General features: G+C 73.2%; 46 protein-coding genes and 1 tRNA gene. 29 read left to right on the forward strand and 18 right to left on the reverse strand.

The features are described from left to right. The first annotated feature begins 281 nt into the window (after positions 1-281). The gene (locus tag AB0637_RS20260) at positions 282-569 is read left to right on the forward strand and encodes a hypothetical protein (protein ID WP_366174496.1); all 288 of its coding nucleotides are present in this window, start codon (positions 282-284) and stop codon (positions 567-569) included. Here the strand turns inward: AB0637_RS20260 and AB0637_RS20265 are convergent. Further along, positions 556-945: a RidA family protein gene (locus AB0637_RS20265; protein WP_366174497.1), complete on the reverse strand. Its 390-nt coding sequence runs from the start codon at positions 943-945 to the stop codon at positions 556-558. The two genes, AB0637_RS20260 and AB0637_RS20265, sit on opposite strands and share 14 nt — an antisense overlap. 53 nt (positions 946-998) lie before the next feature. Here AB0637_RS20265 and AB0637_RS20270 point away from each other — a divergent pair, with 53 nt between their 5' ends. Continuing rightward, positions 999-1,526, forward strand: coding sequence for an isochorismatase family protein (locus AB0637_RS20270; RefSeq protein ID WP_366174498.1), 528 nt, complete (start codon positions 999-1,001; stop codon positions 1,524-1,526). Here the strand turns inward: AB0637_RS20270 and AB0637_RS20275 are convergent. Both AB0637_RS20275 and AB0637_RS20280 read right to left on the reverse strand, forming a co-directional pair. Beyond that, positions 1,515-2,159 (reverse strand): FCD domain-containing protein, encoded by a 645-nt coding sequence (locus AB0637_RS20275; protein ID WP_366174499.1) that lies wholly within the window; start codon positions 2,157-2,159, stop codon positions 1,515-1,517. The two genes, AB0637_RS20270 and AB0637_RS20275, sit on opposite strands and share 12 nt — an antisense overlap. Next, a complete protein-coding gene (locus AB0637_RS20280; RefSeq protein WP_366174500.1) occupies positions 2,156-2,890 on the reverse strand; it encodes an SDR family NAD(P)-dependent oxidoreductase in 735 nt (244 codons plus the stop codon). The genes AB0637_RS20275 and AB0637_RS20280 overlap by 4 nt, the downstream gene beginning before the upstream one ends. A gap of 63 nt (positions 2,891-2,953) precedes the next feature. On the opposite strand from AB0637_RS20280, the gene AB0637_RS20285 reads away from it, so the two are divergent. The 4 genes from AB0637_RS20285 (at position 2,954) to AB0637_RS20300 (ending at position 6,641) form a co-directional block, all read left to right on the forward strand. After that, complete coding sequence (locus tag AB0637_RS20285) at positions 2,954-3,706, forward strand: SDR family NAD(P)-dependent oxidoreductase (protein WP_366174501.1); 753 nt, start codon at positions 2,954-2,956, stop codon at positions 3,704-3,706. Between the two features lie 125 nt (positions 3,707-3,831). Further along, on the forward strand, positions 3,832-4,362 hold the full coding sequence (locus tag AB0637_RS20290; protein ID WP_366174502.1) for a hypothetical protein: 531 nt from the start codon (positions 3,832-3,834) through the stop codon (positions 4,360-4,362). Positions 4,363-4,464: 102 nt separating this feature from the next. Next, on the forward strand, positions 4,465-5,637 hold the full coding sequence (locus tag AB0637_RS20295; RefSeq protein ID WP_366174503.1) for an MFS transporter: 1,173 nt from the start codon (positions 4,465-4,467) through the stop codon (positions 5,635-5,637). Positions 5,638-5,702: 65 nt separating this feature from the next. Continuing rightward, positions 5,703-6,641 carry a matrixin family metalloprotease gene (locus tag AB0637_RS20300; protein WP_366174504.1) on the forward strand — a complete coding sequence of 313 codons (939 nt, stop codon included), beginning with the start codon at positions 5,703-5,705 and terminating at the stop codon, positions 6,639-6,641. Positions 6,642-6,651: 10 nt separating this feature from the next. On the opposite strand, the gene AB0637_RS20305 is transcribed toward AB0637_RS20300, so the two are convergent. Further along, positions 6,652-7,500 (reverse strand): IclR family transcriptional regulator, encoded by an 849-nt coding sequence (locus tag AB0637_RS20305; protein ID WP_366174505.1) that lies wholly within the window; start codon positions 7,498-7,500, stop codon positions 6,652-6,654. A 42-nt stretch (positions 7,501-7,542) separates the two neighbouring features. After that, the gene (locus tag AB0637_RS20310; RefSeq protein WP_366174506.1) at positions 7,543-8,469 is read right to left on the reverse strand and encodes an exopolyphosphatase; all 927 of its coding nucleotides are present in this window, start codon (positions 8,467-8,469) and stop codon (positions 7,543-7,545) included. Between the two features lie 165 nt (positions 8,470-8,634). Between AB0637_RS20310 and AB0637_RS20315 the strand changes: the two genes are divergently transcribed. The 4 genes from AB0637_RS20315 to AB0637_RS20330 all read left to right on the forward strand — a co-directional run bounded on the left by AB0637_RS20315 (position 8,635) and on the right by AB0637_RS20330 (position 11,845). After that, entirely contained in the window at positions 8,635-8,970 is a 336-nt protein-coding gene (locus tag AB0637_RS20315) for an L-rhamnose mutarotase (RefSeq protein ID WP_366174507.1), read from the forward strand. Positions 8,971-9,033: 63 nt separating this feature from the next. After that, complete coding sequence (locus AB0637_RS20320) at positions 9,034-10,350, forward strand: MFS transporter (RefSeq protein ID WP_366174508.1); 1,317 nt, start codon at positions 9,034-9,036, stop codon at positions 10,348-10,350. Positions 10,351-10,381: 31 nt separating this feature from the next. Further along, positions 10,382-11,386, forward strand: a complete 1,005-nt coding sequence (locus AB0637_RS20325) for a LacI family DNA-binding transcriptional regulator (protein ID WP_366174509.1) — start codon at positions 10,382-10,384, stop codon at positions 11,384-11,386. Between the two features lie 36 nt (positions 11,387-11,422). Beyond that, the gene (locus tag AB0637_RS20330; RefSeq protein WP_366174510.1) at positions 11,423-11,845 is read left to right on the forward strand and encodes a Dabb family protein; all 423 of its coding nucleotides are present in this window, start codon (positions 11,423-11,425) and stop codon (positions 11,843-11,845) included. A 14-nt stretch (positions 11,846-11,859) separates the two neighbouring features. Here AB0637_RS20330 and AB0637_RS20335 read toward each other — a convergent pair whose 3' ends face one another. Then, entirely contained in the window at positions 11,860-15,279 is a 3,420-nt protein-coding gene (locus AB0637_RS20335; protein WP_366174511.1) for a pyruvate carboxylase, read from the reverse strand. Between the two features lie 653 nt (positions 15,280-15,932). Here AB0637_RS20335 and nrdH point away from each other — a divergent pair. The 8 genes from nrdH (at position 15,933) to AB0637_RS20375 (ending at position 24,151) form a co-directional block, all read left to right on the forward strand. Further along, positions 15,933-16,172, forward strand: a complete 240-nt coding sequence (gene nrdH, locus AB0637_RS20340; RefSeq protein ID WP_366174512.1) for a glutaredoxin-like protein NrdH — start codon at positions 15,933-15,935, stop codon at positions 16,170-16,172. Position 16,173: 1 nt separating this feature from the next. After that, a complete protein-coding gene (gene nrdI / locus AB0637_RS20345; protein ID WP_366174537.1) occupies positions 16,174-16,593 on the forward strand; it encodes a class Ib ribonucleoside-diphosphate reductase assembly flavoprotein NrdI in 420 nt (139 codons plus the stop codon). 74 nt (positions 16,594-16,667) lie between these two features. Next, positions 16,668-18,749: a class 1b ribonucleoside-diphosphate reductase subunit alpha gene (gene nrdE / locus AB0637_RS20350; protein WP_366174538.1), complete on the forward strand. Its 2,082-nt coding sequence runs from the start codon at positions 16,668-16,670 to the stop codon at positions 18,747-18,749. A gap of 28 nt (positions 18,750-18,777) precedes the next feature. After that, positions 18,778-19,749, forward strand: coding sequence for a class 1b ribonucleoside-diphosphate reductase subunit beta (gene nrdF / locus AB0637_RS20355; protein ID WP_366174513.1), 972 nt, complete (start codon positions 18,778-18,780; stop codon positions 19,747-19,749). Positions 19,750-19,816: 67 nt separating this feature from the next. After that, complete coding sequence (locus AB0637_RS20360; RefSeq protein WP_366174514.1) at positions 19,817-20,578, forward strand: SDR family NAD(P)-dependent oxidoreductase; 762 nt, start codon at positions 19,817-19,819, stop codon at positions 20,576-20,578. Continuing rightward, complete coding sequence (locus tag AB0637_RS20365) at positions 20,575-22,266, forward strand: hypothetical protein (protein WP_366174515.1); 1,692 nt, start codon at positions 20,575-20,577, stop codon at positions 22,264-22,266. The genes AB0637_RS20360 and AB0637_RS20365 overlap by 4 nt, the downstream gene beginning before the upstream one ends. Beyond that, on the forward strand, positions 22,263-23,276 hold the full coding sequence (locus tag AB0637_RS20370) for an ABC transporter substrate-binding protein (RefSeq protein ID WP_366174516.1): 1,014 nt from the start codon (positions 22,263-22,265) through the stop codon (positions 23,274-23,276). The genes AB0637_RS20365 and AB0637_RS20370 overlap by 4 nt, the downstream gene beginning before the upstream one ends. A gap of 89 nt (positions 23,277-23,365) precedes the next feature. Next, entirely contained in the window at positions 23,366-24,151 is a 786-nt protein-coding gene (locus AB0637_RS20375; protein ID WP_366174517.1) for a GAF and ANTAR domain-containing protein, read from the forward strand. Between the two features lie 4 nt (positions 24,152-24,155). Here the strand turns inward: AB0637_RS20375 and AB0637_RS20380 are convergent, their stop codons facing one another. Genes AB0637_RS20380 through AB0637_RS20395 form a run of 4 tightly spaced genes read right to left on the reverse strand, consistent with a single transcriptional unit; the run spans position 24,156 to position 27,407 of the window. Then, positions 24,156-24,794: a trimeric intracellular cation channel family protein gene (locus AB0637_RS20380; RefSeq protein ID WP_366174518.1), complete on the reverse strand. Its 639-nt coding sequence runs from the start codon at positions 24,792-24,794 to the stop codon at positions 24,156-24,158. Further along, positions 24,791-25,564 carry a class I SAM-dependent methyltransferase gene (locus tag AB0637_RS20385; protein WP_366174519.1) on the reverse strand — a complete coding sequence of 258 codons (774 nt, stop codon included), beginning with the start codon at positions 25,562-25,564 and terminating at the stop codon, positions 24,791-24,793. The genes AB0637_RS20380 and AB0637_RS20385 overlap by 4 nt, the downstream gene beginning before the upstream one ends. Before the next feature lie 17 nt (positions 25,565-25,581). Then, complete coding sequence (locus AB0637_RS20390) at positions 25,582-26,328, reverse strand: TIM barrel protein (protein WP_366174539.1); 747 nt, start codon at positions 26,326-26,328, stop codon at positions 25,582-25,584. A 26-nt stretch (positions 26,329-26,354) separates the two neighbouring features. Next, complete coding sequence (locus AB0637_RS20395; protein WP_366174520.1) at positions 26,355-27,407, reverse strand: Gfo/Idh/MocA family oxidoreductase; 1,053 nt, start codon at positions 27,405-27,407, stop codon at positions 26,355-26,357. A gap of 100 nt (positions 27,408-27,507) precedes the next feature. Between AB0637_RS20395 and AB0637_RS20400 the strand changes: the two genes are divergently transcribed. From AB0637_RS20400 to AB0637_RS20425, 6 genes are all read left to right on the forward strand, one after another. Beyond that, positions 27,508-28,479, forward strand: coding sequence for a LacI family DNA-binding transcriptional regulator (locus tag AB0637_RS20400; RefSeq protein ID WP_366174521.1), 972 nt, complete (start codon positions 27,508-27,510; stop codon positions 28,477-28,479). A 43-nt stretch (positions 28,480-28,522) separates the two neighbouring features. Continuing rightward, a tRNA-Lys gene (locus AB0637_RS20405) sits at positions 28,523-28,595 on the forward strand. Positions 28,596-28,653: 58 nt separating this feature from the next. After that, a complete protein-coding gene (locus AB0637_RS20410; protein ID WP_366174522.1) occupies positions 28,654-29,169 on the forward strand; it encodes a LacI family DNA-binding transcriptional regulator in 516 nt (171 codons plus the stop codon). Positions 29,170-29,257: 88 nt separating this feature from the next. Further along, on the forward strand, positions 29,258-30,739 hold the full coding sequence (locus AB0637_RS20415; RefSeq protein ID WP_366174523.1) for an SLC13 family permease: 1,482 nt from the start codon (positions 29,258-29,260) through the stop codon (positions 30,737-30,739). 95 nt (positions 30,740-30,834) lie between these two features. Continuing rightward, positions 30,835-31,302, forward strand: a complete 468-nt coding sequence (locus AB0637_RS20420; protein ID WP_366174524.1) for a nuclear transport factor 2 family protein — start codon at positions 30,835-30,837, stop codon at positions 31,300-31,302. After that, positions 31,302-31,868, forward strand: a complete 567-nt coding sequence (locus AB0637_RS20425; RefSeq protein ID WP_366174525.1) for a TetR/AcrR family transcriptional regulator — start codon at positions 31,302-31,304, stop codon at positions 31,866-31,868. The genes AB0637_RS20420 and AB0637_RS20425 overlap by 1 nt, the downstream gene beginning before the upstream one ends. A 12-nt stretch (positions 31,869-31,880) precedes the next feature. Here the strand turns inward: AB0637_RS20425 and AB0637_RS20430 are convergent, their stop codons facing one another. Together AB0637_RS20430 and AB0637_RS20435 are read right to left on the reverse strand one after the other, a co-directional pair. After that, positions 31,881-32,156 carry a hypothetical protein gene (locus AB0637_RS20430; protein ID WP_366174540.1) on the reverse strand — a complete coding sequence of 92 codons (276 nt, stop codon included), beginning with the start codon at positions 32,154-32,156 and terminating at the stop codon, positions 31,881-31,883. 110 nt (positions 32,157-32,266) lie between these two features. Next, positions 32,267-33,145: a phytanoyl-CoA dioxygenase family protein gene (locus tag AB0637_RS20435; protein WP_366174526.1), complete on the reverse strand. Its 879-nt coding sequence runs from the start codon at positions 33,143-33,145 to the stop codon at positions 32,267-32,269. Between the two features lie 72 nt (positions 33,146-33,217). Here AB0637_RS20435 and AB0637_RS20440 point away from each other — a divergent pair, with 72 nt between their 5' ends. Beyond that, entirely contained in the window at positions 33,218-33,985 is a 768-nt protein-coding gene (locus tag AB0637_RS20440) for a helix-turn-helix transcriptional regulator (RefSeq protein ID WP_366174527.1), read from the forward strand. Positions 33,986-33,989: 4 nt separating this feature from the next. Here AB0637_RS20440 and AB0637_RS20445 read toward each other — a convergent pair whose 3' ends face one another. Continuing rightward, entirely contained in the window at positions 33,990-35,147 is a 1,158-nt protein-coding gene (locus AB0637_RS20445; protein WP_366174528.1) for a serine hydrolase, read from the reverse strand. Positions 35,148-35,314: 167 nt separating this feature from the next. On the opposite strand from AB0637_RS20445, the gene AB0637_RS20450 reads away from it, so the two are divergent. Together AB0637_RS20450 and AB0637_RS20455 are read left to right on the forward strand one after the other, a co-directional pair. Then, entirely contained in the window at positions 35,315-36,082 is a 768-nt protein-coding gene (locus AB0637_RS20450; protein WP_366174529.1) for an SDR family NAD(P)-dependent oxidoreductase, read from the forward strand. After that, positions 36,079-36,708, forward strand: a complete 630-nt coding sequence (locus AB0637_RS20455) for a TetR family transcriptional regulator (protein WP_366174530.1) — start codon at positions 36,079-36,081, stop codon at positions 36,706-36,708. Before AB0637_RS20450 ends, AB0637_RS20455 begins: the two co-directional genes overlap by 4 nt. 22 nt (positions 36,709-36,730) lie before the next feature. Here the strand turns inward: AB0637_RS20455 and AB0637_RS20460 are convergent, their stop codons facing one another. The 4 genes from AB0637_RS20460 to AB0637_RS20475 are packed head-to-tail and all read right to left on the reverse strand — an operon-like array spanning position 36,731 to position 43,575. Then, positions 36,731-38,257, reverse strand: coding sequence for a catalase (locus AB0637_RS20460; RefSeq protein WP_366174541.1), 1,527 nt, complete (start codon positions 38,255-38,257; stop codon positions 36,731-36,733). 16 nt (positions 38,258-38,273) lie between these two features. Then, a complete protein-coding gene (locus AB0637_RS20465; protein ID WP_366174531.1) occupies positions 38,274-40,070 on the reverse strand; it encodes a heparinase II/III family protein in 1,797 nt (598 codons plus the stop codon). Next, positions 40,067-42,970: an aminotransferase gene (locus AB0637_RS20470; RefSeq protein WP_366174532.1), complete on the reverse strand. Its 2,904-nt coding sequence runs from the start codon at positions 42,968-42,970 to the stop codon at positions 40,067-40,069. The genes AB0637_RS20465 and AB0637_RS20470 overlap by 4 nt, the downstream gene beginning before the upstream one ends. Before the next feature lie 26 nt (positions 42,971-42,996). Then, positions 42,997-43,575, reverse strand: a complete 579-nt coding sequence (locus AB0637_RS20475) for a TetR family transcriptional regulator C-terminal domain-containing protein (protein ID WP_366174533.1) — start codon at positions 43,573-43,575, stop codon at positions 42,997-42,999. A 131-nt stretch (positions 43,576-43,706) separates the two neighbouring features. Here AB0637_RS20475 and argS point away from each other — a divergent pair, with 131 nt between their 5' ends. Beyond that, the gene (gene argS, locus AB0637_RS20480) at positions 43,707-45,347 is read left to right on the forward strand and encodes an arginine--tRNA ligase (RefSeq protein ID WP_366174534.1); all 1,641 of its coding nucleotides are present in this window, start codon (positions 43,707-43,709) and stop codon (positions 45,345-45,347) included. Positions 45,348-45,423: 76 nt separating this feature from the next. Then, positions 45,424-45,756 (forward strand): hypothetical protein, encoded by a 333-nt coding sequence (locus AB0637_RS20485; RefSeq protein ID WP_366174535.1) that lies wholly within the window; start codon positions 45,424-45,426, stop codon positions 45,754-45,756. On the opposite strand, the gene AB0637_RS20490 is transcribed toward AB0637_RS20485, so the two are convergent. After that, positions 45,714-46,105: HNH endonuclease signature motif containing protein (locus AB0637_RS20490; RefSeq protein ID WP_366174536.1), on the reverse strand; the 392-nt coding region annotated here is incomplete at its 5' end. The two genes, AB0637_RS20485 and AB0637_RS20490, sit on opposite strands and share 43 nt — an antisense overlap.

Here is a 46,105-nt window from a genome sequence, read left to right on the forward strand (position 1 = left end):
AAACCGAGGACCGCCCTGGAGGACGTGCACCGTCGATTGGCCGCAGGAGACTTTCCTCAGCCGTGACCACAGAGGGACGTCACGGTCATCCCGCGTTGTGCGCGCAGTCGTGGCGACCGGCACCTACTCAGCCCTGCGACTGTCACCGAAGTCTTGACACATGAAGTGTCACCGATGTCTTGATGCAGAACTGTCACCGATGTCCTGAGACATCACAGTCTCGTTGAGCAGCTCCACGCGACCACTTCGTACAGGTGTTCGAACTCTGGCACAGTGGTCGGGTGGCGGGGGGACAGTTGCGCAGGAACGGGCAGCGCCCCCTCTACGAGGTCGTGCGCCGGCAGCAGGTCCTGAGCGAGCAGCAGACCCGCGGGGAGCTGCCCGCCGCCCGGCACTGCTGGGTCCAGGCCCCCGACGGGGGTGAGCCGTGGCCGGGAGTCGTGGTGGCGTGGGTGCGCGGACCTGAGGGCTGGCGCGGGCGCGTCGTCTACGTCGTGCCGGGGGAGGAGCCCGTCGTCGTCGAGGCGTGGGTGGAGGCCGAGCACCTGCGCCCCGTCACCGGACGATGACGGCGTCCGCCTCGATCTCGACGAGCAGCCGGGGGTCGATGAGGGCGCGCACCTCGACCATGGTCGAGGCGGGCCGGACGTGCCCGAAGAACTCGCCGTGCACGCGCCCGACCTCCTCCCAGCGCGAGATGTCGGTGACGAACATGCGGGTCCGCACGACGTCCTCGAGGGTCGCGCCGGCCTCCAGCAGGGCCGCCCGGATCCGCGTGAGGCTGACGCGGGTCTGCTCGGCGAGGTCGTCACCGCCGGCCGGACCGTCGGGCGTGGCGGCGGTGGTGCCGGCGACGCTCACGTGGTCGCCGACGCGGACGGCGCGCGAGTAGCCGACCGCGGCCTCCCACGGACCCCCGCTGGAGATCAGCTGTCGAGTGCTCACGACTGCACTGTGCCGCACGGGCGGGGTGCACGTCCCCGGGTAACGTCGCGGACGTGACCGACCCCTGGCTCGTGCTCGTCGACCTGCAGCGCATCTTCGGCGCGCCCGACAGCCCGTGGGCGGCCCCACGCTTCGACGCCGCGGCCGCGACCTGCGCCCGGCTCGCCGAACGCTTCGCACCGCGCGTCGTCCTCACCCGCTTCGTCGCGCCCGAACGGCCGACCGGCGCGTGGGGTCCGTACTACGAGCGGTTCCCCTTCGCCCTCGTCCCCGCCGACGACCCCCTCTACGACCTCGTGGACCCGTTCGCGGGCAGCGGGTTCGAGGTCGTGACGCGCACGACGTTCGGCAAGTGGGGCCCCGAGCTGGCGGCCGTGACGGGCGGGGCGCCCCTCGTCGTCGGCGGGGTCTCGACCGACTGCTGCGTCCTGTCCACCGTCCTGCCGGCCGCCGACGACGGCGTGGGGGTCACGGTCGTCGCCGACGCGTGCGCCGGGGCGAGCGACGACGACCACGTCCGGGCCCTCGACGCGCTGCGGCTGTACGCGCCGCTGGTGGAGGTCGTCGACTCACTGCCGTGAGGTGCGGGTGACGATCTCGCGCACGAGCGCACCCGCCGCGGTGGCGTCGCCGTCGGCGACCGCCGCCGCCAGGTCGGCGTGCAGCCGCACGTCGCGGGCCCGCGGGGGGACGGTCGCACGGTCGCGGACGGCGAGTGCGACGACGGCGCCGAGCGTCACGACCATCGGGTTCCCGCACGCGCGCAGCACCTCCTCGTGCAGGGCCGCGTCCCAGCGGGCGAACTCCTGCGGCGCGGCGCCGAACGCGGCGGCCAGTCCTCGCAGCCGGTCCCGCGTCGCCGCGTCCGCCCGCCGGGCCGCCGCCTGCGCCGCAGCGGGTTCGACGGCCTCGCGCAGTTCCCGCAGCTCCCGCAGCTGGTCCGCGCGGTCCGGTCCGGCCAGGCGCCAGCGCACCACGTGCGGGTCGAGCAGGTTCCACCGTTCCCTCGGCTGCACCACGAGACCGACGCGCGGGCCCGCCGTGAGGAACCCGAGGGCCACGAGCACCCGGGTGGCCTCGCGGACGATGCTGCGCGAGGCGAGGGTCTCCTCGACGAGCGCGTCGACCGAGGTCCGCGCGCCCGTCGGCAGGTCGCCCGCGACCACGGCCGCGCCCACGTGGTCGAGGACCCGCGCGAACGCGGGGCTGCTCACCGCTGGACGACGGGCGAGACGACGAGTTCGTCGATCCGGACGTGGGCGGGGGAGTCGAGCACGAACTGCACCGTGCGCGCGATGTCGTCGGGCGTGAGCATGCGCTCGCGGGCCGCGGCGTCGGGGACGTTCGGACGCTGGTCGAGGAAGTCCGTCGCGACGTCCCCGGGGCACAGGTGGCAGGCGCGCACCCCGTGCCCGGCCTCCGTCGCGTTGAGGGTCCGGACGACCGACCCGAGGGCGGTCTTGCTGGCGGAGTAGGCGACCCCCGCGCTCGGGTGGAACGACCACCCCGCGTACGACGACACGACGACGGCGACCCCGGAACTCGCGCGCAGGTCCGGCAGCGTCGCGTCGAGCACCGTGACGACGGCGCCGAGGTTCACGGCGACGACGTCGTGGAACGTGGCGATCTCCTGGTCGTCCCAGTTCCGCCGCGGCGTGTTCCTCCCGGCGGCGAGCACGAGCCCGTCGATCCGTCCGAACTCGCCGACGACCCGTTCCCGGGCGGCGCGGACGGCCTCGCCGTCGCGCACGTCGAGGGGGAGTTCGAGGCAGGTGCCGCCCGCTGCGACCGCCGTCTCGTGCAGTGCGTCCGCGCGCCGGCCGCTGAGGGCCACCGTCCAGCCCGCCGCCACGGCCGAGCGCGCGACCGCCCGCCCCATGCCCGATCCCGCTCCCGTGATCCACAGGACCCGTTCCACGCCCGTCTCCTCCGCTCGCCCGTCCACCTGAACAGTGTGCTCATCAACAGTATGCTCATTGCGCTGGCTCACCGACGAGAGGACCTCCCCGTGCACCTCGACCTGTCCGACCGCGTCGTCGTCGTCACCGGCGCCGGCCGCGGCATCGGCCGCACGCTGGCGCAGCGGTTCGCCGCCGAGGGCGCGCACGTCGCGGCCCTCGACCTCGCCTTCGAGGACGACCTCCCGCAGGGGATCGTCCGGACCGCCTGCGACGTCACCGATCCGGTGTCCGTGCAGGCCGCCGTCGACACCGTCGTCGACCGCTGGGGAACGATCGACGTCCTCGTGAACAACGCCGGGATCAACGTCGACGGCCGGGTCGCCGACCTCACCTGGGACCGGTTCCGCCGGTGCCTGGAGGTCAACGTGGGCGGGGTGTTCCTCGTCAGCCAGGCCGTCGCCGAGGTGATGAAACCGCGCCGCCGCGGGCGCATCCTCAACGCCGCGTCCTTCGCCGCGATCGTCCCCAGCGTCGGCAGCGCCGCCTACGCGGCCTCCAAGGCCGCCGTCGTCCAGTTCACGCGCGTCCTGGCCTCCGAACTCGGCCCGTACGAGGTCACCGTCAACGCCTACGCCCCCGGCATGGTCCCCACCGCCATGAACGGTTTCGCCGACCTGCCGCCGGCCGCCGCGGGCGAACTCCTCGACACCCTCTCCCTGCGGCGGTGGGAGAGCCCCGACGACGTTGCGGACCTGCTCGTGTTCCTCGCCAGCGACGCCGCCTCCTACATCACCGGCACCCTCGTCGACGTCTCCGGCGGCAAGCTCGCCACCCAGATCCCGGCGCGCGCCCACCGGTAGCGGGTGGAGGTCCCTCCACCCGGGGGATCCACCCGTGACCGGCCCAGCGATCGATGCCCGGGGGTGCCCACCCGCGGGACGGTCCTCGTGTCCACACCGCGACCGTCGACCACCAGGAGCCCCCGATGGACCTCACCACCTCCCTCCTCATCAGCCTCACGATGATCGTCACGACGCTGCTGGCCGACCGCGGCGTCCGTCCCGTCGGGTGGGGGCGCGTGCTGCGGCCGCTGCTCATCGGTGGCCCCATCGCCCTGTGCTTCGCCTCCCACGTCGTGACCCACGGCGTCGGGCTCGCCGTCGAGGTGGCCGGCGCCCTGGCCGGCCTCGCGCTGGGAGCCGGCGCCGTCGCCCTGGCCCGCGTCGGCCGCGACGAGGCCACCGGCGAGGTCGTCACCCGCATCGGCGCCGGCTACCTCGCCTTCTGGATCGGCGCCTGCGTCCTGCGGTTCGTCGTCAGCTACGGCGCCCAGCACTCGTTCGGACAGCAGTGGGGCACCTGGCTGTACCTGCACGGCGTCGCGGTGGGCGACATCGCCGCGGTCATCGGCAACGCCATCGTCTTCTCCGTCCTCGGGATGCTGCTGGCCCGCTCCGCCGGGATCGTCCTGCGCACCCGCGGCGCCCGCACCGCCGAGTTCGCCCTCGCTCGCTGAGGTTCCCGCCGGCCGGTTCGCCGCGCAGGACCCCGACCCGCCCGGGTCGGGGTCCTCCGTGGTGGTGGGGCGTTCCGGGGGAACCTCTGCGAGGGTGCTGCGGTGCCCACCCCGTCCGGACCCGTCCTCGGCGGGTGGCGCTCCCTCGCCGCGGTGTACGCCCCCGCGGCGCTCTTCAGCACCAGCCAGGGCGCTGTCCTCCCCGTCCTGCCCCTCACGGCCCGCGACCTCGGCGCCTCCGTCGCGGTGTCGGCCGTCGTCGTCGCCCTCCTCGGCGTCGGGCAGGTGGCGGGCGCCCTGCCCGCCGGTGCCCTCGTCACCCGCACCGGTGAACGCGTCGCCATGCTCGCCGCGGCGGTCCTCTCCGCCCTCGCGCTCGCGGGGGCAGCCGTCGCGCCGTCCGAACCCGTCCTCGCGGTCTGCGTCCTGGCCCTCGGCCTGGCCGCCGCCGTGTGGGGTCTGGCGCGGCAGTCCTTCCTCACGGCCGCCGCCCCGCCGCACCTGCGCGCCCGGGCCCTGTCCACCCTCGGGGGCGTCGGACGCATCGGGACGTTCGTCGGTCCCTTCCTCGGCGCCGCGGGCAGCGCCGTGGCCGGGGTGCGCGGTTCCTACGCCGTGGCCGTCGTCGCCTGCGCGCTCGCCGCCGCCGTCGTCCTCCTCCTGCCCGACCCCGAGCTCGACGAGGCCGACCACGGTCCGGCGCCGACGTTGCGCGAGGTCTTCCGCGCCCACGCCCGGCTGCTCGCCACGCTCGGGGTCGCGGCGCTCGCGGTCCAGGCCGTGCGTCAGTCACGGCAGACCGTGCTCCCGCTGTGGTGCGACCACGTGGGTCTCGACGCCACGACGACGAGCCTCGTCGCGGGGGTCTCCGGGGCCGTCGACATGCTGCTCTTCTACCCGGCCGGTTCCGTCATGGACCGGGTCGGCCGCGCGGCCGTGGGGGTGCCGTCGATGCTCGTGCTCGCCGTCGGTCACGTCCTGCTGCCGTTCTCCCACAGCGCTGTGACGGTCGCGCTCGTCGGCATCGTCATGGGGTTCGGCAACGGCATGGGCGCCGGCCTCGTCATGACGCTCGGCGCGGACCACGCCCCACCCGGCGGCCGGGCGGTGTTCCTCGGGGCGTGGCGGCTGGTGACGGACACCGGCGCCGCGTCGGGGCCGCTGCTCGTGGGGGCGCTCGCGGGTGCCGGTGGACTGGTCCTCGCCACCGGAGGGGTCGCGGTGCTGGCGGTGGCCGCCGCCGCCGGCCTGTTCCGCTTCGTGCCCCGCCGCTGAGCCGTCCGGGGCACCCGGTCCCGTGACGGGCCCCCGCAGGGGAGTCACCGGGTGATGCTGGTGGGGTGCCACCGGTCGACCCGCTCCACCCGCCCGACCTCCCCGACGTCCCCCGGTCCCCGACCGGCCGCGTCCCGCAGTGGGTCCTCGACGAGGCGACCGGTCGGACCGTCGCCGACACCGGCTGGCTCAGCGCTCCCACCGCTCGGGTCCGCCGTCGCCGTCGCCGGCCGCTCGTGCTGGGTGCCGTGGCGGCCGCGGTCCTCGTCCTCGCCGTCGGGGCCGGCGCCCTGGGGGACGTCACGTCCACGGCGGGTGCACCGGCCGGGACCACCGCCGCGTTCCCGGTCGCGCGGGACGGGCAGGACACCCCGCTCGGCACCCCCGCCCCCGTCGCCGTCGGCAGCGACCACTGGAAACCCCTCGCCACCGACGCCGACGGACAGCCCGTCCGCTGGGACCCCTGCCGGCCCGTGCACTTCGTCGTCAACCCCGCGGGGATGCCCGAGGGTGGGCGGGCCGTGCTCGACGCGGCCGTCGCGCGCGTCAGCCGGGCCACGGGTCTGCAGTTCGTCGACGACGGCGAGACCGACGACACCGACCGCACCTCACCGGTGCAGGAGGGGTGGATCCGGTCCTCGTGGGCGCCCGTCCTCGTGCGCTGGAACCTGCCGGCCGAGCACGCGGAGGAACCCGAGGGGGAGTCCCGTGTCATGGGCCGCGCCGGCCCGATCACCGTCACCACCCCGGCCGGACGCACTGTGGACGTGTCCGGCACGGTCGGGCTCACGGTGGACGGCGCCTCGCTCGACCCCTCCCGGCCGGCCGAGGCCGCGCTCATGGAGTCGGTTTGGCTGCACGAGTTCGCCCACCTCGTCGGGCTCGACCACGTCAACGACCCCGGCCAGCTCATGAACCCGTCGATGTCGGGCGTCACCGACTACGCCGCAGGCGACCTGACCGGGCTCGCAACCCTGGGGACGGGGTCGTGCCTGGGGACGTGAGCCCCCGGGTTCAGCGGATGCCGGCCGCCCGCAGGTCGGCTGCCAGCCGGCCCGCGGCCCGCACGAGCACCCCGGCGACGCGCTCGACCTCGGCGTCGGTGGCGACCTCGGCGGGCAGGCTGCAGCTGAGCGCGTCCGTCGCCGGGATGCGGTACTCCACGCGGACGCCGACGCAGACCGTCCCGGGCAGGTTCTGACCGCGTTCCACGGCCCACCCACGCCGGCGGACCTCGGCGAGTTCGGCCTCCAGGGCGGTCCGGTCGGGGACGGTGTCCGGCGTCAGCGCGGGGAGGACGTCACCGGGCAGGAGGGTGTCGAGTTCGGTCGCGGTCCGTTCCGACAGCAGCGCCTTGCCGAGGGCGGTCGCGTACGCCGGCAGGAACCGGCCGACGCGGGAGTGGGTCCGGTGCGCGTCGGGGGCCTCGCGCGTGGCGAGGTACACGACGTTCCCGGCCCCCCTCCCCGGTCCCGCGCCGCCCGGTTCCAGCCGCGCGACGTGGGTCGTGCAGCGCGTCTCGTCCCGCACGGCCTCGACGGCCGCGAGCGCGTGGGGCAGCGCCGGATCACGGTCGAGGTACGCCGTCCCGGTGAGCAGCGCCTGCGACCCGATGCCGTACCCGTCCGCCGGCCCGGCCGGGGGTTCGATCCACCGCAGGTCCACGAGGGTGCGCAGCAACGCGTGCAGGGACGAGCGCGGGTACCCGGTGCGCTCCTGCAGCTGCGCCACCGTCAGGACGTAGGGCGGTTGCGCCAGGGCCTGCAGGATCCGGACGGTGCGCTCGGCCGACTTGACCGGCCCGCGTCCGGCGTCGCCGCCCGCCGCCGCGTCCTCCTCGTGGTCCACCCCGTGATCGCCCACACCCCACCTCCGGGACCGGAGTCTAGGAGCACGGGACGGGGGTCAACGGGCGCGCAGCTTCCCGACGAGTTCGCCGAGCACGCGCTCGGAGTCCTCGTGCGGCACCTGGCAGGTGCCGGCCGCGAGGTGCCCGCCACCGCCGTACTCCAGGCACACCCCGCCGACGTCGACGGGTGAGGTGCGGTCCACGATCGACTTGCCGATGGCGAAGACGGTGTTGAGCTTGGCCCGGCCCCACATGACGTGCATCGAGACCCGTGCCTGGGGGAAGAGGGCGTAGACGAAGAACCGGTTCCCGGCGTGGATCGTCTCCTCCTCGCGCAGGTCCAGGACCGCCACGTCGCCGTGGAGGGTGGTGACGCGCTCGAGCTGGGCCATGAACAGGTCCGCCTGCGCCTGGAACAGCTCGACGCGCTCGGCCACGTCGGGCAGCGCGAGGATCTCCTCGACGTCCTGGTAGTCGATGCAGGCGTCGATCAGCTGCATCATCAACTGGTAGTTCGAGATGCGGAAGTCGCGGAACCGCCCCAGACCCGTGCGCGAGTCCATGAGGAAGTTCAGCAGGGTCCAGCCGGTGGGTTCGAGGATCTCGCTGACGTCGTACTGCGCGGCGTCGGCCTGGTCGACGGCGCGCATCAGCTCGTCGGAGATCTTGGGGAAGCGGTCCGGGCCCCCGAAGTGGTCGTACACGACGCGCGCGGCGGACGGGGCGTCGGCGTCGATGACGTGGTTGGTGGCCCCGGCGTTGCGCAGCGTCTCGGAGTGGTGGTGGTCGAAGACGAGGTGCGCCCGCGGGTCGTAGGGCAGGTTCGTGAGGATGTCCCGGCCCGTCACCTCCACGACGCCGTCCTGCACGTCCTTGGGGTGCACGAAGGTGATCTCGTCGACGAGGTCGAGCTGGCGCAGCAGGACGGCGCAGACGAGCCCGTCGAAGTCGCTGCGGGTCACGAGACGGTAGGTGTCGCTCACACCCGGCTCATCGGCGGCCACGGCCCCACTCTTGATCGGTCGGGCCCGACTTGTCGCCCGGACGGGTGTCGCGCGCTCCTTGACGCGGTGGGAAAGCGGCGTCCAGACTCTCACCCGACGCTTTGAATCGTGTCAGAGCGGGTCGACGGAGACCGGGGTGACGTGGTGGTGGAACGGGCGTGCTTCCTGCTGCACCTGCGGCCCGAGCTCGTGGAGGAGTACCTGCGGGTCCACGAGGACGTCTGGCCCGAGGTGCTGGACGGGTTGCGCCGCACGGGGTGGCGCAACTACTCGCTCTTCCTGCGCGCGCAGGACGGGCTCGTCGTCGGGTACTGCGAGACCGACGACTTCGAGACCGCGACGGCCGCCATGGACGCGCAGGACGTCTCCGCGCGGTGGGAGGCGACCATGTCGCGCTACTTCCTGCCGCCCGAGGGCGAGCCCGGCCCGGACGGCGAGCGGCCGCGCGAACGGCTCGTGGAGTACTTCCACCTCGACTGACCCCGCGGGGAACCCGCGCGAGGCGGGGCGGGACACGACACGACACGACGAGAGGAGCGGGCGATGGCGCTCGGGGCCAGGTCGACGACGGGCTGGAAGGCGACCGTGGCGGTCGCCATGTCGAACTACATCGAGGCCGGGTCGATCATCGCGATCGCCGTGAGCCTGACGAACTGGCAGGACCGGTTCGGCGTCTCCGACACCGCGGTCGGTCTGCTGGCCGCCCTGTCCGCGAACGCGTTCGGGGCGGCGGTGGGGGCGGCCCTCGGCGGTCCGCTGTGCGACCGCCTGGGCCGCAAGTTCATCTACACCTACGACCTCGTCCTCTACATGGTGGGCGTGCTGCTCGCGACGTTCGCCGTCAGCTACTCCATGCTGCTCGTGGCGTTCGTGCTGACGGGCATCGCCGTCGGGGCCGGGGTTCCGGCGTCCTGGACGTACATCGCGGAGGAAGCTCCCGCGGACCAGCGCGCCCGGCGCGTCGGCACCGCGCAGCTCGCGTGGTCGCTCGGTCCCGTCGTGGGTTTCGCCCTCGCCGTGGCGCTCGGTGGTCTCGGCCTGCTGGGCAACCGGTTGATCTTCGCCCACCTGTTCGTCGTCGCCGCGGTCACGTGGTGGGTGCGGCAGGGGTTGCCGGAGTCGGCGATCTGGAAGGACGAGCGCGCCGCGACCGGTCCCGTGCGGGTCGGTGGTCTGCGCGGGTTGTTCTCCCGCCGGGCGAACCTCACCGCCCTGCTGTTCCTGTTCGGGGTCTACGCGTTCTGGAACACCGTCGCCGGCCAGGCCGGGATCTTCATGCCCCGCGTCTACGCCGCGGCCGGCGTCGAGAGCGCGACCGAGCAGAACCTGCTGCAGGTCCTCGTCTGGGCCTGCACGTGCCTGGCGACCGTCGCGGGGTTCATGCGCTACGGCGACCGCGTCAGCCGGCGCCTGCTGTACGCCGTGGGCGCGGTGATGGGTGTCCTGGCCTGGGCGCTGCTGGTGTTCGCCGACGGGACCCTGCCGACGCTGCTGGGCTACGCGCTGCTGTGGGGTCTGGGGGCGGGCATCGGGGCGCAGGCCTTCTACAGCGTGTGGACGTCGGAGTTGTTCGCGACGCCGTACCGTGCCAGCGCCCAGGGCGTCCTCTTCTTCGCCGCGCGGTGCGCCGTGGGCGTCCTGAGCTACTGGTTCCCGAGCCTGCTGCGCGAGCAGGGCGTCCCCTTCGTCGGGACGCTGATGATCGCGCTGCTCGTGGTGGCGGCCGTCGTCGGGACGGTGTTCGCGCCGCGCACCCAGGGGAAGTCGTTGCAGCAGATCGAGCAGGAGCGCTACGGCGAGGTCGTGGACCTGCCCGCCGACACCCCCGCCGACCGCGCAGCACGCACGGCCCGGCGCTGAGCCCGGCCCCGTCGTCTGCGACATTCAGGTCATGGCCACGGTCAAGGAGGTCGCCCAGCGGGCGGGGGTGTCCCTCGGCACGGTGAGCAACGTGCTCAACCGGCCCGAGGTGGTCTCCGACGCGCTGCGGACCCGCGTGCAGGACGCGATCGCCGAGCTGGGGTTCGTCCGCAACGAGTCCGCGCGCCAGCTGCGCGCCGGGGTCAGCCGCACCATCGCGATGGTCGTCCTCGACGTCGCGAACCCCTTCTTCACCGACGTCATCGCCGGGGCCGAGGAACTGGCCGAACGGCACGACGCGCTCGTCGTCATGTGCAACAGCTCGAACTCGGCCGACCGGGAGGCGCGGCACCTGCGGCGCCTGGACCAGCAGCGCGTCCTCGGCGTCCTGCTCACCCCCGTCCGCGACGCGCCGAGCGCCGCGCTCACGGAGGTGCGCGACCACGGCACGCCCGTCGTGCTCGTCGACCGGGGCGCTGCGGGCGTCGCCGCGCAGGCCTCGGTCGCGGTCGACGACGTCCTGGGGGGCCGCCTCGCGGGGGAGCACCTCGTGGGGGCCGGGCACCGGACCATCGCCTACGTGGGGGTCGCCGCGCCGCTGCGGCAGGTGCAGGACCGCCTGCGCGGGGTGCGCGAGGCCGTCGGCGCCGCGGGGGTCGTCCAGGTCGTCGACGCCACCGTGATGTCCGTCCGGGCGGGGTCGCAGGCCGCGGCCCAGATCCTCGCCGGCCCGGTGCAGGACCGGCCGACGGCGGTGTTCTGCGCCAACGACCTGCTGGCGCTGGGGGTGCTCAACGAGTGCGTCCGCCGCGGGGTGCGGGTGCCGGAGGAACTGGCCGTCGTCGGCTACGACGACATCGGGTTCGCGGCGACCGCGACCGTCCCGCTGACCTCGGTGCGCCAGCCCCGTGAACTCCTGGGCCGCACGGCGGTCGAACTGCTCCTGGCCCAGGTGGAGGGACGTCCGGCCCAGCAGGTCGTCTTCGAACCCGAACTCGTCGTGCGCCGGTCGACGGGCCGGCGTCCCCACCTCTGACCAGCCCCCGCGCACCACCCGTGGCACAGTGCGGACATGTCGAACCCCCTGGCCGGACTGCTCGCCGACGTCGGCGTGCAGGAGTTCACCGCCCGCGACTTCCGTCCCGGCCTCGTCCGCCACGTCGTCCTCTTCCGCTACCACGACGAGGTGACGGCGGCGCAGAAGGAGGAGGTGCTGCAGCGGTTCCGGGCCCTGGCCGACAGCCCCCGGCCCGACGGTCGGCCCTACGTCGTCTCGATCGAGGCCGGCGTCCAGACGAGCGGTGAAGGCGCCGGAGGCGGGTTCGAGCACGGGATCGTCGTGACGTTCGCCTCCGAGGGGGACCGGAACTTCTACGTCGGGACCCCTGTCGTCGACGACCCCGCCCACCAGGACCCCGAGCACGCGCGGTTCAAGGAGTTCGTCAGGCCCTTGCTGGCCGAGGGCGGGGTGCTCGTGTTCGACGTCGTGGTCTGAACGCGGGCGCACGGTCAGGAGACGAGGAGCACCAGGTCCCCGCCGTCCACGTTCTGCACACCGTCGAGCGCGAGCCGGGTGACGGTGCCGGCGCGGGGGGCGGTGATCGCGGCCTCCATCTTCATGGCCTCGATGGTCGCGACGACCTGACCCGCCTCCACCGTGTCGCCGGCGGCGACCTGGAGGGTCACGGTCCCGGCGTACGGCGCGGCCACGTGCGTGGGGTTCGTCGGGTCGGCCTTCTCGGCGGCCTTCACGTCGACGGTCACCGACCGGTCGCGCACCTGCAGCGGCCGCAACTGCCCGTTGAGGGTCGCGAGGACCGTGCGCATGCCGTGGTCGTCGACGTCGGACACCGCTTCGAGGCCGGCGATGAGGTCGACACCGGGTTCGAGGTGGATGACGTGCTCGACGCCGTGCCGCAGACCGTGGAGGGCGTCGAGGGTGTCCAGGACCGACGTGTCGCCGTAGGTGGCCCGGTGGGTCTCGTACTCCTTCGTCGGCCCGGGGAACAGCAGGCGGTTCAGCGTCTTCTGCCGCTCCCGGCCGGGGACGGCGAGCAGCGCGGCGTCCTCGGCGGCGAGGGCCGCCGTCGCGGGTTTCACCGTCCGGCCCGCGAGCGCCTTGGAGCGGAACGGTTCCGGCCAGCCGCCCGGGGGAGTTCCGAGGTCGCCGGCGAGGAACCCGATGACGGAGTCCGGCACGTCGTACGCGGCCGGGTCGTCGGCGAACTTCGCGAACGCCTCGGGGGTGTCGACGCCCTGCGCGACGAGCTGCAGCGCGAGGTCGCCGACGACCTTCGAGCTCGGGGTGACCTTGACGAGCCGGCCGAGGATGCGGTCGGCGGCGGCGTAGGTCGCCTCGATCTGCTCGAACCGCTCCCCGAGCCCCAGGGCGATCGCCTGCTGCCGCAGGTTCGACAGCTGACCGCCGGGGATCTCGTGGTCGTACACGCGGCCCGTGGGACCGGGCAGGCCCGACTCGAACGGCGCGTACACGCGGCGGACGGCCTCGAAGTACGGTTCGAGGTCGGTGGCCGCCCGCAGGTCCAGCGGCGTCTCGCGTTCGGTGTGAGCCGTCGCGGCGACGAGCGCGGACATCGACGGCTGGCTCGTCGTCCCGGACAGCGCCGCGTTCGCGACGTCGACGGCGTCGACCCCCGCGGCGATGGCGGCCGTGAGCGTCGCCAGCTGCCCGCCCGCGGTGTCGTGGGTGTGCAGGTGCACGGGCAGGTCGAACTCGCGGCGCAGGGCGCTCACGAGCCGGGTGGCCGCCGCCGGCCGGAGGAGACCGGCCATGTCCTTGACCGCGAGGACGTGCCCGCCGGCGCGGACGAACTGCTCGGCCAGGCGCAGGTAGTAGTCGAGCGTGTAGAGGGTTTCTGCCGGGTCGGCGAGGTCGCCGGTGTAGCAGAGCGCGACCTCGGCGACGGCGGGGGTCTGGCGGACGGCCTTGACGGCCGGTTCGACCTGCGCGACGTCGTTGAGGGCGTCGAAGATGCGGAACACGTCGACGCCCGTCGCGGCGGCCTCGGCGACGAAGGCGTCGGTGACCTCGGTGGGGTAGGGGGTGTACCCGACGGTGTTGCGCCCGCGCAGGAGCATCTGCAGCGCGATGTTCGGCACCGCCTCGCGCAGGGCGGCCAGCCGGTGCCAGGGGTCCTCGCCGAGGAACCGGAGGGCCACGTCGTACGTGGCCCCGCCCCAGCACTCCAGCGACAGCAGGTCCGGCAGCGTGCGGGCGACGGTGGGGGCGACGGCCAGCAGGTCCCGGGTGCGCACCCGGGTGGCCAGGAGCGACTGGTGGGCGTCGCGGAACGTCGTGTCCGTGACGTGCACGCGCTGCTCGGCGCGCAGCCAGGCGGCGAAACCCGCGGCGCCCAGCTGGTCCAGGCGCTGCTTGGACCCCGCCGGCGGCGCTCCCGCCGTGCTGGTGCGGGGCAGCTTCTCGACGGGTGACGACCCCCGTCCGGCACCCTTCGGGGCCGGACCGTGCGGCTGGTTGACGGTGACGTCGGCGAGGAAGGTCAGCAACCGCGTACCGCGGTCGTTGGACGTCCGGGCCACGGCGAGGTCGGGCCGGTCGGCGATGAACCCCGTGTCGACGCGCCCGGCGAGGAAGTCGGGGTCCTCCAGGACGGCCTGCAGGAAGGAGATGTTCGTCGTGACCCCGCGGATGCGGAACTCGGCGAGGGCGCGGCGGGCGCGCGCCGCCGCCGTCGCGAAGTCGCGACCGCGGCAGGAGAGCTTGACGAGCATCGAGTCGAAGTGGGCGCTCACCTCGCCGCCGGCGACGGCGTTGCCCTCGTCGAGCCGGACCCCGGCGCCACCGGCGGAGCGGTAGGCGGAGATCCGGCCGGTGTCGGGCCGGAACCCGTTGGCGGGGTCCTCGGTCGTGATCCGGCACTGCAGCGCGGCGCCCCGCACCTGCAGGGTGTCCTGCGAGAGCTCCAGGTCGGCGAGCGTCTCGCCCGCGGCGATGCGCAGCTGGGACTGGACGAGGTCGACGTCGGTGATCTCCTCGGTCACCGTGTGCTCGACCTGGATGCGCGGGTTCATCTCGATGAACGCGTGCTCGCCGGCGCGCTCACCGGCGGTGGCGACGAGGAACTCCACGGTCCCGGCGTTGACGTAGCCGATCGCGCGGGCGAAGGCCACGGCGTCGGCGTGCAGCCGCCGCCGGACCGCCTCGTCCAGGTTCGGGGCCGGGGCCAGTTCGATGACCTTCTGGTGGCGGCGCTGCAGGGAGCAGTCCCGCTCGAAGAGGTGGACGACCTCGCCGGTGGCGTCGGCCAGGACCTGCACCTCGACGTGGCGGGGGCGCAGGACCGCCCGTTCGAGGAACACGGTCGGGTCGCCGAAGGCGCCGTCGGCCTCGCGCATGGCGGCCGCCAGGGCGTCGGGCAGGGCCGCGGGCGTCTCCACGAGGCGCATGCCCCGGCCCCCGCCGCCGGCGACGGCCTTGACGAAGACGGGGAAGCCGACCGCCTCCGCGGCGGCGACGAGCTCGTCGGGGTCCGCCGACGGCGCGGAGGAGGGGTTGGTGGCGATGCCCGCCGCGCGGGCCGCGGCGACCGCCGTGACCTTGTTGCCGGCCATCTCCAGCACGCCCGGCGGGGGGCCGACGAACGTGATGCCGTGCTCGGCGCAGGCCCGGGCCAGGTCGGGGTTCTCCGACAGGAAGCCGTAGCCGGGGTAGACCGCGTCGGCCCCGGAGGCGCGGGCGACGCGGACGATCTCGTCGACGTCGAGGTAGGCGCGCACGGGGTGCCCGCGCTCGCCGATGAGGTAGGACTCGTCCGCCTTGAGGCGGTGGACCGACGCGCGGTCCTCGTGGGCGAAGACCGCGACGGTCCGCGCGCCCAGTTCGTAGGCCGCCCGGAACGCCCGTACTGCGATCTCACCGCGGTTGGCCACCAGGACCTTGCTGAACATGCCGAGGATCTCCCGTCGTCGCCGTCGTCGCCGATGCCGTCACTCTGACCGAGCCGCGCAGCGCGGGCAAGGGTCCTTCCTCGTGAAGAACCGGCCATCTTCACGGACCGGGGCGCTCGTCCGTCCCGTTCCGCGGCGAGGGGCGGGCTCCAGCGTGAATCCACCGCTCCTCGTCCTCTGCGCGAGAGATCCGGGGCACCTTCCGGACCCGCCGCGCGGGCCTCCGTCCGGCCGCGAGGCGCCGTCGAGCGACGCGACATCTAGTGGGGGGATGACCGCGGCGACCCCAGGTGTTGTGGAGGAGGGTGTGGACGAGGTGGGGACGGGGGTGGGGACGGCTGTGGAGGACACGCCGACGCGGAACGACACGCCGACCACCCTCCGTGTTCAGTTGATGACTTCGTGTGTCACTCACAGGGGTGCACGGACGGTGTCGTCGCAGGTCAGGGGCTTGCGCTCCGTGCAGGCCCACCCAGAGCCGTCACGCCGCGAATCACACCGGTGTCACACACCATCTTGTGCCGGTTTTCCACACCGCCCCCTAGGGGTAGTGTTCAGAGCACCGAAGCAGGACGGGACGTCGGGACGGGGAACCGCTCAGGTCCTCGACACGGCACCGGCACCACAGACAGACCCGAGGGAAGGGACACCCGATGAGCATCACCGTCTACAGCACGCCGTCCTGCGTGCAGTGCAAGGCCACCTACCGTGCGCTCGACCGCAAGGGTCTGGCGTACGACGTCGTCGACGTGACGACCGACGCCGACGCGCTCGCGCTGGTGCGCTCGCTGGGGTACGTCCAGGCCCCCGTCGTCGTCGCCGGTGCCGACCACTGGTCGGGCTTCCGTCCCGACCGCATCGACGCGCTGGCGAAGGCCGCCGTCTCCGTCTGACCTGCCCCACCCAGGAGTTCCCGTGAGCCCCGGCGTCGTCTACTTCTCGAGCGTCTCCGGCAACACCCACCGCTTCGTGGACAAGCTCCAGCTCGACCGGCCGGCCTTGCGGATCCCGCTCCACGCCCGTGACGCACCCCTCGCCGTGACCGAGCCGTACGTCCTCATCGTCCCCACCTACGGCGGGGGGAACGGCGCCGGAGCGGTCCCCAAGCAGGTGATCCGCTTCCTCAACGACCCCGCCAACCGCGCCCTCGTCCGAGGCGTCGTCGGGGCCGGCAACACCAACTTCGGCGAGCACTACGCACTGGCGGGCGACATCATCGCCGCCAAGTGCCAGGTGCCTCACCTGTACCGCTTCGAACTCTTCGGGACGCCTGACGACGTGCGTCGCGTCCGCGATGGATTGGACTCCCTGTGACCCTCACCTCCGACGCCCCCGGGCTCGCCACCGTCCCGGCCCAGGGCTCGCCGAGCTACCACACGCTCAACGCGATGCTCAACCTCTGGGACGACGAGGGGAAGATCCAGTTCGGGGCGGACATCGAGGCGGCCCGGCAGTACTTCCTCCAGCACGTCATCCCGCGCACCCGCCGCTTCGAGAGCTTCGAGGCGCGGCTGCAGCACATGGTCGAGGAGGGGTACTACGAGCAGCACGTGCTCGACCAGTACTCGCCCGAGTTCGTCCGGTCGCTGACCGACCGCGCCCACGGCGCGAAGTTCCGGTTCGCGACGTTCCTCGGCGCCTTCAAGTTCTACACGAGCTACGCGCTGAAGAGCTTCGACGGCAAGGAGTACCTCGAGAACTTCGAGGACCGCGCGGTCATGACGGCCCTCACCCTCGCCGTGGGTGACGAGGCGCTGGCCACCGCCATCGTCGACGAGGTCATCGCCGGCCGCTTCCAGCCGGCGACGCCGACGTTCCTCAACGCGGGCAAGGGATCGCGCGGCGAGCTCGTCTCGTGCTTCCTGCTGCGCATCGAGGACGACATGGAGTCCATCGGCCGTGGCATCAACTCCGCCCTGCAGCTGTCCAAGCGCGGGGGCGGCGTCGCCCTGCTGCTGAGCAACATCCGCGAGTACGGCGCGCCGATCAAGAAGATCCAGAACCAGTCCTCCGGCGTCATCCCCGTGATGAAGCTCCTCGAGGACTCCTTCTCCTACGCCAACCAGCTCGGGGCCCGCCAGGGCGCCGGTGCCGTCTACCTCTCGGCGCACCACCCGGACATCCTGCGCTTCCTCGACACCAAGCGGGAGAACGCGGACGAGAAGATCCGCATCAAGACGCTCAGCCTGGGTGTCGTCGTGCCGGACATCACCTTCGAGCTCGCCAAGAACAACGAGCCGATGCACCTGTTCTCCCCGTACGACGTGGAGCGCGTGTACGGCAAGCCCTTCGGCGACGTCCCGGTGTCGGAGCACTACCGCGAGATGGTGGCCGACGACCGCATCCGCAAGACGCAGATCTCGGCCCGCGAGTTCTTCCAGACCCTCGCCGAGCTGCAGTTCGAGTCGGGCTACCCGTACATCGTGTTCGAGGACACCGTGAACCGGGCCAACCCGATCGCCGGCCGCATCAACATGTCGAACCTCTGCTCGGAGATCCTCCAGGTCAACACGCCGAGCCACCTCGCCGAGGACCTCACGTACTCCGAGATCGGCAAGGACATCTCCTGCAACCTCGGGTCGCTCAACATCGCCCTGGCGATGGACGGCGGGAACCTCGGGCAGAGCGTCGAGACCGCCATCCGTGCCCTCACCGCGGTCTCCGTCGCCAGCGACATCCAGTCCGTCCCGTCCGTGGCCCACGGCAACTCGCGCTCGCACGCCATCGGCCTCGGCCAGATGAACCTGCACGGCTACCTCGCCCGTGAGCGGGTGCACTACGGCAGCCCCGAGAGCATCGACTTCACGAACGTCTACTTCGCGGCCGTCCTGTTCCACGCCCTGCGGGCGAGCAACAGGATCGCGATCGAGCGCGGCGAGACGTTCGAGGGCTTCGAGAACTCCAAGTACGCCGACGGCACGTTCTTCGAGCCCTACGTGACAGAGGACTTCCTGCCCGCCACGCCGCGCGTGGCCGAGCTCTTCGCCCAGGCCGGCGTCGAACTGCCGACCCGCGCGGACTGGGCCGGGCTGAAGGCCTCGGTCGTCGAGCACGGGATCTTCAACCAGAACCTCCAGGCGGTCCCGCCGACGGGGTCGATCAGCTACATCAACAACTCGACCTCCTCGATCCACCCGATCGCCTCCAAGATCGAGATCCGCAAGGAGGGCAAGCTCGGCCGCGTCTACTACCCGGCGCCGTTCATGACGAACGACAACCTGGAGTACTACCAGGACGCGTACGAGATCGGCCCCGAGAAGATCATCGACGTCTACGCCGCTGCGACCCGGCACGTCGACCAGGGCATGTCCCTGACCCTGTTCTTCAAGGACACCGCCAGCACGCGCGACATCAACCGCGCGCAGATCTACGCGTGGCGCAAGGGGATCAAGACGATCTACTACATCCGCATCCGGCAGATGGCCCTCGAGGGCACCGAGGTCGAGGGTTGCGTCAGCTGCATGCTCTGAGCAGCCGGCCGCTGGGGAAGAAGGAACCGTGGAGAAGTTGAAGCTCATCGACCGCGTCAACGCGATCAACTGGAACCGTCTGCAGGACGAGAAGGACCTGGAGATCTGGAACCGGCTCACCAGCAACTTCTGGCTGCCGGAGAAGGTCCCGCTGTCCAACGACGTGCAGTCGTGGCAGAACCTCAGCCCGGAGGAGCGCACGCTCACGCTGCGCGTCTTCACCGGCCTGACGTTGCTCGACACCATCCAGGGCACGGTCGGGGCGGTCTCGCTCATCCCCGACGCGCTGACCCAGCACGAGGAAGCCGTCTACACGAACATCTCGTTCATGGAGTCGGTGCACGCCCGCAGCTACTCCTCGATCTTCTCCACGCTCGCGACGACGCGGGAGATCGACGAGGCGTTCGGGTGGTCGGAGCAGAACGAGGCGCTGCAGCGCAAGGCGTCCATCGTGCTGGAGTACTACCACGGTGACGACCCGCTGAAGCGGAAGGTCGCCTCCACGCTGCTGGAGTCCTTCCTCTTCTACTCCGGGTTCTTCCTGCCCATGCACTTCTCCTCGCGGGCGCAGCTGACGAACACCGCCGACCTCATCCGGTTGATCATCCGCGACGAGGCCGTGCACGGCTACTACATCGGCTACAAGTTCCAGCGCGGTCTCGAGCTCGTCGACCAGGCCAAGCGGGACGAGATCAAGGACTACGCGTTCGAGCTCCTCTACGAGCTCTACGACAACGAGTGCAAGTACACGGCCGACCTGTACGACGGCGTGGGCCTGACCGAGGACGTCAAGACGTTCCTGCACTACAACGCCAACAAGGCGCTCATGAACCTCGGCTACGAGGGCATGTTCCCGTCCGACATGACGAAGGTCGACCCGTCGATCCTGTCGGCGCTGTCGCCCAACGCGGACGAGAACCACGACTTCTTCTCGGGGTCGGGGTCCAGCTACGTCATCGGCAAGGCCGTCGCCACGGAGGACGAGGACTGGGACTTCTGACAGTCCCCGCCCAGTCGTCACCGGTCAACCGGTTGACAGAGCGGGGGTCGGTCGCGACGATCAGGTCGTGACCGACCGCCTGCGGGGCAAGACGATCCTCGTGACGGGGGCGGCGTCCGGCATCGGCCGGACCGTCGCCTCCGCTTTCGTCGCCGAGGGGGCGCTCGTCGCCTTCACCGACCGCGACGAGGCGGGCGCCGCCGCCGCGGCCGCACTCGCGGACCCCGGCGGGGGAGCGGCGTTCGGAGTCGGGCTCGACGTCACCGACGAGGACTCCGTCGTCCGAGGTTTCGCCGCCGTCGCCGCGCGGGGCCGCATCGACGTCGTCGTCGCCAACGCCGGCGTGCAGCTGTTCGGCCAGGACGCGCCCGTCGCCGACCTCGACCTCGCCGTCTGGCAGCGGACGCTCGCCGTGAACCTCACCGGCACGTTCCTCACGCTCAAGCACGCCGTCCGAGCCCTGTCCGAGCACGGCGGCTCGATCGTCGTCACGGGGTCCCCGACGGGGCTCAACGGCGAGGGCCGCGACTTCACGGCGTACTCCAGCAGCAAGGCCGGGGTGCACGGCCTGGCCCGGACCGTGGCCGCCGCCTACGCCGACCGCGGGATCCGGGTCAACACGGTCGTGCCCGGGTACACCGAGACCCCCCTCGTGACGACCATCTCCCAGGACCCGGCGTCCCGGGCGGCCATCGTCGGCCGCACGCCGTTGGGCCGCCCCGGCACCCCCGACGACGTCGTCGGCCTCATGGTCCACCTCGCCAGCGACGAGTCGTCGTTCTCGACCGGTGCCCTCTTCCGCGTGGACGGCGGGATGACCAGCTTGTGAGTCCCCACGCGGTCGACGAGCGCTGGGCAGACGGCGAACCCGCTCCGGTGCCGTTCTCGCTGGGCCGGTGGGCCGGACAGGTCCGCCGCGGCGGGTCGCTGTCGGACCTCACGTGGGACGGCGTGCCCGTCCTGAAGGCCGTGCGCGGGGTCGTGCGCGACCGGGACTGGCGCACCGCGCCCGTCGTCGTGACACGGATCGAGGCCGGCCGCGCCGACCTGCTCGTGACGGGCACCGCGGACGACGACGGCGGCGAGGACGGGGGTCGGGAGGGGGTCCACGTCGACCTGTCCCTGCACGCCACGGCCGCCGGGGAGCGCCTCGTGGTCGAGGTCCGCGCCACGGCCCGGACCGGTTTCCTGCGCAACCGACTCGGTCTCGTCGTGCTGCACCACGCGGACGACGCGGGCCGCGCGCTGACCGTGCACCACCCGGACGGCACGACGACGCGCACCCGGTTCCCCGTCGACGTCGCCCCGCACCAGCCCGCCCGCGACGTCGCGGGCCTGGCCTGGTCCCGACCCGGGGTCGACGTCGACCTGCGGCTGACGGGGGACGTGTTCGAGGTCGAGGACCAGCGGAACTGGACGGACGCCTCCTTCAAGACCTACAGCACGCCGCTCGACGTCCCCTTCCCCGTCGCCGTGGCCGCGGGCAGTTCCGTGGTCCACCGCGTCGAGGTCGCCGTGCGACCCACGGGTCCACCTCCACCCACGGTCGACGCGGCCACCGTCGCCTGGCGGGAGACCACGACCCCGTGGCCGGCGTGGGGGACCGACCGCCCCGTCGACGGGTTCCCGGGAACCCTCCTCGTGGAACTCCTGCTCGACGACCCGGACTGGCGGGCGACGCTCGACCGCGCCGTGGCGACGGGCCTCGCGCTCGACGTCCGCCTCGTCACCGACGACCTCGACGCCCTGTCCGCGGCCGTCCACCGGTTGCGGGGGCTGCCCACCGCGCGGCTGGGGGTCCACTCGGCGACCCGGCACGTCACGACCCCCGAGGCGTGGGCGGTCCTGGCGGCCGCCGGTCTCGACGCCGTTCTCGTTGCGGGGTCGCGGGCCCACTTCACCGAACTGAACCGGACCGTGGACGACCTGCCGGCCGCTGCGGCCGGGGTGGTGTTCGCCAGCACCCCGCAGATGCACGACACCTGGCGGGACCAGTGCGTGGACGCCGTTCCCGTGCAACGGCTCACGGCTCGCCAGGCGGTGCGCCTCGCCGCGGGCCGACCCGTCCACCTCGGGCCCGTGTCGGTACGCCCCCGGTTCAACGCGGTCGCGACCACGCCGACCCGCCTCGGGCGGTCCGACCCGTCCGCACCGCCCGGTCCGACCGGACCCGCCCTCACCGCCTGGTGCGTCGCAGCGGCCGCCGCGTTCGCCGTCGACGGCGTCGTGTCGGTGATCTTCGGGGACGCCACCGGCCCCGTCGCCGACGCCGTCCGCCTCCTGGCGCCCTTCGCGGGCCGGCCGCGCCTCGACCCGGACCGGGACCTGCCGCGGGGGGTGCACGTCCTGGCGATGGGCACCGCGGCGGCGGGTCAGGCCCTCGTGGTGAACCTGACGGACGCACCGCGTCGGCTCGTCGTCGGCGAGCTGGTCGTCGAGGTCCCGGCGGCCGACGTGGTCCCGTGCGCGTGGGGGTGTCGGCCGTCGAATGGAGGTGAGGCTAACCTCTTCTCGTGAACCGTCGCAGCGTCCTCGCCGCCCTCGCCGCCTCCGGCGTCCTGACCACCCTCACCGCGTGCGGCGGCGCCGACGAGCCGGCGGCGACCGCGTCCTCCACGAGCCCGACGTCGACCGGTGGCGCGTTCCCCGTCACGATCACCCACAAGTTCGGCAGCACCACGATCGAGTCCGCCCCCTCCCGCGTCGTGACGGTCGGCTACAACGAAGAGGACTTCGTCCTCGCGCTCGGCGTCACCCCCGTGGGCAGCCGCACCCCGCTCGGCGACTTCGACTCCGCGAAGCGGCCCTGGGCCGTCGACCTCCTGCCTGCCGGCGGCATCCCCTCGGTGGGGCAGAGCGAGCTGAACTTCGAGCAGATCGCCGCGCTGCGTCCCGACCTCGTCATCGGCGCCTACGCCTACCTGCAGCAGACGGACTACGACAAGCTCTCCGCGATCGCCCCGACCGTCGGCGACCTCGTCCCCGCCGGGCAGCCCGCCGGCTCCGACGCCGCTGCGACGTGGCAGGAGGAGCTCGCCGCGATCGGCAAGGCCCTGGGCAAGGAGGCGGAGGCCGGGTCGCTCACGGCCGAGGTCGAGGGGAAGTTCACGGCGGCGGTCGCCGCCAACCCCTCGTTCACGGGCAAGACGGTCAGCGTCGTCCTCTACAACCAGGGGTACTACGCCCTCGACGCCGCGGACCCGCGGGGGAACTTCTTCCTCCAGCTCGGGTTCACCGCGAACCCGTTGTCGGGCAGCGTCAGCGAGGAGCAGCTCGTCCAGCTGGACACCGACGTCCTCGTCGTCCTCGGCCTGGGCAAGGCGGAGTTCGCCCAGAACGCGGTCGCGGCCCGCCTCGGCGCCGTCACGGAGAACCGGACCGTCTACGTGCCCACGTTCGCGTCGGACTTCGCCGGAGCCCTGGGGTTCTCCAGCCCGTTGTCGCTGCCGTTCGCGCTCGAGCAGGCGGTGCCCGCCCTCGCCGCCGCGACCGACGGGAACCCGTCCACGGTGCCGGCCGACCTCTGACCGGGCCGGACGCCGCGACCGGACCGCGCCCCGCGGCGCGGTGAGGGCCGGGCATCGGTCATGATGGCTGCGCACGTGCAGCCCAGGGCGTGACATCGGAGTGGACCGGGGACGAGAAGTCGGCGCAGAGCCGACGCCAGGAGGGCTCGGGCGTGGACGTGCGCGCCGACGCGGTGGCTGCCGCTGTCAACGACATCGCTGCTGTGCTCGCCGAGCACGGTGAACCGCTGGACCTCGCGCACCGGCTCGTGCGTCACTGCGCCGAGCTGCTGTCCGCGTCCGCGGTCGGTCTGCTCGTGGAGGACGCACGGCGCGACCTGCGACTCCTGGCCGCGACGCCCGGCGAGACGCGCGAGGTGGAACTCCTGCAGCTGCAGCTGGAGGAGGGGCCGTGCGTGGACGCCTACCGCACGGGCAGCGTCGTGTCCGTCGCCACCGCCGCCGAACTCGCCGCCCGGTGGCCGCGGTTCGCCGTCCGGGCCGCGGACCTCGGCGTCGTCGCCGTCCACACGGTTCCCGTCCACAGCGGGGGCCGGACGATCGGCGCCCTGAACCTCTTCCGCGACCACGAGGGCGCGTACTCGCGCGTCGAGTCCGACGTGGCGCGCGCGATGGCCTCGTTCGGGGCGGTCGGCATCACCCAGCTCGAGCACGTCGCCCAAGGGGCGCGGCTGCAGGCCCAGCTGCAGGAGGCCCTCGACAGCCGCATCGTCCTGGAGCAGGCCAAGGGTGCTCTGGCGCAGCGGTTCCGGGTGCACCCCGACGACGCCTTCCAGCGGTTGCGGACGCAGGCCCGCAGCGAGCGGCGCCGGCTGCGCGACGTCGCGCAGGAGGTCGTGGACGAGCTGGTGCGGCCCGCCCCGGTCGAGTCCTGAGCGGTCAGTCGAGGTCCTCGGGGGAGGCGAGCGTCGCGCGCGGCGCCTTCCACCCGCGGAGCGCGCCCCCGGTGCGCAGGGCGGCGCACAGCACCCCACCCACGAACGCGGCCGGCCCCGACGACACCCCGAGCAGCGGCCCGACCACGGCGACGACGGCGCCCAGCAGCGCCGGGACCGCGTAGAGGCCGCCGGTGAGGATGCTCGGCACCTTGCGCACCAGGACGTCCCGCAACGTGCCGCCGCCGACGGCCGTCAGCCCGCCGAGCAGGATGGCCTGTCCCGCGTCCGCGCCCGCGTCGACGGCGAGCTGCGCACCCGTCACGGCGAACAGCGACAACCCCACGGTGTCGAAGACGAAGATCGGCCGGGCCATCCGCGCCAGCAGCCGGTGGCTCCAGAACGCCACGAGCGCGCCGCCCGTCGCGATCGCCAGGTAGTACCAGGTGCGGAACGTCGCCGGCGGCAGCTCCCCCAGCAGGACGTCGCGCATGATCCCGCCCCCGACGGCCGTCACGATGCCGAGGGCCACGACGCCGAACAGGTCGAGGTGCGTCGACCGCATCGCCGTCAGCGCCCCGTCCAGGGCGAAGGCGAAGACCCCCACGAGTTCGAGCAGCAGGAGGAAGCCTTGAGCGGTCACCCGCCCGATTCTGCCGCGCCGGACGAGGGTCGGCGGTACGCGAGCAGGCTGTAGGAGTTCGGCAGGCGGCCGTCCCACGCGGCGGCCTCGACGTCGCCGGGCCTCCAGAACGGTTCCGGGTGCTCGCGCAGGACGGTCACCGTCAGGCCCGCGGCCGCGACCGCCGTGACGACCTCGCCCAGCGGGTGCTGCCACTCCACGGCCCCGTGCGCGGGGAAGGTGTCGTTGACGTGGGAGGCGGCGAAGTAGCCGCGGTCGTCGCGCAGGCGCGTGGCCGCTGCCTCCAGGTCGTAGAGCGGGACCATCGGGTGCGCCTCGTGGACGAAGAGGTGCCCGCCCGGTCGCAGCACCCGCGCCGCCTCCGCCGCCCACGCGTCGAGGTCCGCGACCCAGACCACAGCGCCCTTGCCCGTGTAGACGAGGTCGACGGACCCGTCGGGCACGGGGAAGGGCGGGACGTCCGCGCGGAGGTAGCGGATCGGCGCGTGGAGCGTGTCGGCCCGTTCCTGCGCGGACGTCACCGCCTTCTCGTCGTAGTCGAGGCCCGTGACGCGCACGGCCCCCGCGTGGAGCAGGGCGTGGTCGTCGACCCCGTTGCCGCTCATGGGGTGCAGGACCTCCGGACCCTGGGCGAGCAAGGAGCCGACGAGGTCGAGCTCGTGCGCGAAGAGGGTCGCGGTGCGGGCCTGCTCGAGGAACTCCGCGTGCTCCCGGACGTACTTCTCGCCGGCGCGGCTCCAGGCCTCGCGGGTGCGGTCGTGGTCGTCCACGGACCGATCCTGCCGGATCAGCGCGTGAACGCCTCGCGGAACGCCCTCAGCGCGGCGTGGTCGTCGCCCGCCGCGTACGCCTCCATGGCGATGGTCCCCGTGTACCCCACCTCCGCCAGGACCCGGGCCAGCGCCGGGTGGTGAACCTCCCCGGTGCCCGGTTCGCACCGGCCGGGGACGTCGGCGACCTGCACCTCCCCGAGCCACGGGGCGCTCTCGCGGACCAGTTCCACGAGGTTCCCCTCTCCGATCTGGGCGTGGTAGAGGTCGAGGTTCATCCGCAGGTGCGGGCTGTGGACCGCGCGGACCAGTGCGCGGGTGTCCGCCGCCCGTGCGAACGGCACGCCCGGGTGGTCGACGGTGAGGTTGAGGTTCTCCAGCACGAACACGACGTCGTGCCGGGCGCCGAGGTCGGCGACCCGGCGCAGCGTCCGTTCGGCGGCCAGCCACATGTCGCCCGTCACGACCTCGACGGGGCGGACCGGCAACCCCCGGTCGTCCAGCCCGGTGCCGTGCAGGTTCAGGACGGGCGACCCCAGGACGCGCGAGGCGGCGATCGACCGCTCGGCGCTCGCGAGCAGGCGGTCGGCGCCGTCGGGGTCGACGAGTTCCCCGTCGACGTAGCCCGACATCGACGTGAACCGCGCCCCCGTGGCGGCGAGGTCGTCGAGGTCCTTCGTCCACCAGCTCCAGATCTCCACGCCGAAACCCTCGGTGTGCAGCGTCCGGACGCGCTCGACGAACGGCAGGTCGCGGAAGACCATCTCCGCGCAGACCGAGAGCGAGGGGTTCACGACTGCCGCGCGTCGACGGTGCCGGCGACGGCCGCGGGGTCCACGGGGCCACCGGAGCGGACCGAGGCGATGCAGGACAGGGCGACCGCGAGGGCGCGTCGCGCGTCGTGCCCCGTCACGACGGGGTCCCGCCGTTCGGCCACCGCGGTGGCGAACTCGGCGAGCTCGGCGGCGTAGGCGTCCCCGAACAGTTCCACGTCGCCGCGCGGGGTGTCGGCGTGCCGGCCCTGGGCGTCGAACACCGCCAGGTCCTGCCGCGGTCGCCCACCGATCTCGAGCCGGCCACGGGAGCCGAAGACCTCACCCCGCACGTCGTAGCCGTAGGTGGCGGAGAAGCTGGCCTCGGCCGTGGCGAGGGCGCCGTTGTCGAAGCGGATCGTCACGACGGCCGTGTCCAGGAGCCCCGACGCCTTGAACTCCGGCGCGACGAGCGCGTCCGCGACGGCGTACACCGAGACGGGTTCGGCGCCGGGGTTGAGCCACAGCAGCGTGTCGATGTCGTGGATGAGCGTCAGGACGAAGATCGCCCACGGCGGGACCCGGCTGTAGTCCGGCTGACCGGGGTCGCGGGTCAGGGAGCGCAGGAGGTGCGGGGTGCCGATGCGCCCGGCGTCCAGGGCGGCGCGGGCGGCGGCGAACTCGGGGGAGAACCGCCGGTTGAAGCCGACCTGGAACGGCACGCCCGCCGCGGTCGTCGCCGCGATGCCGCGGTCGACCTCGGCGAGGGAGAGGCCCGCGGGCTTCTCGCAGAACACGCCCTTGCCGGCGCGGGCCGCCGCCTCGACGAGGTCGGCGTGCGCCTCGGTGCTGGCGGTGACGACGACGCCTTCGACCGCCGGGTCGGCCAGCAGGTCCTCGACGTCGGCGGCGGCGCGGGCGCCCAGGGGTTCGGCCAGCGCGGCCGCGGCGCCGGGACGCGGGTCCGCGACGGCCACGAGACGCGCACCCGGGACGCGGGTGGCCAGGAGCCGCGCGTGGGAACTGCCGATGCGGCCGGCGCCGACGAGGCCGATGCCGGTGGGGCGGGACGGGAGAAGGGGTGCGGACACGACGTCGCCTCTCTGCGTGGCCTAGACCGCTCTAGTGCTAGACCGCTCTAGGTTGTCGGCACGGGGTCGCGACGTCAAGCGGGCCGTTAGGGTGCGTGCGGTGCAGCAGGTGACGATGGCCGACGTGGCCGCGCGGGCCGGGGTGTCCCGCGCGCTCGTGTCGATCGTCATGCGCGGCGTGCCCGGCGCGAGCCCGGAGAACCGCGAACGCGTGCTGCGCGCCGCCGCCGAGCTGGACTACCACCCCGACCAGCGCGCCCGCCTGCTCGGGTCGGGGCGCAGCCGCACGCTCGGGGTGGTCCACGGGCTGCACGAACCGTTCCACGGCGACCTGCTGGAGTCGCTGTACTCCGCCGTCGCCGGGACGCCGTGGCGGCTGGCGCTCGAACCGCGCGGGCGGATCCGCGCCGAGGCGGTGGCCGTCCGGGCGCTGCTGGACCAGCGCGTCGAGGCCCTGCTCCTGCTCGGTCCCACCGCTCCCGCCGCCGACCTCGCGCGGCTCGCCGCGCGGGTTCCCGTCGTCGTCCTCGCCCGGTCCCTGCGGGCCGGCCGGGCGGACGAGGTCGGGGTCGTGCGGACCGACGACGAGGCCGCCGCCCGCACCGCCGTCGAGCACCTCCTCGCCCTCGGCCACCGCCGGATCGTGCACGCGCACGGCGGCCGCGCCCCCGGTGCCGCAGAGCGGCGGGCCGGCTACCGCCGCGCCGTCACCGCCGCCGGACTGGTGCCCGAGCTCGTGCACGGGCCGGACCACGAGGTGGTCGACGACCTCGTGGCGGCCCTGCCCGACGCCGTCCTCGCCTTCAACGACGAGGCCGCCGCCGGTCTCCTGCACACCCTGCGCGCCCGTGGGGTCGCCGTCCCCGGCGACGTGTCCGTCGTCGGCTTCGACGACAGCTCCGTCGCCGCTCTCCCCACCGTCTCCCTGACGACCGTCGGTCAGGACGCCGACCGCCTCGCCCGCCTCGCCGTCGAGCAGGCCGAGGGGCGCGTCGAGGGCGTCGAAGCGGTGCAGCGGGAGGTCGTCGTGCCGCCGCGGCTCGTCGTGCGGGGGAGCACGAGGGCGCGCTGAGCCTGGAGCGGGTCTGCGATGATGACCCCGGACCCCCGGGTCCGGGCCTCTAGCTCAATCGGCAGAGCAGCGGACTTTTAATCCGCGGGTTCAGGGTTCGATCCCCTGGGGGCCCACCCGAACCCCTCGTTGACCTGCCAGCGTGGGTCGGGACCGGTGGCGGGGAGGCGGACGGTGAAGCGGGTCTCGCTGGCCGACGTCGCCCGGGCGACGGGGCTGGGGCGCGCGACGGTCTCCCGTGCCCTGTCCGGTCACGAGGAAGTCGGCGCCGCCACGCGCGCACGGGTTCTCGACGTCGCCAAGGACATGGGCTACCAGCCCAACGGAACGGCGCGGGCGCTGCGGACGGGACGTCACCAGGTCCTCGCGCTCACCCTGGCGACGCACGGACCGGACACCGGATCCGGCCACGCCGCTCAGGTCCTGGCGCTCGCACTCGTCGCAGCGGACCTCGGGTACCGGTTGCTCGTCGACGTCGTCGACCTCGCGGGGACGTCCGCCGCCACGGCGTTGGGGCACCTCGACGGTCTGGGCGTCGACGGTGCTCTCGTCCTCGTGCCACAGGCGTCTCCCGGGCTCGCGGACGACGTCGTCCTCGCGCACGAGGTCGTGGCGGGGGCCGACGTGGACGCGGCGGTCGCGGGACTGCGGGTCCTGGTGACGCGGGTCGAGGGCCGGATCGAGGGATAGTTCGCCCGGGTCATCGGGTGTACTGTCTCCGGAATCGATTCCGGACGTCCGTCCGGACCGTCCGACGTCCGCACCGCTGGAGCTGCTGATGACCGGCCACGCCTGGTACCTCCTCGTCGTCCTCGTGGCGGCGATCGCGATCCTCGTCGCGCTCATCAACTCCCGACTGCGGCTGCACCCCTTCGTCGCCCTCCTCGTGACCGCGGTCGCGACGGGCCTGCTCGCCGGGGAGTCGCCGGCGAAGCTCGTCGACGCCCTGGAGGAGGGCGCCGGCGGGATCCTCGGCGACGTCGGCGTGACGTTGGCGCTCGGGACCATGCTCGGACGGCTCCTGGCCGACTCGGGGGCCACCGACCGCATCGCGAGGGTCATCGTCGCGCGGGCCAGCGCCCGCGCGCTCCCGCTCGCCATGGCGGCGGCCGCGTTCGTCATCGGCGTCCCGATGTTCTTCGAGGTCGGCCTCATCGTCCTGCTGCCGCTCGTGTTCGGCGTGGCCCGTCGGGTGCGGACGGAACGTCCCGAGATCGGTTCGCCCTACACGTTGCTCGTCGTCCCGACCATCGCCGCGCTCTCCACCCTGCACGGACTGGTCCCCCCGCACCCCGGCCCCCTGGTCGCGGTGAGCGGCCTGCACGCCGACCTGGGCAAGACGATCGCGCTCGGCCTGCTGTGCGCGGTCCCGACCGTCGTGCTCGCCGGGCCCGTCTTCGCCCGGTTCCTCGCCGACCGTGTGCCCGTGCAGGCCGACGACTCCCTCGTGGAGCAGTTCGTGGGGGCTCGCCGGGAACCCGCGACGGCGAGCATGGCCGGCGCAGGGGTTCCCGCGCGGTCCGGTGGACCGGGCGCGACGGGGGGACACGGAGACGGGCACGGGCGGGGTGCCGGGGTCGACGGGGCGGGCACGGAGGTTCCCGTCGCGACGGCGTTGTTCTGCGTCGCGGTCCCGGTCCTGCTGATGCTGGTCCGGACGGTGGCCGAGATCGTCCTCCCCGACGGCAGTCCCGTGACGCAGACCGCAACCCTCCTGGGGGACCCGGCGATCGCCATGCTCGTGGGGTTCCTCGTCGCCTACGCCCTGCTGGGCATCGGCCGCGGGCGCGGCGGGGAGGAGGTGCGACGCTCGGTCTCGGACAGCCTGAAGCCCGTCGTCGGCATCCTGCTCATCATCGGGGGCGGCGGGGCCTTCAACGGAGTTCTCAAGAGTTCCGGGATCGGTGGGGCCATCGCGACCGCCGCCGAACACGCGCACGTCGACGTGCTCGTCCTCGGCTGGTTGCTCGCCCTGCTGCTCTCGGCGACCACGGGATCGGCGACCGTCGGCATCGTGTCCTCCACCGGGATCGTGGCTCCGCTGGTCCACGATCCCGGCAGCTGGCACACCTCCCTGCTGGTCATCGCCATCGGCGCGGGGTCGATCGGCCTGAACTGGGTCAACCACGCGGGGTTCTGGCTCGTGAAGGAGTCCTTCGGCATGACCTTGGGGCAGGCCACGAAGATCCACACCACGACCCAGACCCTCGTCAGCGTCATCGCCCTGGCGATGGTGCTGCTGCTGTCGATCTGGGTGTGACGGTGCCGGTGCTCGCCGTGCGTTGACGGCCGTCGACCTCTTCTGTACCGTTCGGTCAAGACCATGCTGATCGGTACAGAACTGAGGAGACCGCCATGACCCGTCCCCCGCTCCCGCCGTTCACCGAGGCGACGGCGGTCCAGAAGGTGCGTGCCGCCGAGGACGCCTGGAACTCCCGCGACCCCGAGCGCATCTCGCTCGCCTACAGCGAGGACAGCTGGTGGCGGAACCGTTCGCAGTTCGTCACCGGTCGCCCGGCGATCGTGCGGTTCCTCACCGGGAAGTGGGAGGCGGAACTCGACTACCGGCTCGTCAAGGAGTTGTGGGCCTTCACCGGTGACGTCATCGCGGTGCGGTTCGCGTACGAGTACCACGACGCGGCGGGGGCGTGGTTCCGCGCCTACGGCAACGAGAACTGGCGCTTCGACGCCGACGGTCTCATGACGCACCGCCACGCCAGCATCAACGACGTCGCCATCGACGCCGCGGACCGGAGGTTCCACTGGGACGCCCCGGGGCCCCGGCCCGCCGACCACCCGGGGTTGAGCGAGCTCGGGCTCTGATGGCCCGCACCGTCCTGGACCGCGCGGACGCGGTGCGCGCCCTCGCCGGCGTCTTCCGGAAGCGGGGGTTCGACGGTGCCTCGCTGTCGGTCGTGCAGCAGGAGACCGGCATCGGCCGCGGCAGCCTCTACCACTTCTTCCCCGACGGGAAGGAGGACATGGCGCGGGCCGTGCTCGAGGAGGTCCGGGCCTGGTTCGACGAGCAGGTCTTCGCTCCGCTGCGCACCCCCGAGGACCCGGCCGCTGCGGTGGGCGCGACCATGCGCGCGGTCGAGGAGTACTTCCTGTCGCGGCACTGCGTCTGCCTCTACGCCGTCATGACCCTCGGCCAGGACCGACCGGCGCACGCGGAGGCGGTCCGCTCCTACTTCGCCGACTGGGTGGAACTGCTCGCGCGCACGGTGGAACAGGCGGGTGTCGCCGGGGACGAGGCGCGGGCCCGAGCGGTGGACGCGGTCGCGGCCGTCCAGGGCGCGCTGGTCCTGGCGCGCGCCCTGGACGACGACACCGTCGTCACCGGCGTCGTCGACCGCTCCCGTCGGCGGCTGCTCGACGGACTCGGCTGACGGCCCCGGACCTCACGCGCCGCCGACGTCGACCAGCTTCTCGAAGAGGAACTCGTACGGCAGGTACGCGGTGTCGTACTCGTGCCCCTCGGTGTGCGAGACGAGCTGCGACATCTGCAGAAGCCGCCACCCGTCGAGGAGGGCGTCGAGGCCGGTGGCGTACGGGGGTTCGTCGCTGTCGCCCATCGTCGGGCGGGAGCGGCCGGTGCCGTCGTAGCGGGTCCAGCCGATGACGGCGGAGTCGAGGGCGGAGGTGCCCAGGTACAGCACCATGACCTGCTGGCGCACGGTCGGGGTGGTGGACGGGACGGCGAAGGACTGCTCGACGCTGCCGAGCGGGGTGGTCGTGGTCACGCTGTTCTCCAAGGTCGGTGGGGGAGGGCGGGGGTTCCAGGGTTTCAGTGCCCCCAGCCGTTCGCCGCGTGGCTCGCACCCAACCGCACGTCGGTGGCGCCGGGCGCGATGAACTGCGGCCGCAACGTCTCGCGGGTCAGGTAGTAGTCGATGTCGAAGTTCTCGTCCCCGGTCAGCGTCCGCCAGAGCTTCGCGCGGTTCACGAGCTCGAGCCGGCCCTCGTTGGCGTTGGTCCAGCCGAACTGCCGGGTCAGCTCGCGCCGCACGCCGTCGCTGTCGATGTCGTCGGTGTTCCACAGCCGCAGCTGCCGCACGGACGGGTTGAACCGGATCTTGAACATGTAGCGGGGGACGTCGGAGTCGTTGCGCCGTCCGCCGTGCCAGATCCCGTGGTGCAGCAGCACGACGGTCCCGGCGGGGCACGTCAGGCGGGTCTGACCGGCGAGGTTCTGGTAGCGGCCGATGCCGGTCTGGTTGATCCGCCGGAGGTGGGTCCCGGGAACGCTGAGCGTCCCGCCCTGCTCGAGCGTCACCTCGCGGGGGTAGTACATGAGCTGGGCGTCGAACGCGTCGCGGCGGGTGTCGAGGATCGCGTCGCCGTGCATGTTCTGCGCTTCCCCGCCGCGCGGGGGGCGCACGTGGACGGCGTGGTGGTCGATGTGGGGGTTGGGCCCGACGAGGCTCTGGATCGCGCCGGCCACGACGGGCAGGTCGATGAGCTCGCGGACGAAGGTGCCCTCGGGGAACGCGACGTCGAGCGGCGTCCCGTAGGGCACGGGGTCGATGCCGGCGTCCAGGACGTCGATGGCCCGACGGTTCAGCTCGTCGGGGACGACGCCCTCGAAGGCGATCGCACCGTGGGAGACGAAGTGCGCCATCTCCACCGACGTCATGAGGTGCTTGCGGTCAACCTGAGCGGTCATGGTGTCGACGCTAGGCGCGCCGCGAGGGGCTCGTCGTGGCGGAGACCCGACGTCTGCTGGTAGGAAAGCGGCATGCTCGGGGTGGACCTGTCCGAACCTCCGCAGGTCGTCGCGCAGGGCCGCAGCGTCCACGGACGTGACCGGACCACCGAGGAGTTCGAGCTCCCCGACCTGTGGCAGCTGCACCTGTACGACTACACCGCCGAGCTCGAGGTCGACGGGACCACCTTCGGCATCGCCCCCGGCAGCCTCTCGCTCGTGCGGCCGGCGACGCCCGTGCGCTACCGCTACCGCGGCCCGTCACCGCACCTGTACGCCCACGTCCGCGCCCCGGTCACGAACGCCACGGGGCCGTGCGCCCTCGTCGTCACCGCCGGTCCGAACCTGCCGGTCTTCACCGACCTCATGGTCTCGGCGGTGACGAACGCGGCCGCGTTCCCCGAACGCACCCGAGCGGACGTGTGGATGGTCCTGCTCCGCCTGCGCGACGCCGTCCGGCCGCAACCCGGCAGTCCGGGACTGGCCGAGAACTACGTCGCGGCGACGATGTCGTACGTCGAGGCCCACCTTGCGGACGTGGTGACGGTTCCGGAGATCGCCCGGTCGGTCGGCGTCTCACCCGACCACCTCACCCGCGTCTTCTCCCGCACCACGGGGCAGACGGTCGCCGGGTACGTGCGCCGGCGCCGCATCGAGCACGCGGTCCACCTGCTGACGCGGACGACGATGTCCGTCAGCGCGGTCGCCGCCACGGTGGGCATCCCCGACCTGCAGGCCTTCAACAAGACCTGCCGGGCCGTGACGGGACGCTCACCGCGGCGACTGCGCGAGGAGGCGTGAGGCGTCAGTCGACGGAGCGCGCGACGGCCCGCAGGAGTTCCAGCGACTGACCCTCACGGTGGGCGCTCTCGGAGTCGGCCGTTCCGTACCTGCGGTTGGCGGACAGCTTGACCACGGTGACGGCGTTCGCCGGGTCGACGTAGACGTACTGGTTGTAGACGCCCGCGGCCATCCACTCCTCGCGCTCGCCCGGCGGCAGCCACCACTGGTAGCCGTAGCCCTCCGGCGTGGTCCCGCCCCCCACGACGACCCGGCCCGCCTCCAGGTGCGGCCGTGAGGCGGTCGTGGCCGCGGCGACCCACGCCGCCGGCAGGACCTGCACACCGTCGACCGTGCCGTGGTTGCGGTACAGCTCGCCGAGCCGGGCGAAGTCGCGGGCCACGAGGTTCAGTCCGGCGTAGCCCATCTCGACCCCGCTCGGGTCGACGACCCAGGCGCCCGGGCTCTGGAACCCCAGGGGTTCGCAGAGCTCCTCCTGCATGTAGTCGGCGAGGGTCCGCCCGGTCGCGTGCCGGACGAGGGCGGCGAGGGCCTGCGTGTCGCAGGAGTTGTACCGGCACAGGACGTCCGGATCCCGCTCCTTGGCCAGCGTGGCCACGAGCGTGTCGAGGTTCCCGCCCACCCCGGACGTGACCCGGGCCAGTCGCAGCGCGTCGGCCTCGGGGTCGCTGTAGTCCTCGTTCCACGCCGCGCCCGAGGACATCTGCAGCACGCTGCGGATCGGCACCCCGTCGTACGCCGAACCCGGTGCGACCGGGACGTAGTCGCTCAGAGGGTCCTCGACGTCGCGCACGAGGCCGTCGGCGACGGCGATGCCCACGAGCGTGGCCACGAAGCTCTTGGCCACCGACATCGACAACCACGGGACGTCCGGCCCGCCCGTGCGGAAGTAGCGCTCGTGGACGACGCGGCCGTCCTGGAGCACGAGGAGGGCGGACGTCTCCGTCTCGTCGAGGAACTGCGCCACGGAGTGCTCCGACCCGCCGAAGGTGAACGTGGTCGGCAGGTCGACGCGAGGTCCCTCGGGCCAGGGTCGGGGCCGGCGCGAAGGCGCCATGCCGCGTGTCCCGACGAGGTCCGCCATCCGCCCGAAGTGGTCGATCTGGGGCGCGCCGCTGAACAGGTCGAGGTCGGCGAGGACGCCGGGGGTCTGCGGGGACACGGGTCTTCCGATCTGCGGGGAGCACGGCAGGAGTCGAACGATCGTCCAAGTGGAGCACGTCGACGGGTGCGAGACAAGTCAGGATTCCTGCGATCGCAACCTTGCCTGGATACCTCGCGACCACCATGCTGACCGCACGTTCGTACAACTCCCGAGGAGGACGTTCCGTGAGCACCGACGGCGCGCAGCCGGTCGCCCTGGTCACCGGCGCCGGCAGCGAGAACGGCATCGGGTTCGCCTGCGCGCGGGCCCTGGCCCGGACCCACGCCGTCGTCGTGACGTCGACGACGGCACGCATCGAGGAGCGGGTCGCGCGGTTGCGGGCGGAAGGAGCCCGGGCGAGCGGTTTCGTCGGGGACCTCACCGATCCGGCCGTGGCCCGGGCCCTCGTGCAGCACGCGGTCGCGACGTTCGGGCGGCTGGACGTCCTGGTGAACAACGCCGGTCTGGTCTCCGTCGCGGGCGCGGAGACCCCGCAGGCCGTCGAGACGACCTCGGACGAGGACTGGCGGGCGGGCATCTCCCGCAACATGGACACGACCTTCCACGTGACCCGCGCGGCGGTTCCGCTGCTCCCGGCGGGCAGCGGCCGCATCGTCACGGTCGTCTCGGTCTCCGGGCCGGTCATGGCCTACGCCGCCGACGCCGCGTACCACGCCGCCAAGGCCGGACAGGTGGGGCTGACCCGGTCCCTCGCGGTCGACCTCGCACCCCGCGGGATCACCTGCAACGCCGTGGCGCCCGGCTGGATCGCCACGGGCTCCGCCTCGGCGCGGGAACTCGCGATGGGGGCGGCGACCCCCACCGGACGGTCCGGACGCCCGGAGGAGGTGGCGGAGGTCGTCGCGTTCCTCGCCTCGCCCGGTGCGTCTTACGTCACCGGACAGGTGCTGGTCGTCGACGGCGGGAACTCCGTCGCGGAGGAGCGGGGGTGAGCACGGACCTGCCCCCGGACCTCCCGGGGGCTCCGCCCAGCCGGAAGGGTGTGCAGCGCAAGGCGCAGGTCGTCGACGCGGCGCTGCGGGTCATCGGACGCGAGGGCGTCCGCGGTCTGTCGATGCGGGCCGTGGCGGCCGAGGCCGGGGTTCCGTTGGGTACGACGACCTACTACTTCGCGGACCGGGACGCACTCGTCGAGGCGGCGTTCCGGTGCCACGCCCAGCGCGAGACCGCGCGCGTCGTGGCCGCGGTCGCGGCGATGGGTCCCGACCTCTCCACAGCGGACCTCGCGCACCGGCTGGCGGACTTCGTGGTGGCCGGTCTCACCGAGCACCGGGACCTGCTCCGCACCGAGTACGAGTTCCTCGGCGAGGCGTCCCGGCGGTCCGGTCTGCAGGGTGCGTCCTCGGCCTTCCTCCAGACGCTGCAACTGCACCTGGAGGCCACCGTCTCGGCCCTGGGGTCACCGACGCCGCGGACGGACGCCCGGCTCGTGCTGGCGGTGGTCGCCGGGTTGGAGGTGGACCTGCTGGTCTCGCCCTTCCACCCGGCGACCGGACGCCTCGTCCGCGCCACCTTCGACCGGCTCTTCGCCGGCCTCGAGGCGGTGTGGTCGACCTGACCGGGATCCGTCGGTGGACCGCTCAGGCCTTGTGCTGCGCCGACCGGCGGGCCGAGTTGCCCTGCTCCTCCGCCTTGGGGTCCACGAGGTCCTGCTTCTGCGCGACCCCTTCGCGGATCCGACCGCCGATCGCGCTGTCGACGTTGTCCCAGTAGGCGAAGGCGCGCGTCAGGACGGCGTCGCTCACACCGTTGAGCAGGTGCCCCACGACGTTGTCGACGAAGCGACCGCGCGCTGCGTCGTCCATGACGTCGTTCAGGAGTGTGCGGGCCTGGCCCCAGTCGTCGTCCTCCGCGTGCTGCTCGTAGGCGGCGCGCACCGGCTCCCCGCCCGCGTCCCACCTGCCGGTGTGACCGGCGCGCTGCGGGTCGGCGGCGGGACCCCCGTAGGAGTTCGGGGCGTACACCGGGACGCCGGGGTTGCTGTAGCGCATGGCCCCGTCCTTGGCGTAGCTGTTGACGGGAGCCTTGGCGTGGTTCACGGGCAGCTGGGCGTAGTTCGACCCGATGCGGTACCGGTGGGCGTCGGCGTAGCTGAACATCCGGCCCAGCAGCATCTTGTCCGGGCTGACCCCGACCCCCGGCACCATGTTCGACGGCTCGAAGGCGGCCTGCTCGATCTCGGCGAAGTAGTTCTCGGGGTTCCGGTTCAGGGTGAAGCGACCGACCTCCTGCAGCGGGTAGTCGCTGTGCGGCCAGACCTTCGTCACGTCGAAGGGGTTGAAGCGGTAGTCCGCAGCGTCCTCCTCCGGCATGAGCTGGACGTGCAGCGTCCAGGACGGGAACTCCCCGTCGCGGATGTGCTCGTTCAGGTCGCGGATGTGGTAGTCCGTGTCGATCGAGGCCATCTGGTCGGCCTCGTCCTGCGTGAAGAACTCGTTGCCCTGGTCGCTCTTGAACGTGTACTTCACCCAGGTGCGCTTGCCCTCGGCGTTGATCCACTGGAACGTGTGCGACCCGTAGCCGTTCATGTGGCGCCACGTGCGCGGGATGCCCCGGTCGCCCATGAGCCACGTGACCTGGTGGGCGGACTCGGGGGACAACGTCCAGAAGTCCCACTGCATGTCGTGGTCGCGCAGGTGGTTGTCCGCGCGCCGCTTCTGCGAGCGGATGAAGTCCTGGAACTTCAGCGGGTCCTTGACGAAGAAGACGGGGGTGTTGTTGCCGACGACGTCGTAGTTCCCCTCGCTCGTGTAGAACTTCAGCGAGAAGCCGCGGGGGTCGCGCCACGTGTCCGGCGTGCCGGACTCGCCGGCCACCGTGGAGAACCGCGCCAGCATCGGCGTCGTGGTACCGGGCTGGAACAGCGCGGCCCGGGTGTGGGCGGAGACGTCACCGGTCACGCGGAACTCGCCGAAGGCGCCGCCGCCCTTGGCGTGCACGACGCGCTCGGGCACCCGTTCACGGTTGAACTGCGCCATCTTCTCGATGAGGTAGGCGTCGTGCAGCAGGATCCCGCCGCCGGGACCCTGGGTCAGGGAGTGCTCGTCGCTCGCGACGGGGATGCCGGCGTCGTTCGTCGTCGGCGCACCGGGGGCGGTGGTTTCCATCTGATCGGTCACCACCTCAGCATCTGCGCGCCCCGTACCCTCCGCCACTGGGAGTGATCTCCGTGCAGGCGACTCCCAGGCTGCCGTCCCGCCGATGCGGCAGTTCCAGCCGCAAGCGGGTGAGCCGCCCACCCCACACGTCCCGGAGCATCGGGTCGTCCAGCTCCCGGACGTCGAGCCGGGCCCCGACCACCGACGCGGGGTCCCACGACAGCTCGAGCACTCCCGCCCCCTCCAGAGCCTGCACGACGGCGCGCCCGGCACCCAGCTCCACCGTTCCCGCGAGGACGAGGTGCACGACGCTCGGCCGGGCCGTGTCGGCGCCGGTCCACCGGTCGGTCAGGACGACCTCGTCGCGCCGCCGGTCCAACCGCACGCTGCGCCGCCAGGTCGCCACCCCGCTGCCCGGGTAGGCGTCCTGCAGGTCGAGGGACACCTCGTCCGCGTCGGGTCCGAGGTCCAGCACGACGTCCCGTGCCGCACTCGCGCGCCCGGGGGTCTGGTCCACCCCACCGACCCGGGGCACGGAGTGCCAGGCGCTGCCCATGGTCCAGATCCCGTACCGGTCGGGTCCGAAGGTCGCCGCCGTGTAGGTGGGACGGCCCGGGTCGACGACCACGGGAACCCCGTGGAGGGCGACGACGACCGACCCGACGTCGCAGTGGTTGTGGTGCTCGTCGTCGTGGCCGCCCTTCACCGCGACGCTGAGGGGGTCCGACCGCGCCACGAGGACCTGCAGCGAGGACAGCACCGAGCGGCGCGGTGGCGCGGGCGCGACGGCCCGGTCCCGCGCGGCCCACCAGGTGTCGTCGGCCAGTTCGCGCAGCACGCGGCCGAGGCCCACGCGCACGTCGACCCGCGGGCGGCCCGCCCGTTCCTGCTCGGCCGCGAGGAAGGCCGCGTAGGTCTGGGCCTGCGCGTTCCCCACCCGCCGTGCCGCCGCGTGCAGGGCGTGCCACGGCAGGTCGTCCGCCGCCCGCGCCCGGGAATCGGCGAACGACGCGTGCCACGTCCCCCCGAGGTGCAGGGCCGGCGGGAAACCCGTCGTCGCCCGCAACCGCGGTTCGCGCGTCCAGTCCTGGACGAGGTCGAGCGCCTCGACCGCCCGGCAGGCACCGTTGAACCAGTAGTCGAACCCCTCGTCCGTCGCCCCGTCCTCGGGCAGCGCCGCGACGTACCGGCCGATCCCCTCGACCGCCAGGGCGACGAGCTCGTCCCGTTCGGAGCCGTCCGTCAGGGCGAGGGCGGCGGCCAGGACGTTGCCGTGGATCCACGGGTTCCAGTTGTGCACGTCTCCGTCCAGGCCCAGCCAGTGCCAGTCGCGCCGCTGCCGGAACGGGTCGAGGACCCGGACGCGCACCTCGTCGCGCAACCGGGCGCGCAGCCCCGGCCACCGCTCGTCGAGCCGGTCGCCGAGGGTGTGGTCGGTCCAGGCGAGCTGCCCGGCGACCTCCCCGGCGCCGAGGTCGAGGACGGGTCGCGCCGGATCGGGCACGAGCGTCCCGTCGTGCGCGGGCCAGCACCAGCTCGACTGCTCGCAGCGCAGCAGGACCGCGTCGGCGACGACGTCGAGGAGCTCGGGGTCGGCCGGGTCGGCGAGGGCGGCCAGGACGGCGCGGGACGTGCGGTGGGTGAGGGCCGCCACGAGCGCCTCGTGCTCGACCCGGTCGCCGTCGCGGCGCACCCGCGCCCAGGTGCGCGCCGTCGTCTGCGGCCACGGGAGGTCCCGGTCGGCGCGCGCCGCGGCCAGCACGGCCGGCACTTCCCGCGCCGGCACGCGACAGGGCGGCAGGTTGCTGCCGGGCGGGGTCACCAGCCCTCCGTGAGCACCCGGTCCAGGGTGTCGGCGAAGAAGTCGGCCGACTCCCGGGCGAGGCAGAGCGGGGGTTTGACCTTGAGGACGTTGAGGTGGTCGCCCGTCGGCTGCATGACGACGCCGAGCTCCAGGAGGCGGTCGCAGATCGCCGCGGTCTCGGCGGTGGCCGGTTCCAGCGTGTGCCGGTCGCGGACGAACTCGACACCGAGGTAGAGCCCGTCGCCGTGGACCGTGCCGAGCAGCTCGTGCCGGGTGCCGAGCTCGCGCAGTCGCGCGCGCAGGTGCTCGCCGACCTCGGCGGCGTTCTCCTGCAGCCGTTCCTCGCGGATGACGTCGAGCACCGTCGACCCGACGACGCTGGACAGGGGGCTGCCGCCGGTGGAGGAGAAGAAGTACCCCTGCGTCCGGTAGCGGTCGGCGATCTCCCTGCGCGTCACGACGGCGCCGAGCGGCGACCCGTTCCCGATGGACTTCGCCACCGCGACGACGTCCGGGACGACGCCCTGCTGCTCGAAACCCCAGAACCACTGCCCGAGCCGGCCGTACCCGACCTGGACCTCGTCGGCCACGGCCAGGCCCCCGGCCTCGCGCACGGCCGCGTAGACCGCTTCGAGGTACCCCGGCGGCAGCGCGACCCCACCGGCGTTCCCGAAGTACGTCTCGGCGACGAACCCCGCGACGTCGACGCGGGCCGCGAGGTCGCGGATGGTCGCGACGGCCTCGGTTGCGTATCTGTGCGCGTCGGCACCCCGGTGCCTGCCGCGGTAGGAGTTCGCGGCGTCGACCGTGTGCACCCAGTCCGGCCGCGTCGCGAGCGCGTTCGGGTTGTCCTGCACCGACGTCGAGACGGCGTCGCTGGCGAACGTCCACCCGTGGTACGCCTCGCGCATCGCCACGACGTGCCGGCGGCCCGTGGAGGCCATCGCGATGCGCAGCGCGAGGTCGACGGCCTCGGACCCGGAGTTCACGAGGAACACCGTGTCGAGCTCGTCGGGCAGGGTCGCGGCGATCTTCTCCGCGAACTCCGCGACGGCCGCGTAGTGGAACCGGGAGTTCGTGTTGAGCAGCCGCAGCTGGCGGCTCGCGGCATCGGCGACGCGCGGGTGCGCGTGCCCGACGGAGGCCACGTTGTTGACCATGTCGAGGTAGACGCGACCGTCGACGTCGGCGAGGTGTTCGCGCCAGCCGCGTTCGACCTGCGGCGGTTGCGCGTAGTAGTGCTCCTGCACCTCCGCGAGGACGCGTTCCCGGCGGCGCAGCACCTCCCGCGGCGCCTCGCGCACCACGGGTTCCACCCCGAGCAGCGGCGCCGGGTCGGCGACCAGGGCCAGCCAGCCGGGGGCGAGGGCGGCCCGCACCCGCGCGGGCACGTCGAGGTCACCCCGGCGCAGGACCTGCACGAGCACGGGCGTCCCGGCGGGCAGCCGGCCGAACTCCGCCCCCGCCTCGACGGGACCCTCCAGCGCCTCGGCCCCGGCGATCCGCAGCACGGTGTCGGTGCCCGCCAGCTCGACGGTCGTCCCGCTCACCCGCACCCGCCCCGGGAAGGGTGCACGCAGCGGTCGGGCCCGACCGAGCCACAGCGTGCTGCCCGTCGGCACCGACGCCGGTGGTGTCGCGCTGAGGGTCGGCGACCCCGTCAGCACGGGAACCCCGTGGGGCAGCACGACGACGTCCGCGCCCGCGGCCAGCCGGCGGGCGGCCTCGCGGTCCAGGGTCGTCGGGTCCTGCCACGCGCCGAGGTCGTTGACCTCCGACCGGGTGCTCGCGTCGAGCACGTCGACGACCAGCCCGTCGGGGAGCAGCCGGGCCCCGGTCGCCGGTGCCCGCGGCCCCGACCGCCCGAGGGCGTCGCGCAGCAGCGCGGTGACGACGGCCAGGGGGACCTCGGCCGCCTTCGCGAAGATGGTCCACTCGCGGTCCAGCCCGTCCTGCGCGTACGCGTTGTCCGGATCGAGCACGGCCTGGTCCCGGCCGGACAGGACCAGGACGGCTCCCCGCAGGACGACGAGCGGCCACAACGCGTCGACCTCGTCGTCGGTGAGGGGGCGTTCGGCGTCGAAGGCGCGGACGGCGGGCAGCACGCTCTCGACCTCGGCGCCGGCGTGGTGCAGGACCGAGGAGATCGTCACGGCGAGCTCGGCCACCCGGTAGGAGCGCAGGACGTCGCCGAAGTCCACGACACCGTCGGGCAGGACCCCGCCGGGCGCCACGACGACGTTGTCGTCGGTGAGGTCGAAGTGGCCGAGCTGGCGGGGCAGCCGGTCGGCGAGCGGTTCCAGCGCGGCGAACGCGGCGGCGGCGGCGGCGAGCACGCGTTCGCGGACGTCGGCGTCCGGGTCCCGCGGGGCCAGCAGCTCCACGACCCGCCGGGCGTGCTGCAGGTCCCACTGCAGGACCCGTTCCTGCGCAGGGTGTTCCACGGATTCCAGCGTCCGGCTGACGGCGGCGGCCAGGACGCCGAGCCGTTCGACGACGGCGGGGGACAGGTGGCGGGGGCCGTTGAGGGTCCGGCCGTGGACGACGGTCAGCAGTCGCGCGTGCAGCCGACCGCGCGAGGTGTCGAACCAGCCGCGCAGGGGGCGGTCGTCGTGGCGGACGACACACGCGACGCGCAGGTCGGGCCGGCCCGTCGCGAGGAGGTCGGCGGCGAGGTCGGAGAGGTCGACCTCGGCCTCGCTGAACGCGGGGTTGCTGATCTTGACGACTCCCACGGCCGCGCCGTCGGTGTCGTGGGCCAGGAAGTTCTGGTCCTGCTGGCTCCCCAGCGAGCGCAGCGTGACGTCGAGCCCCCACGCCTGCGCCAGGAGGACCCGCCACTCCTCGGCCGGCACGTCCGGGGCGGGGAGCGCGGGCTGGGAGAAGAAGTCGAAGAGCGGCGCGTCGTCGGCGGTCACGGGGGAATCCTAGACTGAAAAGTCAGTCAGGAACCAGGGGTCGACAGCAGTCGGCCCGCGAGGTCCCGCAGCGCGCGGACGGCGTCGGCGGTCGTCAGCTCGCCCGTCAGCCACCGGCTGTCGAGGCCCTCCATGAACACCGCGACCTGCAGGGCGACCGTGTCGGCGTCGACGTCCGCGGCGACGTTCCCGGCCGACTGGGCCTCGCGGACGGCGTCCGCGATGTCCTGCGTCCAGGCGCGGCTCGCGACCGCCATGGCCTCCCGCAGTGCCGGTTCGTGGACCGCGCTGGCCCGCAGTTCGTTCCAGGCCCGGGAGTGGTCGACGACCTCGGGGTCGTCGACGAACTCCGCCGCGAACTGCTCGAGGAGCCGCTCGACCGTCCGCGCCGGTTCGGTGCCCGGGCGCCGGCGGAACTCCAGCGCCTGGCGCGTCACGTGGTCGAGGGCGGCCGCGACGAGGGTGTCCCGGTCGGTGAAGTGGTAGTAGATGAGGCTCGTCGCGACGCCCACGCGGGCGGCGACGTCGCTGACGCGCAACCCCCGCACCCCGACGTCGGCGATCGCCTGGGCGCTCGCGTGGAGGATGTCGTCACGCCGGGACACCCGCGGCAGCCTATGACGCTACGCTGACGTCCATGTCCTCGACCCGGGTGCTGCGACGACGACGCCGACGCGTCCCCTGACCCACCCCTCGTCCGAGGGGTGACGCTCCCGTCGCACCCCGAGGAACCGCAGTGACCACGATCGAGAACACCCTGACGTCCCGGTTGTCCGCCGCCGCGCTCGCCGCGTTCGGCGTGGACGCCGACCCCGAGCTGCGGCCGGCGACGCGGCCCGAGTTCGGCCACTTCCAGACCTCCCTGGCCCTGCGCCTGGCCGGACCGCTGGGTGAACCGCCGCGGGTGCTCGGGCGGCGGTTGCTCGACGCGCTCGAGGTCGACGACCTCTGCCTCCCGCCCGTCCTCGCCGGAGCGGGTTTCGTGAACCTCACCCTGCGGCCGGAGTTCCTGGCTGAGCAGGTCACGGCCCACGCGTCCGACCCGCACCTCGGCGCGGAGAGACCTGCTGCCCCGCAACGGGTCGTCGTGGACTACTCCTCGCCCAACGTCGCCAAGCAGATGCACGTCGGCCACCTGCGGTCGACGGTGATCGGGGACGCCCTCGTGCGCGTCCTGGAGTTCGCGGGCCACGAGGTGCTGCGGCGCAACCACGTCGGGGACTGGGGGACCCCGTTCGGGATGCTCCTGGAACACCTGTCCGAGGTGGGGTGCCCACCCGACCCCGACCTCGCCGTCCTCGACGCGGCCTACCGGGCCGCGCGGTCGCGGTTCGACGGCGAACCCGGTTTCGCCGACCGGGCGCGGCGGCGCGTCGTGCTGCTGCAGGACGGCGACCCGGCGACCCGGGAACTGTGGCAACGGGTCGTGGCCGTGTCGGCGGCCGCGTTCGCGACGGCCTACGCACGCCTCGGGGTGCGGTTGCAGCCGGGCGACGTCGTGGGGGAGAGCAGCTACCAGGACCGGTTGCAGGGGACCGTCGACGACCTCGACGCGCTCGGTCTGCTGCGGGTGTCCGACGGGGCGGTGTGCGCGTTCCTCCCCGGTCTCCCGCCGCTGGTCCTGCGCAAGTCCGACGGGGGTTTCGGGTACGACGCGACGGACGTCGCCGCGCTGCGGTACCGGGTAGACGTGGACGGCGCCGACCGGCTCGTGTACGTCGTCGACGCGCGGCAGGGTCTGCACTTCGACCAGGTGTTCGCCCTCGCCCGCGCGGCGGGGTGGTTGCCGGACCACGTGACCGCGGAACACGTCGCCTTCGGCACGGTCCTGGGTGCCGACGGACGGCCCTTCAAGACCCGCGACGGCGGGACCGTGCCCCTCGACGCCCTGCTCGACGAGGCCGAACAGCGCGCCGGTTCCCGCGAGGTGGGGATCGGCGCGGTGAAGTACGCCGACCTGTCGTCGGGGTTGGGGCGGGACTACGTCTTCGACCTCGCGCGGATGGTCGCCCTGGACGGGGACACCGGGCCCTACCTGCAGTACGCGCACGCCCGGCTCGCGACCCTGCTCGCCCGGGCCGGCGGCGCGACGGATGCGGTGACCGTCCTGGAACACCCCGCGGAACTGCGGGTGGCGTTCCTGCTCACCGGGTTCCCGGGCGTCGTGCAGGAGGTCGTGCGAACGCTCGAACCCCACCGGTTGTGCGGGTACCTGCAGCGGCTCGCGGTCGCCGTGTCCTCGTTCTACGAGGCATGCCCCGTCCTGCGCGCGGACGAACCTGTGCGCAGCAGTCGGTTGGCACTGTGCGCCGTCGCCCGTCGGACGCTCGCCACGGGCCTGGACCTGCTCGGGATCGCGGCACCGGACGCGATGTAGGGCGATCCCGTGCACGGGTGGTGCAGTTCCCGGCAGGCCGGGATCCCGGTGCCGGCTGTGGGGGCAGAGTCTCTCCATGGGAGGAACTCAGCGGGTTCTGGGGACGGTTGCGGCGGTGTTGCTCGGCGGGTGCGGCAGTGCGGGCGACGTCAGCTTCGAGAACAACGGCACGACGGCGGTCCGTGTCGTCTGGGACGACGACGAGGGGACGGTCGAACCGAGCGGAGGTCTCGTCGTCCTCGGGTCCGGGTGCCTCGAGGGGGACGTGGACGTCGTCTACCCGGACGGGCGCGCGGTGACGGTCGACGGGCCGGTGTGCCCGGACCGGGTGGTGGAGATCGGCGACGCGGGCGTCGAACTGCGGGATCAGAACGGGGGCGGGTCGTCGGGGACCGGGTCGCGGACCTGACGTCGGCGCCGGTCCTCGAACACGTACTGGGTCTTGAACCGGTGGTGGCTGCGGCACACCGCGCGCAGGTTCTGCGCGGTGGTCGGACCGGCCGGGAACGGGACGACGTGGTCGAGGTCGCAGTCCACCGCCGGGACCGGGCAGCCGGGGGCGGTGCAGGTCTGGTCGCGGGCGGTGACGAACCGCCGCAGCGCCGCGCCGGGGCGGTAGGTGTCGGCGGCGACGTCCACGACGTGCCGGGTGCCCGGAGCCACGGTGAGGGCCCGCCACTGCGCCCCGGCGGTGCCGGCCAGGTCGCGGGCCACGTCGGCCGGGACCGGGCCGACACCGTCGACCCACGCGGGCTTGT

The organism is Kineococcus sp. NPDC059986 (assembly GCF_040702905.1).
GTDB lineage: Bacteria > Actinomycetota > Actinomycetes > Actinomycetales > Kineococcaceae > Kineococcus.

Bases quoted from the DNA above. Each gene is read 5' to 3' on its own strand.
- AB0637_RS20290 (WP_366174502.1), top strand. From the start codon at position 3,832: ATGGACCTCACCACCTCCCTCCTCATCAGCCTCACGATGATCGTCACG.
- AB0637_RS20320 (WP_366174508.1), top strand. From the start codon at position 9,034: ATGGCGCTCGGGGCCAGGTCGACGACGGGCTGGAAGGCGACCGTGGCG.
- AB0637_RS20325 (WP_366174509.1), top strand. From the start codon at position 10,382: ATGGCCACGGTCAAGGAGGTCGCCCAGCGGGCGGGGGTGTCCCTCGGC.
- AB0637_RS20330 (WP_366174510.1), top strand. From the start codon at position 11,423: ATGTCGAACCCCCTGGCCGGACTGCTCGCCGACGTCGGCGTGCAGGAG.
- AB0637_RS20335 (WP_366174511.1), bottom strand. From the start codon at position 15,279: ATGTTCAGCAAGGTCCTGGTGGCCAACCGCGGTGAGATCGCAGTACGG.
- nrdH (WP_366174512.1), top strand. From the start codon at position 15,933: ATGAGCATCACCGTCTACAGCACGCCGTCCTGCGTGCAGTGCAAGGCC.
- nrdE (WP_366174538.1), top strand. From the start codon at position 16,668: ATGCTCAACCTCTGGGACGACGAGGGGAAGATCCAGTTCGGGGCGGAC.
- AB0637_RS20390 (WP_366174539.1), bottom strand. From the start codon at position 26,328: ATGGTCTTCCGCGACCTGCCGTTCGTCGAGCGCGTCCGGACGCTGCAC.
- AB0637_RS20415 (WP_366174523.1), top strand. From the start codon at position 29,258: ATGACCGGCCACGCCTGGTACCTCCTCGTCGTCCTCGTGGCGGCGATC.
- AB0637_RS20420 (WP_366174524.1), top strand. From the start codon at position 30,835: ATGACCCGTCCCCCGCTCCCGCCGTTCACCGAGGCGACGGCGGTCCAG.
- AB0637_RS20425 (WP_366174525.1), top strand. From the start codon at position 31,302: ATGGCCCGCACCGTCCTGGACCGCGCGGACGCGGTGCGCGCCCTCGCC.
- AB0637_RS20435 (WP_366174526.1), bottom strand. From the start codon at position 33,145: ATGACCGCTCAGGTTGACCGCAAGCACCTCATGACGTCGGTGGAGATG.
- AB0637_RS20440 (WP_366174527.1), top strand. From the start codon at position 33,218: ATGCTCGGGGTGGACCTGTCCGAACCTCCGCAGGTCGTCGCGCAGGGC.
- AB0637_RS20460 (WP_366174541.1), bottom strand. From the start codon at position 38,257: ATGGAAACCACCGCCCCCGGTGCGCCGACGACGAACGACGCCGGCATC.
- AB0637_RS20485 (WP_366174535.1), top strand. From the start codon at position 45,424: ATGGGAGGAACTCAGCGGGTTCTGGGGACGGTTGCGGCGGTGTTGCTC.